The organism is Streptomyces sp. R818, from assembly GCF_056172735.1.
In genome coordinates, this window is record NZ_JAOCNE010000014.1 from 337,319 (window position 1) to 394,150 (window position 56,832).

57 protein-coding genes and 2 pseudogenes (2 of these 59 only partly in view) are annotated in these 56,832 nt (G+C 68.8%); 30 read left to right on the forward strand and 29 right to left on the reverse strand.

Annotated features, from left to right (window positions below; translation table 11 throughout):
• The 16 genes from N5I75_RS33145 to N5I75_RS33220 form a co-directional block, all read left to right on the forward strand.
• Positions 1–287, forward strand: the 3' end of a protein-coding gene (locus N5I75_RS33145; protein ID WP_476683755.1) for a hypothetical protein. Its footprint begins 433 nt before the window's first position; only the last 287 of its 720 coding nucleotides appear in the window; the start codon falls outside the window, past its left edge; the stop codon is at positions 285–287.
• 198 nt (positions 288–485) lie between these two features.
• On the forward strand, positions 486–812 hold the full coding sequence (locus N5I75_RS33150) for an SH3 domain-containing protein (RefSeq protein WP_476683757.1): 327 nt from the start codon (positions 486–488) through the stop codon (positions 810–812).
• Between the two features lie 86 nt (positions 813–898).
• Positions 899–1,354, forward strand: coding sequence for a hypothetical protein (locus N5I75_RS33155; RefSeq protein WP_476683759.1), 456 nt, complete (start codon positions 899–901; stop codon positions 1,352–1,354).
• Entirely contained in the window at positions 1,351–1,791 is a 441-nt protein-coding gene (locus tag N5I75_RS33160) for a hypothetical protein (protein WP_476683761.1), read from the forward strand. Before N5I75_RS33155 ends, N5I75_RS33160 begins: the two co-directional genes overlap by 4 nt.
• Positions 1,792–1,802: 11 nt before the next feature.
• Entirely contained in the window at positions 1,803–2,240 is a 438-nt protein-coding gene (locus N5I75_RS33165) for a hypothetical protein (RefSeq protein ID WP_476683763.1), read from the forward strand.
• A 12-nt stretch (positions 2,241–2,252) separates the two neighbouring features.
• Complete coding sequence (locus N5I75_RS33170) at positions 2,253–3,146, forward strand: winged helix-turn-helix transcriptional regulator (protein ID WP_476683765.1); 894 nt, start codon at positions 2,253–2,255, stop codon at positions 3,144–3,146.
• A complete protein-coding gene (locus N5I75_RS33175; protein WP_476683768.1) occupies positions 3,143–3,661 on the forward strand; it encodes a hypothetical protein in 519 nt (172 codons plus the stop codon). The genes N5I75_RS33170 and N5I75_RS33175 overlap by 4 nt, the downstream gene beginning before the upstream one ends.
• Positions 3,658–4,899 (forward strand): MFS transporter, encoded by a 1,242-nt coding sequence (locus N5I75_RS33180; RefSeq protein ID WP_476683770.1) that lies wholly within the window; start codon positions 3,658–3,660, stop codon positions 4,897–4,899. Before N5I75_RS33175 ends, N5I75_RS33180 begins: the two co-directional genes overlap by 4 nt.
• A gap of 38 nt (positions 4,900–4,937) precedes the next feature.
• Positions 4,938–5,276 (forward strand): hypothetical protein, encoded by a 339-nt coding sequence (locus N5I75_RS33185; protein ID WP_476683772.1) that lies wholly within the window; start codon positions 4,938–4,940, stop codon positions 5,274–5,276.
• A 156-nt stretch (positions 5,277–5,432) separates the two neighbouring features.
• A complete protein-coding gene (locus N5I75_RS33190) occupies positions 5,433–6,566 on the forward strand; it encodes an ATP-grasp domain-containing protein (RefSeq protein ID WP_476683774.1) in 1,134 nt (377 codons plus the stop codon).
• A 43-nt stretch (positions 6,567–6,609) separates the two neighbouring features.
• Positions 6,610–7,482 carry an SPDY domain-containing protein gene (locus N5I75_RS33195; protein ID WP_476683776.1) on the forward strand — a complete coding sequence of 291 codons (873 nt, stop codon included), beginning with the start codon at positions 6,610–6,612 and terminating at the stop codon, positions 7,480–7,482.
• 30 nt (positions 7,483–7,512) lie between these two features.
• Complete coding sequence (locus tag N5I75_RS33200; protein WP_476683778.1) at positions 7,513–7,983, forward strand: hypothetical protein; 471 nt, start codon at positions 7,513–7,515, stop codon at positions 7,981–7,983.
• Between the two features lie 27 nt (positions 7,984–8,010).
• Positions 8,011–8,502, forward strand: coding sequence for a hypothetical protein (locus N5I75_RS33205; protein ID WP_476683780.1), 492 nt, complete (start codon positions 8,011–8,013; stop codon positions 8,500–8,502).
• A 59-nt stretch (positions 8,503–8,561) separates the two neighbouring features.
• Entirely contained in the window at positions 8,562–9,572 is a 1,011-nt protein-coding gene (locus tag N5I75_RS33210) for an MSCRAMM family protein (RefSeq protein ID WP_476683782.1), read from the forward strand.
• Between the two features lie 1,395 nt (positions 9,573–10,967).
• A complete protein-coding gene (locus N5I75_RS33215; RefSeq protein WP_476683784.1) occupies positions 10,968–12,119 on the forward strand; it encodes an epoxide hydrolase family protein in 1,152 nt (383 codons plus the stop codon).
• Between the two features lie 108 nt (positions 12,120–12,227).
• Complete coding sequence (locus N5I75_RS33220) at positions 12,228–12,959, forward strand: hypothetical protein (RefSeq protein ID WP_476683786.1); 732 nt, start codon at positions 12,228–12,230, stop codon at positions 12,957–12,959.
• Here N5I75_RS33220 and N5I75_RS33225 read toward each other — a convergent pair.
• Positions 12,954–13,295, reverse strand: coding sequence for a hypothetical protein (locus N5I75_RS33225; protein ID WP_476683788.1), 342 nt, complete (start codon positions 13,293–13,295; stop codon positions 12,954–12,956). The two genes, N5I75_RS33220 and N5I75_RS33225, sit on opposite strands and share 6 nt — an antisense overlap.
• Positions 13,296–13,476: 181 nt before the next feature.
• On the opposite strand from N5I75_RS33225, the gene N5I75_RS33230 reads away from it, so the two are divergent.
• The 4 genes from N5I75_RS33230 (at position 13,477) to N5I75_RS33245 (ending at position 16,250) form a co-directional block, all read left to right on the forward strand.
• Entirely contained in the window at positions 13,477–13,848 is a 372-nt protein-coding gene (locus N5I75_RS33230) for an SPDY domain-containing protein (RefSeq protein WP_476683790.1), read from the forward strand.
• A 108-nt stretch (positions 13,849–13,956) separates the two neighbouring features.
• Complete coding sequence (locus N5I75_RS33235; RefSeq protein ID WP_476684864.1) at positions 13,957–14,235, forward strand: hypothetical protein; 279 nt, start codon at positions 13,957–13,959, stop codon at positions 14,233–14,235.
• Between the two features lie 78 nt (positions 14,236–14,313).
• A complete protein-coding gene (locus tag N5I75_RS33240; RefSeq protein ID WP_476683792.1) occupies positions 14,314–15,000 on the forward strand; it encodes an SPDY domain-containing protein in 687 nt (228 codons plus the stop codon).
• Positions 15,001–15,179: 179 nt separating this feature from the next.
• Positions 15,180–16,250 carry a hypothetical protein gene (locus N5I75_RS33245; RefSeq protein ID WP_476683794.1) on the forward strand — a complete coding sequence of 357 codons (1,071 nt, stop codon included), beginning with the start codon at positions 15,180–15,182 and terminating at the stop codon, positions 16,248–16,250.
• 82 nt (positions 16,251–16,332) lie between these two features.
• Here the strand turns inward: N5I75_RS33245 and N5I75_RS33250 are convergent, their stop codons facing one another.
• Positions 16,333–17,025, reverse strand: a complete 693-nt coding sequence (locus tag N5I75_RS33250; RefSeq protein ID WP_476683796.1) for a hypothetical protein — start codon at positions 17,023–17,025, stop codon at positions 16,333–16,335.
• A gap of 96 nt (positions 17,026–17,121) precedes the next feature.
• Positions 17,122–17,562, reverse strand: a complete 441-nt coding sequence (locus N5I75_RS33255; RefSeq protein WP_476683798.1) for a hypothetical protein — start codon at positions 17,560–17,562, stop codon at positions 17,122–17,124.
• A 392-nt stretch (positions 17,563–17,954) separates the two neighbouring features.
• On the opposite strand from N5I75_RS33255, the gene N5I75_RS33260 reads away from it, so the two are divergent.
• Positions 17,955–18,740 (forward strand): TnsA-like heteromeric transposase endonuclease subunit, encoded by a 786-nt coding sequence (locus tag N5I75_RS33260; RefSeq protein WP_476683800.1) that lies wholly within the window; start codon positions 17,955–17,957, stop codon positions 18,738–18,740.
• Here N5I75_RS33260 and N5I75_RS33265 read toward each other — a convergent pair.
• Positions 18,641–18,951, reverse strand: a pseudogene (locus N5I75_RS33265) (transposase); the annotation flags it as partial. The gene N5I75_RS33260 and the pseudogene N5I75_RS33265 overlap by 100 nt on opposite strands.
• 139 nt (positions 18,952–19,090) lie before the next feature.
• Positions 19,091–19,909, reverse strand: a complete 819-nt coding sequence (locus tag N5I75_RS33270) for a siderophore-interacting protein (protein ID WP_476683802.1) — start codon at positions 19,907–19,909, stop codon at positions 19,091–19,093.
• Between the two features lie 98 nt (positions 19,910–20,007).
• On the opposite strand from N5I75_RS33270, the gene N5I75_RS33275 reads away from it, so the two are divergent.
• Both N5I75_RS33275 and N5I75_RS33280 read left to right on the forward strand, forming a co-directional pair.
• Positions 20,008–20,793 carry a helix-turn-helix domain-containing protein gene (locus N5I75_RS33275; RefSeq protein ID WP_476683804.1) on the forward strand — a complete coding sequence of 262 codons (786 nt, stop codon included), beginning with the start codon at positions 20,008–20,010 and terminating at the stop codon, positions 20,791–20,793.
• A gap of 399 nt (positions 20,794–21,192) precedes the next feature.
• Positions 21,193–22,365 (forward strand): 4-hydroxybenzoate 3-monooxygenase, encoded by a 1,173-nt coding sequence (locus tag N5I75_RS33280; protein WP_476683806.1) that lies wholly within the window; start codon positions 21,193–21,195, stop codon positions 22,363–22,365.
• Positions 22,366–22,955: 590 nt separating this feature from the next.
• On the opposite strand, the gene N5I75_RS33285 is transcribed toward N5I75_RS33280, so the two are convergent.
• The 8 genes from N5I75_RS33285 to N5I75_RS33320 form a co-directional block, all read right to left on the reverse strand.
• Positions 22,956–24,713: a relaxase/mobilization nuclease domain-containing protein gene (locus N5I75_RS33285; RefSeq protein ID WP_476683808.1), complete on the reverse strand. Its 1,758-nt coding sequence runs from the start codon at positions 24,711–24,713 to the stop codon at positions 22,956–22,958.
• Positions 24,710–25,240: a plasmid mobilization protein gene (locus tag N5I75_RS33290; RefSeq protein WP_476683810.1), complete on the reverse strand. Its 531-nt coding sequence runs from the start codon at positions 25,238–25,240 to the stop codon at positions 24,710–24,712. The genes N5I75_RS33285 and N5I75_RS33290 overlap by 4 nt, the downstream gene beginning before the upstream one ends.
• A 116-nt stretch (positions 25,241–25,356) precedes the next feature.
• Entirely contained in the window at positions 25,357–25,644 is a 288-nt protein-coding gene (locus tag N5I75_RS33295; protein WP_476683812.1) for a hypothetical protein, read from the reverse strand.
• Between the two features lie 43 nt (positions 25,645–25,687).
• Positions 25,688–25,879 carry a hypothetical protein gene (locus N5I75_RS33300; protein ID WP_476683814.1) on the reverse strand — a complete coding sequence of 64 codons (192 nt, stop codon included), beginning with the start codon at positions 25,877–25,879 and terminating at the stop codon, positions 25,688–25,690.
• Entirely contained in the window at positions 25,876–27,630 is a 1,755-nt protein-coding gene (locus tag N5I75_RS33305) for a hypothetical protein (protein ID WP_476683816.1), read from the reverse strand. The genes N5I75_RS33300 and N5I75_RS33305 overlap by 4 nt, the downstream gene beginning before the upstream one ends.
• A 14-nt stretch (positions 27,631–27,644) precedes the next feature.
• The gene (locus N5I75_RS33310) at positions 27,645–28,271 is read right to left on the reverse strand and encodes a WhiB family transcriptional regulator (protein WP_476683818.1); all 627 of its coding nucleotides are present in this window, start codon (positions 28,269–28,271) and stop codon (positions 27,645–27,647) included.
• 148 nt (positions 28,272–28,419) lie between these two features.
• A complete protein-coding gene (locus tag N5I75_RS33315) occupies positions 28,420–29,106 on the reverse strand; it encodes a zinc finger domain-containing protein (RefSeq protein WP_476683820.1) in 687 nt (228 codons plus the stop codon).
• Positions 29,107–29,111: 5 nt separating this feature from the next.
• Positions 29,112–30,035: a helix-turn-helix domain-containing protein gene (locus N5I75_RS33320; protein WP_476683822.1), complete on the reverse strand. Its 924-nt coding sequence runs from the start codon at positions 30,033–30,035 to the stop codon at positions 29,112–29,114.
• Positions 30,036–30,833: 798 nt separating this feature from the next.
• On the opposite strand from N5I75_RS33320, the gene N5I75_RS33325 reads away from it, so the two are divergent.
• Positions 30,834–31,706, forward strand: a complete 873-nt coding sequence (locus N5I75_RS33325; RefSeq protein ID WP_476683824.1) for a helix-turn-helix domain-containing protein — start codon at positions 30,834–30,836, stop codon at positions 31,704–31,706.
• Between the two features lie 478 nt (positions 31,707–32,184).
• On the opposite strand, the gene N5I75_RS33330 is transcribed toward N5I75_RS33325, so the two are convergent.
• The 4 genes from N5I75_RS33330 to N5I75_RS33345 form a co-directional block, all read right to left on the reverse strand.
• Positions 32,185–32,835 carry an HAD-IA family hydrolase gene (locus tag N5I75_RS33330; protein ID WP_476683826.1) on the reverse strand — a complete coding sequence of 217 codons (651 nt, stop codon included), beginning with the start codon at positions 32,833–32,835 and terminating at the stop codon, positions 32,185–32,187.
• 120 nt (positions 32,836–32,955) lie between these two features.
• Positions 32,956–34,131 (reverse strand): family 1 glycosylhydrolase, encoded by a 1,176-nt coding sequence (locus tag N5I75_RS33335; protein WP_476683828.1) that lies wholly within the window; start codon positions 34,129–34,131, stop codon positions 32,956–32,958.
• An 86-nt stretch (positions 34,132–34,217) separates the two neighbouring features.
• Positions 34,218–35,441, reverse strand: coding sequence for an MAB_1171c family putative transporter (locus N5I75_RS33340; RefSeq protein WP_476683830.1), 1,224 nt, complete (start codon positions 35,439–35,441; stop codon positions 34,218–34,220).
• Between the two features lie 13 nt (positions 35,442–35,454).
• On the reverse strand, positions 35,455–35,832 hold the full coding sequence (locus tag N5I75_RS33345) for a hypothetical protein (RefSeq protein WP_476683832.1): 378 nt from the start codon (positions 35,830–35,832) through the stop codon (positions 35,455–35,457).
• An 808-nt stretch (positions 35,833–36,640) separates the two neighbouring features.
• On the opposite strand from N5I75_RS33345, the gene N5I75_RS33350 reads away from it, so the two are divergent.
• The 3 genes from N5I75_RS33350 (at position 36,641) to N5I75_RS33360 (ending at position 39,745) form a co-directional block, all read left to right on the forward strand.
• Complete coding sequence (locus tag N5I75_RS33350; RefSeq protein WP_476683834.1) at positions 36,641–38,011, forward strand: helix-turn-helix domain-containing protein; 1,371 nt, start codon at positions 36,641–36,643, stop codon at positions 38,009–38,011.
• 108 nt (positions 38,012–38,119) lie between these two features.
• Positions 38,120–38,527, forward strand: coding sequence for an acyl-CoA thioesterase (locus N5I75_RS33355; protein ID WP_476683836.1), 408 nt, complete (start codon positions 38,120–38,122; stop codon positions 38,525–38,527).
• Between the two features lie 732 nt (positions 38,528–39,259).
• Entirely contained in the window at positions 39,260–39,745 is a 486-nt protein-coding gene (locus tag N5I75_RS33360) for a hypothetical protein (protein ID WP_476683838.1), read from the forward strand.
• Here the strand turns inward: N5I75_RS33360 and N5I75_RS33365 are convergent.
• Together N5I75_RS33365 and N5I75_RS33370 are read right to left on the reverse strand one after the other, a co-directional pair.
• Positions 39,711–40,493: an IS5 family transposase gene (locus tag N5I75_RS33365; protein WP_476683840.1), complete on the reverse strand. Its 783-nt coding sequence runs from the start codon at positions 40,491–40,493 to the stop codon at positions 39,711–39,713. The genes N5I75_RS33360 and N5I75_RS33365 overlap by 35 nt on opposite strands.
• A gap of 245 nt (positions 40,494–40,738) precedes the next feature.
• Positions 40,739–41,050, reverse strand: a complete 312-nt coding sequence (locus tag N5I75_RS33370) for a hypothetical protein (protein WP_476683842.1) — start codon at positions 41,048–41,050, stop codon at positions 40,739–40,741.
• A gap of 156 nt (positions 41,051–41,206) precedes the next feature.
• On the opposite strand from N5I75_RS33370, the pseudogene N5I75_RS33375 reads away from it, so the two are divergent.
• The 3 genes and pseudogenes from N5I75_RS33375 to N5I75_RS33385 all read left to right on the forward strand — a co-directional run bounded on the left by N5I75_RS33375 (position 41,207) and on the right by N5I75_RS33385 (position 43,737).
• Positions 41,207–42,306 (forward strand): annotated as a pseudogene (locus N5I75_RS33375) (helix-turn-helix domain-containing protein).
• A gap of 17 nt (positions 42,307–42,323) precedes the next feature.
• Positions 42,324–42,992, forward strand: coding sequence for a YdcF family protein (locus tag N5I75_RS33380; RefSeq protein ID WP_476683844.1), 669 nt, complete (start codon positions 42,324–42,326; stop codon positions 42,990–42,992).
• Positions 42,934–43,737: a WbqC family protein gene (locus N5I75_RS33385; RefSeq protein ID WP_476683846.1), complete on the forward strand. Its 804-nt coding sequence runs from the start codon at positions 42,934–42,936 to the stop codon at positions 43,735–43,737. Before N5I75_RS33380 ends, N5I75_RS33385 begins: the two co-directional genes overlap by 59 nt.
• A gap of 139 nt (positions 43,738–43,876) precedes the next feature.
• On the opposite strand, the gene N5I75_RS33390 is transcribed toward N5I75_RS33385, so the two are convergent.
• The 10 genes from N5I75_RS33390 to fxlM (N5I75_RS33435) all read right to left on the reverse strand — a co-directional run.
• Entirely contained in the window at positions 43,877–44,290 is a 414-nt protein-coding gene (locus N5I75_RS33390; RefSeq protein WP_476683848.1) for a hypothetical protein, read from the reverse strand.
• On the reverse strand, positions 44,283–44,909 hold the full coding sequence (locus N5I75_RS33395; protein ID WP_476683850.1) for a hypothetical protein: 627 nt from the start codon (positions 44,907–44,909) through the stop codon (positions 44,283–44,285). Before N5I75_RS33395 ends, N5I75_RS33390 begins: the two co-directional genes overlap by 8 nt.
• Positions 44,910–45,957: 1,048 nt before the next feature.
• Positions 45,958–46,215, reverse strand: a complete 258-nt coding sequence (locus N5I75_RS33400) for a class I SAM-dependent methyltransferase (RefSeq protein WP_476683852.1) — start codon at positions 46,213–46,215, stop codon at positions 45,958–45,960.
• Positions 46,216–46,399: 184 nt separating this feature from the next.
• Positions 46,400–47,575, reverse strand: a complete 1,176-nt coding sequence (locus N5I75_RS33405) for a bifunctional class I SAM-dependent methyltransferase/NUDIX hydrolase (protein ID WP_476683854.1) — start codon at positions 47,573–47,575, stop codon at positions 46,400–46,402.
• A 28-nt stretch (positions 47,576–47,603) separates the two neighbouring features.
• Complete coding sequence (locus N5I75_RS33410) at positions 47,604–48,506, reverse strand: NUDIX domain-containing protein (RefSeq protein WP_476683856.1); 903 nt, start codon at positions 48,504–48,506, stop codon at positions 47,604–47,606.
• Positions 48,507–48,619: 113 nt separating this feature from the next.
• A complete protein-coding gene (locus N5I75_RS33415) occupies positions 48,620–50,914 on the reverse strand; it encodes an NUDIX domain-containing protein (protein WP_476683858.1) in 2,295 nt (764 codons plus the stop codon).
• 47 nt (positions 50,915–50,961) lie between these two features.
• On the reverse strand, positions 50,962–52,236 hold the full coding sequence (gene fxlM / locus N5I75_RS33420; protein WP_476683860.1) for a methyltransferase, FxLD system: 1,275 nt from the start codon (positions 52,234–52,236) through the stop codon (positions 50,962–50,964).
• 112 nt (positions 52,237–52,348) lie between these two features.
• Entirely contained in the window at positions 52,349–54,289 is a 1,941-nt protein-coding gene (locus N5I75_RS33425; protein WP_476683862.1) for an ATP-binding cassette domain-containing protein, read from the reverse strand.
• A gap of 210 nt (positions 54,290–54,499) precedes the next feature.
• On the reverse strand, positions 54,500–55,636 hold the full coding sequence (locus N5I75_RS33430) for a hypothetical protein (protein WP_476683864.1): 1,137 nt from the start codon (positions 55,634–55,636) through the stop codon (positions 54,500–54,502).
• Between the two features lie 4 nt (positions 55,637–55,640).
• On the reverse strand, positions 55,641–56,832 hold the 3' portion of the coding sequence (gene fxlM / locus N5I75_RS33435; RefSeq protein WP_476683866.1) for a methyltransferase, FxLD system. Its footprint extends 854 nt past the window's final position; the window shows 1,192 of its 2,046 coding nt (coding positions 855–2,046); the start codon falls outside the window, past its right edge; its stop codon occupies positions 55,641–55,643.

Sequence of the window (56,832 nt, forward strand, 5' to 3'; positions counted from 1 at the left end):
CCGACGACGACAGCGACCCAATGCAGACCACGGTGATGCTCCGCGCCATGGACGAGAAGGCGGCCATGCCCTATCGCGTGCTCCTCGAAGTGGCCGACACCACCGCGTGGACGCACACCCTTCGCGAGGGCGGCTTTCAGACCTTCGAGGCCGCCACGCAGTGGTGGGAGGCGCACTGGAACGGCGATGAGCCGCCGCTGCCGACGGCCTCGCCGGCGACCCGGCACACCACCGCCGTCCCCGGCCTGCCGGCCCGCCCCACCCCGCCGCGCGGGCCCAGCCGCTGAACTCCCACTAACGCGGACGTATTTGCCTGGCAGGCTCCGATGCAATTGCGGCTGCCGTGTGCGAGATGGCGCGGAATGTAGCACGCAATCCCCGGTTACCGAAACCGGGGATTCTCCGGACTCTTGTTCTCAGCCCGCACGGCATCTGCCCGGGGCTGTTTCCGCATTCCCATTCGACGGCCCGGAGGTCATTTCCCCATGCGTGCACGCCGCATAGCGATGTCCGCCGCTGCAGTGGGCGCTCTCGCCCTCCCGATCGGCTCTGCTCACGCCGCCAGCGCGGCCACCACCATCGCCAGCTGCCCGACCAGCACGCTGCCGTACGCCATGCACGCCAAGGCGGTGATGATCCGCGCCAAGGCGACTACGAAGTCCGCCGGCATCGGTGTGCTCTACCGCGTCCACCAGTTCACCGTCCACAGAAGCAGCGGGAACTGGCGCTACATCACTGACAAGACCACGGGAATCACGGGCTGGGTGTCCGGGACGTACGTCCACCGGGACGTCCCTATGTGCCTCGACTGACCCGCCCGAAAGCACTCCCGCATTCCGCGCCGGAGCTGCCGGTGCGGAAATCCCGCCCCAGACGCAAATGAAAGGAGACCCCTCCCATGCCCGCCAGCGACGACGTGATGGGTGTCATCACCGAGCGCATCGAGGAGCGCTTCCAGATGCCCCTCGCCGATCTGCGCCGCGCCGTGACGGCGGCACCGGACGCCAACCCCGAGGCCACCGATGTCGTGCACTGGCACGGCCTGCTCGCCCAGACGCAGCAGGCACTCGACACCGCGGAGGACGCGCTCGTCCAGGCTCTGGGAGCCCAGCGGCCCGAGGTACTCGACGACTCCGTCATGGAGCTGGCCCACCAGGTCAACGCGGCCGTCGCCTCCCGCGACGGACGGGCCATGGTCGTGAACTACCTCCTGGACCCCAACGCACCCGGCAAACGCGGACCCGGCGTGGGGCGCGGCACCTCCCCTGCCGCGCGTCGCGCACCGGCCCTCCCGACCGCCGCGCCCACGCTGCCCCGGACACCGGCCACACCCGCACGCGGAGCCGCCCGGTGAGCGTCATAGACAAGTCCACCAGCCGCGATCGAGCACTGCAGGACGCGTTCGGCACCGAAGTGGCCGAGCTGTACGCCCAGGCAGCCCGGGGCGAGGCCAGTGCCGCGCTCCAGCGGGCGCTGGAACTGCGCAGCTTCCTCGCCGTCGCCGAGGAGCAGGTGGCCCGCGTCCGGGACCGCATCCACACCGCGCCGGCCACCGACGGGAACGTGGACGACCTGTCCGCCGAGGACCTGGGCTGGGACGCGGAGTGGCTGGAGGCGGCTCTGGCCGGCCGGGACGGCTACACCGTCGCACTCGACGAGCTGCTGCGCACCCTGCCGGCCCCGACTCAAGCACCAGTCTCAGAGGTCCAGTTGAGCCCCAAGATCACCGCCACCGCTCCGCTGGCCCCGGCCGCATCCCGCGCCGCGGCAGTGCGGAGGCGACGTCCCTGAAAGCCCGTCGATTGCCCCCACCCGACATTCCGTCCCACGCCGCCTCCCAGCTCGTCGCCCAGCGCATCGAGGCGCTGTACGCACAGCCGCTCGCAGACCTCGAAGTCCTCGCCGATGCCACCCCCGAGGCCAGCCTGCTCGCGGCCCTGACCGGCAACCACGGCGATCTGGCCCTCGCCGAACGCAACATCGACTTCCAGCTGGAGCGCCTGCGTGAACTCACCGCTCCCGAACGGGAGATCGACCGGTTCGACGCCGGCCACATCCTCGACTGCGCACGGCGTCTCGCCGAGTCCGTCGCCACCCGCGATGCCTACGCCAAGAGCACCAGCGCGGTCCTGGGCGGCCTGCGTCGAGTGACTGCCCCGACCCACGCGCCGGCCGCGCCGGTACCCGCCGCTCCGACGGCGACCACCTCCCGCACCCGCTGCCCTACCCGCACCGCTTGAGGAGCCCTTCTCTTGGCCACCACCGCGCCGCCCTCCGCCGCACCGAACGACCTCTTGGGCGTCACCAAGACCCTGGACCTGCTCGCTCCGCGCTGGAGCGTGTGGGTGCTGATGACCATCTCCTCCCAGCCGCTGCGCTACGCCGAGTTCAAGCCGAGGCTGCCGTGGCTGGCGGACGGCCAGCTTCACCCCCGGCTGCGTCACCTCACCAGCGCGGGCGTGGTCGAGCGCACGGAGTACGCCCCGCGCCACGTCACCTACGGCCTCACCAGCCGCGGCGTGGCCCTGCTGCCCGTCCTTGCTGTGATCGCTTCCTGGGGCGACAAGTACCTGGAGAAGGAGCTGGTGGCCGACAAGCGCACCGGCGAGATGGAGCCCGAGCGGATCGCGCCGGCGCAGAACATCGACGACACCGTCGCTCTGCTCGCGCCGCGGCACGCAACCCCGATCCTGTTCCCGCTGCAGGCCCGGGGCACCGCGACCGCGAAGACCCTGGCCTCCGAAGCCATGCCCGGCTACGGGTTGACCGCCGTCTACAAGCCCCTGGAGCGCCTCGTCGACGACGGCCTCGTGGTGGCCAGCGGGGCCGGTGGCTACCAGCTGACCGCCAGCGGCCAGGGACTCGCCCCCGTCTTCCAGGCGATCTCCGCATGGGCCACCGCCCCGTCCCCGGAGACCGACACCCGTCGGCTCCGGGGGCAGGGCGCCGCCCCGTCACAGAACCGTTCCGGCCCGTGGGCGACCACCCCGACTCGCCTCCCGACACCGGCCGTTCCGGCCGCGCCAGCAGCCCGTCCCGCCCTGGCCACCACGGCCCCCAACGGCCCGGCATGGCAGCCCGGCGACCTCTTCTCCCACCAGATACCCGCCCGCCCGATCTCCCCGGCAGGAGGCCCGCGCCGATGACCGGCTCCCGGCCCGAGAACCTCCAGCACGAACACCGCGCGATCCGCACCCTGACCCTGCCGAGTCTGATCCGCCTGATCACCGAGATCGACGACAACGGCCCCATCAGCCACCAGAAGGGCAGCCTCCAGGGCGCCTTCGGCGACCTCACCCCCGGACAGCTGCGCCACGCCATCGACACCGCCCGCGACCTCGGCCTGGTCCACGCCGACGAACAGGCACTGAATCGCTACCGGCTCACCGCGAGCGGCGAGGACCTCGCCGAGGTGTACGACACCGTGGCCCGCTGGGCCCGCGCCCGCCACTTCCCCGACACCACCGTCGACTTCGTCACCCGTGTCCAGCACACCCTCCAGCTGACCAGCCGCGGCCCGCAGGCGGGCGTCTCGAGTCTTGAGCCGTCGGCCCCCCACCAGGTCGTCACCGAGTTTCTGCAGGCGCATCCCCGCGTCCGGAACCGTGCCGGCATCGGCTCCTCGCACGAGGAGGCGTTGGGAGCGGGGCGCGCTGCGTGAGCTCCCGTGTCGGACCGCGGCATGCCCGCCGCCCGGTCCCCACTGTGCTGCGCGGCATCTACCTGCCGCGCAGCACGGACGCCGCCGCGTTCGCCATGACGACGTACGGCATACCGCTGCTGGTCCTGGCCACCACCAACTCCGCCGCGCTGACCGGACTGGCCTTCGCGCTGGAGTGGATCCCACGCCTGGGAGCTTTCGCCTTCGCCGGGGCCCTGGTGGACCGCCACGGCACGACCACCGTGCTCCGCTTCGCCTCCGTGGCGCGAGCCCTAGTGGTCCTGGCCGCCGCGCTCCTCCTGCCGACGCAGGAGACGGGACTCGGGGCGACGGTTACCGTCATGGCGCTGGCCGCGTCCACCGGGATCCTCACCGAGTGCGCGTACATCGCGGCCGAGACCGCGGGCGGCGTCGCCAGCCGCGAGGCCGTCGACCGCGCGCACCAGGTGCAGTCGGTGCTGCTCGGTATCGACCAGGTCGCCACCCTGTCCGGCCCGGCGCTGGCCGGCCTGCTGCTCCAGTGGGCCGGTGCGAGCGGGATGCTGACGGTGATCGCCGTCTTCTCCCTGTTCACCAGCCTCCTCGTCCCACGTCAGAACCGCCGGGAGAAGGCTGCCGCGGTGCAGCCCGTCTCCAAGGGGCTGCGCACCGGCTGGTCCACGCTGCGGGCACTGCCGGCGCTGGGCTGGCTGGTCGCCGGACTGACCGTGTCCAACCTCGCCGTCGGTCTGCTGCAGGCCGCCGCCCCGGTGATCATCGTCAAGGAATTCGGCCACTCCACGGCTGACGTCGGATTCGTCTGGTCCATCGCCGCCGTCGCCTCACTCGGCGCCGTCGTCCTGTGCCGCCGGGCGATCGACCGCTTCGGGCTGTGGCCGGTCGGTGCCGTATCCGCCACGATCGCCGCCACCGGGTGCCTGGCCGTCTCCTTCGCCAGCACCTACCACGCCTATCTCACCCTGATCGCCGTCCTCATGGCCGGCGAAGGCGGCGTGACCGTCGTGCTGCGCACCCTGCGCTCCCACCTCATCCCCGCGGAGGTGTTCGGCGCCACCCTCTCCCTCACGATCTTGGTGCTGCTGCTGCCCTTCCCGCTCGCCGGCGTCCTCGTCGCCGTCGTAGCGCCCGCCCAACTCGGCCACGTCATCACGCTCTGCGCCGTACTTCAGGCCGCCGGCCTGTTCACCGCCTTCGCCCGGCTGCGTGCGACCTCCGCCCTGCGCACCTCTTTCGCCTGACCCTCCTTGTCACTCCGCTCACTCCAGGAGAACGCCCCATGCGCACGCCGCACGCCCCGGCCGGCCAGCTGGTCCTGCCGATATCCCGACCGTCGTTTCGCGCAGGATCGAGGCCCACGCTGGTGGACCGGTTCCTCGCGTTCGACGCCGAGCACCCGTACGTCTACCGGGCGCTGGAGCGTCTGGCCGCCGACCGGATCGCGGCCGGAGCAACCCGAGTCGGGCTGAAGGCGCTGTTTGAGGACCTGCGCTGGCAGCTGCCTTCGGGTGGGCGCGGTCTGAACAACAACTTCACCGCCCTGTACGCCCGGAAGCTGATTGCGGACCACCCCCACTGGGCCTCCGCCTTCGAGCTGCGGCGCCGCCGTACCCCCTGATTCCCGCCCGCATGCCGCCAACCTCGCCCGTCCTGCCCTTGTTTGGAGCCTTGTTGTCCCCTCGTCCCGTCGTCCTGGTCGTCGCAGCCGCCGATATGGAGGCACACGCGTATCGGGGCGTGTTGCCTCGAAAGCGTCCGCGCCCACTACGACGTCGTGCTGATATCCGGCGCCGAACCGACCTGGGAGAAGGAGTTCCTCCTCGACTACGCGGTCGCCGACCCCACCGACCAGGCCGCACTGAACGCGGCCGGGCGCGACCTCGCCGAGCGCTACGAGCTGGCTGGCGTGATGACGTGGACCGAGTGGTACCTCGTCCCCGTCGCCCGGCTCGCCCGCCAGCTCGGCCTGAACACCACGACCCCGGAAGCACTCCAGGGCTGCCGCAACAAGCACACGTCACGCACGCTGTTCGCCCGCCACGGGGTGCCCTCTGCCGTATCCGTGGGTGTGCGCACCGAGCAGGAGGCCGCCGACGCCGCCGCTCTGATCGGCTATCCCGTCGTCCTCAAGCCCGCCGCGCATGCTGCGAGCATGGGCGTCATCCGCGTCGACACCGCCCGTGAACTGACCGCCGCGTACGCCTTTGCCGCGCAGACCGTCGGCCACGGAGTCGAGAGCACCCAGGTCCTGGTCGAGGAATACCTCGACGGGGAGGAGGTGAGCGTCGGGTGCGTCACCTATCACGGGCTAACGACCGTGGTCGCCGTCACCCGCAAGACCGTCGGGATGCCGCCCTTCTTCGAGGAGCTGGCCCACGTGATCGACGCAGACGACCCGCTGCTCCCCGCCGTGGCACCGGTCGCCATCGCGGCCCTCGACGCCGTCGGCGTCACCGACGGCGTCAGCCACGTCGAGATCCGCATCGTCGACGGCCGCCCCCGACTGATCGAGGTCAACGCGCGTCTCGCCGGCGACATGATCGGCCACCTCGTCCACCTGTCCACCGGCGTCGACCTGGCCCGCGCCGCTGCCGACATCGCCTGTGGCGTACGGCCCGACCTCACCCCAACGCGCAGTCAGGCAGCGGCGATCCGGCTGATCTACCCCGCCTACTCCGGAACTCTCACCGAGCGCCGCATGGACGCCGAGCTGTCCGAGTGCAGCGACTGGCTTGAGCGCGTCACCTTCACGCGCGACGTCGGCGAGCACCTCGTGCTGCCGCCGCGCGGCGACATGTTCAGCGCCCGCATCGGCTACCTGATCACCACCGGACCCAGCGCCAAGGTCGCCCGCGCCCGCTCTACCGAGGCGTACCGGCACCTGTCCGTCCAGGTCACCCCCGCCTAGACCTGCCGCGTGCAGCCGCCCCGACTCCTATCCGGATGGCCCCTTGAACGATCCCGCTTCCGATGTTGACGGCGACGTCTACGTCTTCCCCCGCTACCTCGCCGGCAGTACCTACACCGGCGACCCGGCCCTTAAACCCCTCCTCGCGCTCGGCTGGGACATCACCCACTACGACCTCGGCAACGTCTACGTCACCGCCCCCGACCGCAAGATCCGCCTCGGCTACCTGCCCGAAGGCGACGACGACGGGCTGTGGCGCATCAACGCCTACGAGGACCACTTCGGCCCGCCCACCTGGGGCGTCAGCTTCAACGATCAGAGCCCCACCGAGTTCGTCACCGCCTTCACCACCGCTCTGGCGTCGGCCTATCAAGAAGGGCCCGAGCGCTACCTCGCCCGCCCCGATCCCGCCCATCCCCAACTCGACGCCTTCCACGCGATCGTCCCGCTGATCAACAGGGGATGGAAGATGCCACTCCCGCGGCGGGGCGTCATGGAACTGCAGACCCCGGACGGCATGGCCGGACTCGAATTCGCCACCGGCCGCCTCGATCCGGAGAAGGAACTCACCACCCTTGAGGCCCGCTGGTACATGCGGGGCGGCCCGAAATCGTCCGGCTGGTACGCCACCGCCTCCACGAACACCCCGACCGTGTTGCTGACGGCCATCACCGAGAGCGTGTCCGACCCCGCGCCACTGCCACGCTGGAAGAACCAGATGCTGCGCGGCCTACGCGAGCGTGCCCAGCTCATACCCGTCACGCCACCGCCGCCTCCGGTTCCCACACCCCTCGACGTCCGGCGTACCGCACCCCGCAGGGCTCCCGCACTGACCACGCACAGCGTTCCGCGCTGGAGCACCACGACCACCCCGTCGGCGGCCCTGCCCGCCCGCAGCTCCGGCCCCCGCCGCTGACCACCCGCACCCCTGTCCCAGAAGGATCACGTGGCCCTGCACGCACAGCAGTTCTTCGACGATGTCCTCGAACTGCCCTTCCACCAGTACGCCATCGTCGGCAACGCCTTGTACGCGGCGCCGCAGCCGAACGCGCCGACGCGGCTCCGGATCGACTTCGCTCCGACCATCCGCCGCGACGAGTACGGCGGACTACGCCTGCGCGTCATCCACCCCGACCACGGTGTTCTCGACACCGCCATCCTCCGCTTCGCTGACCACGGCACCTTCGAGCGCCGCGATGCTGCCCGGGGCCTGTCGGCCGGCCGCGACGGCTACGCCGTCATCCGCGACTGGCACAGCAGCGGGCCCGCGTGGCACGGCGCGGACGGCACGGGGCTGCGCACCGCGATCGAGCAGTACGCCCACCTGTGGTTCCCGCCGCCAGCAGCATCGCAACCGGCCCTCCGGCCTGCCGCCCGCCCCACATCCATCGCCGGGGCGTCACCTCGCACCCGCTAACCATCCGCCACGCCACAGGAGTTCTGGATGCCACCGCCTCGCTGGCTCCCGTCCCACCGACGACCACCGCCGCCGGTCTCTCCGGTTCGGGCGCCGCCACGGCCGCCGGGACCGAACGGCTTCTGGCTTACTGATCCGGACTTCCGCGACCGGCTGCACAAGGCCACGCTGACCCTCCTCGACGTTGTCGAGGACTGCTTGAACGACGAGGTCCCGCTCACCGAACTCCTTGACGGCGCCTGCGACCATGCCGAGCACCTGCTCGGCATCCCCAGCACCTACGGCATCCTCGCTGAAGCCGAGGCCGCCGCGCAGATCGTCCAAGCCGCCGGACTCGACGCAGGATCACCCTTCGGTCTCACCGTCGCCCAGGGCCTGGCCAGCATCGAGCAGCTGCCCGTCGAGCAGCAACAGCAGCTCGCACGCGGCGCCGCACGACGCTACGCGATCACCGCACCGTCCCGCTCGACGAACCCGCCCGCAGCCCCCGCACGACCGGCGCCGCACCGCTCCCGCTGAACCACCACCCACGTCATCCACCCGCACGCGCTCCGCGCGTCTTCTCGGAGAGTCCCTTCTTGCGCATCCGCTCCGCTCGAACCCTTCCGGCCGCTGTCGCCGTCGCCGCCACGGTGACCGGCGGCCTGTCCTGGGCGCCGACCGCCTCGGCCCAGAGCGCCGATCCCAGCCCCTCCGCCTCCACGTCCGCAGCCCCGCGCAACGCAGCCGAGACGGAGACCGGCGGCGTGGCCATCGTGAAGAAGGACCCCGGCGGCGACGTGCTCGCCGGAGCCTCCTTCGCCCTCTTCGACTCTGCCGGCAAGGAGACCGACAGCGGCAGGACCGACACCCAGGGGCAGCTCGCCTTTCAGGACCTCGCGCCAGGCGTCTACCGCCTCAAGGAGGTCTCCAGCGGCAGCCCGCTGCACGACACGGTCGACGACCAGGACGTCATCGTCACCCCCGGCACGGACACACCGCTCACGATCGTCGACCCGTTCAAGGACGCCTCGGTCCGGCTGACAGCCAAGGACGACAAGACCGGCAAGCTGCTGCCCGGATCCGCGGTCAACATCGGTAGCGGGGCCAAGACCATCCTCACGCTGACCACGGGCCCCGACGGCACGGCCACCGGGAAGCTGCCTGTCAACTCCCGCACAGGCACAGACTTCTGGGTTAAGCAGGTGAGGGCGCCCGAGGGCTACGACCTCTACAAGCCCTCGAAGACGTTCAAAGCCAAGCCGGGCGATCCGGTGACAGTGACTACGACCAACGCCAAGACCGCCCCCACCCCGCCCCCCACGGAGAAGCCGACCGGCAAGCCCACCGACAAGCCGAGCCACAAGCCCACTCCGGACAAGCCCGGCAAGGACGAGGACACCCCGGCACCGTCCGTCTCGGAGACGCCGGCCGCCGACGAGACCACGTCGAGCACCGCCGCTCCCGCCCCCGAGGGCGCGCTCGCACACACCGGTGCTGACGCCACCCCGTGGCTGATCGGCGGCGCCGGCGCCTTGATCGCTGCCGGCGGCGGCGCCCTCTTCGCCGTCCGGCGACGTCGCACGGACGCCCCGACCGACAAGAGCTGACTCCTCCCGCACCTCTGCCGAAGACCCCCGGAATCACGTGATTCCGGGGGTCTTCGCGTGGCCGGGCGGACGGTCGGAACTTGGCCACCTTCCCTCCAGGCGTGTTTCTGCGATCTGGAGGGTGCGGCGGGCGCTGCTACCGGGCCCGGAAAATGACGGACAGGAGCCGTTCGGCACGCGCCCGCACCTGCGGTTCAGGGTGGGCCAGTGTGGAACCTGTTTGACGAGTGCCACTCGGTCGTGCAGCCACCTTTCGTGGACCCGGCATGCGTCAGCAGGCAACTCCGGCTCTTCGCCACGCCGCCAAGACTTCACCGAGCGCCGCTCGCTTTTCCGGGCTGCTTCCCAGCCCCAGCGCGAGATGGGATACGAACCGGCGGGCAGCAGGTAGATCGAGGCTGAGCACCGCGAGCACTCTCTCCAGGGCTTCGAGGAGACCTTGCAGGTCAGCGTCGTGAACGGCGTCGAGGTAGCCCGGCAGTACGCGGACCAAATGTGCCCAGTTGTCGTCCCCGGCGGTGGCTTGGGCGAGCCCGGAGTGACAGGTCCACGCCGCTTCAAGGACGTAAGCAGGAAGGACCAGTACCCGGAGGTTTTTCGGGCCGATGATCAGTGGTGACGCAGCCGCGGATGTGCTCGGCGGCGATCTGCCAGGGTAGGGCGGGCATCAGGTCCAAGGCGTCGCTCACCATCCGGGCATCGCTGTTCCACGCGCTGCTGCTGGGGAGCAGGACGGTTCGGTCGGTCGCAGCAACAAATCTCTTCATGCGATCGATCTGCCACCGTCCTGCGGTCGTCATTCGTCGTCGCCGTAAAACGACGCTCATCGGTCGCCCGCCGACCTGGACTGTCACTAAAGGCTCCCCGGTTGCACAACGGCTTACGGCTGCTCTCCTCCGGCCTCAATGCGAGCCAGCTCCTTGAGCGCGACGCGGGCCGCGGGTGTGCCTGCTGGGCTCTGCCAGAAGGCGTGAGCGGCGATCCGCCGTGAAAGCCGCAGCAGAAGGCGACGCTGCTCCGCCGCCCCGCCGTGATCGTCGCTCGCCAGCCGCCCATATGTGACATACCAGGCGGTCTGCGTTGCTAGGAGGTCGCGCGGGAAAGAGTGCCGAGTCATGACCCTATTAGAAGCTGTGTTCGATTTTGAAGCCAAGTCTCCGGCGCGCGGGTGGGCCGCGAGTGTCCTGTGTCGCTGAACTTTGAGTGTTGTCACCGAAGGCTGATGGACGCGAGTTTGTGCCAGCGAAGTTTGGTCGCCGCAGTGCGGGGCCCGCGGTGACAGATCCGGACGGTACCGCTGGGCAGCAGGCGGGCCGGCCGGGTCCCGTGTGAGGCCGCTCCTCCTTTTGCGGGGTTCAAGTCGCGACGTGCTCCGAGCGCTCTTAGGTTCGCGTCATGTGCGCTGACATCAGTCCGTTCCAGATCAAGATTCCGCAGGCCGATCTCGATGACCTGCATGACCGGTTGGCCCGCACCCGTTCCCCCTATCCGGTACCCGGCACGGGGGCGGAATGGGACCACGGCATCGCGCCGGACTACCTCCACGAGCTGGCGAGCTACTGGGCGGACGGATTCGACTGGCGGGCCCACGAGGCCCGACTGAACGCGTTCCCGCAGTTCCTGACCGAGATCGACGGCCAGACCATCCACTTCCTGCACCTGCGCTCGCCGGAGCCGGACGCCACGCCGCTGCTGCTCAACCACAGCTACCCGACCTCGTTCGTGGAGTTCCTTCAGGCCAGCGGCCCTCTGACCGATCCGCGCGCCCACGGCGGAGACCCGGCCGACGCGTTCCATCTCGTGATCCCCTCGCTGCCCGGATTCGCCTTCTCCAGCCCGCTGTCGTCCCGCGGCTGGAACCTGGACCGCACGGCCCTGGCCTTCGGTGAACTGATGAGCCGCCTGGGCTATGAGCGCTTCGGCGTGGAAGGAGGCGACCTCGGGGCCGGCGTGACTGGGCGGATCGCCTCGCTCCTACCGGAGCGGGTGATCGGGGCGCACATCCACGGCGACCGCCTCCAGCTCGGCATGGTCGGAGAGGACTTTCCCGAGCCTGAGGGCCTGAACCCGCAGGAGCAGGCGGAACTGGAGGCCGCACAGCGCAGCTGGTCGCAGATGAAGGGCTACCGGGTACTGCACTCCACCGCCCCCAACGCGTTGTCGGCCGGGCTGGCGGACTCACCGATCCTCCAACTTGCCTGGATCGCGGAGAAGTTCGTCCAGTGGGCCAACCCCGCCACGCCCATCAGCCGCGAGGACGTCCTGATCACCGCCAGCCTCTACTGGTTCACGCGGACGGGTCCGGCGGCAGGCGACTTCTACTGGGAACTGGCTCACGCCGACGATCCCGGCTGGGGCGGAGCCTCCGCCGTCCCCATGGCCTCCTCTCTGTTCTACAGCAACCCTCTGGTCCGCAAACTTCTCGGCCCCCACGACGAGACGACCTTCTTCATGGAGCACGCCGAAGGCGGACACTTTCCCGCGTTCGAGGTCCCCGAGCTGTTCGTCGACGACATCCGCGCCTTCTTCAGAACACTCCGCTTCTGACGCACGCCGCCCCATACACAAGTGGGGTGCTTCACTCAAAGTTCGATGACATCGATCAGACTTCGATGACACAGGACAGCGAGCCGCCTCGCCGTCTAGGTTGACCGGGTGAGTACGCCGCCCCCGCTCCCGGGTGATCCCTCTGACCTGCGTCTGCGCATCTCCTACGAGGACGACCTCTCAGATACACCGCAGGCGGACACGCTGGAGCGATGGGAAGTGAAGATCCTTCACCGTCGACGCGTGCATGACGCAAGCCCGGAGCTCGCAGCCACGGCCCGCTGTGCCGGCGCGGAGTGCCCCTCGTGCAGGGACGAGGACGCCACAGTCGGGGCAATGACGTTCTACCGCGTGCACCTCGATCGCGGCCGAAACGCTTTTCGGGCTATGGAGGAAGAATCGGAGGAGTTGTACGAGACCGCCCAAGCGCTCCTCGACCCCGAGACCGGCTCCTTCACGAGCGAAGCCAGCGAGCGCCTGGACTACGTCGGATCCGCACTGCTCGTCATGGACCGCGTGATGCTGGATTCCGCATGGCGCGGGTACGGTTTGGCCACCGCACTCGTCAGCGAGGTGATCCACCGCCTCATGGCCGGCTGTCGAGCCGTCGCCTGTTCGCCCGGGGTCTCCGATCTCAGCAGCCAGGCGCTGAGAGACCGGGCCGAGTGGGATCGCGTCTACGCCAAGATTGCCCGCGGGTGGGAGAGCCTCGGATTCCGTCTCTACCGCGACAACGTCTATCTCCTCTCGCCCGCCTCGCAGGACCTGGAGGAGCAGCGCAGCAATCTCCGGAGGCACCTCGCAGAACTCGGCGCGTCCTGGCGGGCTCAGACGTCATGACGGGCGGCGGCGCGGCGCGAGACGATCTCGCCACGGACGCTTCCCGCCGGGGCCGCGCGTCGACGCCTCACCCTGGTCCGGCAACTCCTTGGGCGGCGGAGCGATCTTGTCGGGCTCCAGACCGACCTTGTCCGGATGGACGCAGGCTGGCACGGCCTCGCGGGTGTATCGGTGTCCGTTCTCCGGGTGAAACGGGCACTCCCAGGAGGGCCGGCTGTAGACCACGAATTGCACGCGCGGGTACAGGAGGGCCGCGCAGATCCCGCAGACCGGACGCTTCGGGTCCGGGCAGTCCGGATCGATGTACGGCGGACCGGTCGGCTCCGGGATCTCCATAGCGGCAAGAGAGTAGCGGGCCTGGCGTGCAGCAGGAGGGCGAGCCTTGGCCAACGGGTGGGGAGGACGGCAGTTCGCCGGGGGCAGACAAGGAAGATCGTCCAAACGGCTGGTGGACACCGCGACGCTATGTGAACCTGAACGACATTCCGAAAGAACCCCAGGTCAGAGAGGTGATTCTGTGGCGTTGGATGCGGCGCAACCTGGATTTGCCACCACGGTTGCGGCCCTGCGGCTGCGCTCCTGGAGGCTCGGTGCCGGCCAGCCGATGGAGGTGCTCGATCAATTCTCGGATGCCGATTTCACCCACACCGTCGACGACCGTGCCGACGTGCACGTCAGCTCGCGCGACGGCCGCTTCTACCTCGGCTACTTCCCGACCGGCCGCCCCGGTGGCCCGGACGAGGACTGGGTGACGGGCGAAGGCTGGGTGATCGCGGTCACCGGCACCGCCACGGTCCCCGGCTACCGCATCGCCTTCGGCACGGACACCCCGGCGGAGATGGTCGCCGGTGTGGTGGCCAGCATCCTGTCCACCTCCCGCCCTGTGTGATGGGAACGCCCGCCCCTTCCTGCACATACGCACCGCGTAACCTGCCCCTGCTCGCGCGGCTTCGTCCGCCACCGCTAGGAGACCGCCTTGGAACCGCACGCGCCCGAGATGACCGTCGGCGACCTCATCGACGCCCTGTCCGCCTTCGACCGAGACACGACGGCCCGGCTCGCCATCAACCCCTTTTACCCGCTGGCCCACCGTCTGGGCTGCGTGGCGCAGTCGGTGGACGAGCACGGGAGGCCGGTGGTCTACATCGCCGAGTCGCCCGAGGCTGAGCAGTTCCCTCTGCCGCCCGCCGTGGCCGTCGCACTGACCTGGCAGGGCCCGGTCGAGGCACCCCCGCGCCGCCGGCGCGGCGCAACCGGCCCGGGCAACGGCCAGTAGCACAACCCCGAACTGACGGAGGCGCCCCTGTACCCGCACCACCCCGCCGATTCCTCCCACCCCTTCTCACCGGACCCGATGTACTGGGTTACCCCGCGCCACCTGGCCGGCGACGACGGCGTCCTTGCCGAACGGATCGGCGACACCCTGACCGACCTCGGCTGGCGCATGTGGCCGACCTCCCGCAACACCCTGCTCTTCGTGAGCCCCGACGGCCTGCGCGGCGCCGAGTGGATCCTTGCCGCCTACCCCTTCGAGCTGGGCGGCCTCCCGGTGGCCTGGCAGATGTCGGCCCGCCCGTACCCCGACTCGGTGCTGACCGAGTGGAACGCGTACTTCACCGCTGGCGTACCGCACGAGGCGCTCGCCGACTTCCTGCTCGCGCTCGACGCCAGCGAGACCCCGGAGGCCGGGCTCGAGAACGCCGAGGCGGTACTCACCGCCCTCAGCGCTCGGGGCTGGCTGCGCGACATGGACCGCCCGCGCACGACCGCAACGGACCCTGGCTTCTCCACGAACGTGTCGCTGGAGGTACTGCCGCCGCTCATCCACGACGTCGACCCCCGCGATGACCTTCTGGGGTGGCAGGCGTGGGCGGAGCCCGTCCTTGGGGCGCCGTACCTGTGGTGTGCGAGCTTCAGCGCGAGCGCCCCGCATGAACTGGTCGCCGCTTTCGCTTCCTCGCTCGCAGCGCCCGGCCCGGTACCGCGCCGGGTACTGCCGGCGGGAGCGGGGGACCGTCTTACCGTCGTCCGCCGCGGGTGACGGGCGTCGCGTAGCCGCTGTCTCCGGCCGGATCTACGGACGTGAGGCCCCCTCTTTTCCAGGCCCGGTGGTGCCGCTTTCTTCACGGAGCGGCGCCACCGGGCCTTCTGTATATCCGTCCCTCAGACCTGATACACCCCCCTGGAACCAAGATCATGCCCTTACATAGGATCGTCGTTGTGGCAGACAAATTGATCCGCATCGGGCCCTTGAGCGGATACCTCCTGGAGGAGGTGCTGGCCTGGCTGCTGCGCTCCAGCGGCTTCGAAGTCCTCACGGCCGACGACGACCAGGACAAAGAGCCGTGGAAGGTACTTAAGGAGGACAAGAACGGTCTGCTGGTCCGTGGACGTGGCGCGTGGCATCAGGTCGACGCGCTCGGGCAGTTCCGGTACGTCCCGCCGTTCTCCCTGCCGGTGCGCTTGTTCGTTGAGGCGAAGTACCTGACCACACGGGTCGGTCTTCCCACTGTCCGAAACGGCCACGGTGTGATCCACGACGTGAACGAGGCGGAGACCACCACGCTCTCCGCGCCAGGCACTGGTCGGCCGCGGACGCGCTACCGCTACAGCTACGCGATCTTCTCGACGTCCGGCTTTACTCCGGAGGCGCAGGACTATGCGCTGGCCCACCAGATATCGCTGATCGACCTTTCTGCACCGGACTTTGATGGGCTGCGGAGTCTCGTAAGGACCGCGGCTGACGAGATCTACGCAGTGCTCAAGGCGGCTCCGGCGAGTGAGCGGCCGAAGATGCGCGAGATGCGCGCGTATCTCCGCGGGCCGCTCTTGCAGATGGATCCGGGTGGTCTGGAATTGCCCGCCGCGATTCGTGGCCCCCTCGATTTCCTTGCGGACGGTCTGCGCAGCCGGTCGCAGCTCGGTCTTGTTCTGGCCTTTCCGGCCGCGCCGTTCGTTCTGGGTCTCGCCTCGGACGATCTGTACGGCTTCGTGGAATACGCGCGAGAGCACCCCACGCATGCGGTGCGTCTGCGCCGCATCAATCAGGCAGCCTCGCACCCCGTTTGGGAGCTGCGCGCCGCCGAGCACCCCGACGTATATGCGCTCCGGTTCGGGCTGCCGGAGCGAGTGGAGAAGTGGATCGTCGAGCAGGACGAAGGAATGCCCTCGCGCACCCGGTACGTCAAGCGCAGCATGCTGTCAACCATGACCCTGTACTGGATGCACGGCGAGCACGCCCAGACCTTCCAACTCCGATACGAGCCAGGCGAACTCCGCCTCGACGGCTGATCGGCGCGAACGAGAAAACCCCGGTGTCCGGGCCCGTCGGAAGAGCGGGCCCGGACACCGGGGCAGGTGCCGGAGGAGCAGATCAGCGTGCCGTGCGGGCCTTGGCGAGCGCCTTGTCCAGGTGAGCGTCCACGAGGCCCGGTGAGCCGGAGACGAGGACCAGGATGTTGCCGTCGCGGATCGCCGTCTGCTTGACGACGCTGCGTTGCCCGCCGACGGAGAAGGTGAGCAGCTGGCTCCACTGCTCGTCGCCGAGGTTCGGCGCGGACGATTTCACGGTGCCGATGTCGACGGCCGTGCTCCCCGACGCCACCTGGTACGAGGGGCAGGACAGCATTGCGTCGAAGACCGTCGAGAGGCCCGTGGACAGCTTCGTCGGGCTGTCGCTGTACAGTTCCTCGCTGACCTCGGAAGAGCTGCTACCGCTGTAGGCGAAGGACGCCTTCGCTTTGCGCGCGAAGTCGAGGCCGGAGCCGGTGGCCGTAGCGCCGCCGAGCTTCTCCAGCGCCGGGCAGCCGATCGCGGTCACGTCGTCGTTGCGGCGAGGAGCCTCGGGCGTGCGGGTGTAGCCCTCGCCCAGGTCGTGGGTGTTCAGCAGCCGCTGGTCCAGCTGGGCCGAGGACAGCGGCACGGACTCCGCCGCGGTGCTGCCGCCCCGGTGTGCGGAAGCGGAGGCGGAGGTATCGGCGGGCTCGGCGTGGCCGGCGCAGCCGGTCAGGGCGAGCACGGTGAAGACGGCGCCGAGGCCGAGGACAGTCGTGGTGGAGCGGCGCATACGTGAAACCCCTTGGTGATGCGAGACGGATGGTCTGACCGGATCGGCCCTCCGGGTGCCGATGAACGCAGGGGTGGGGGAAGGGGTTTCGCGCCGTCAGTGGCCGAGGTGGCGCAGGCCGTCTTCGAGGTTGGGGTGGAAGTGATCGACCGGCCCGGAGTTGCGGTTGTACCAGGCGGTGTCCAACCGGGTCTCGTGCCTTTCGTGGCCGGCCTCGCAGCGCAGCCACACGGAGTCGTCGTGCATGTTGAAGACGATCCAGTTCCGGTACGCGCCGCAGTGGCAGGCGTGGACTTCGCCGTCAATGACGAGCGGGACGTCCCAGCGCATCATGAAGCCCGAGACGTCCTGGCGGCACGGCGCGCGGAAATCCGGCGGCAGGAAGTCGGGCACCACCGTGGCGTCGGTCGGCGCGGCCGGGGCCGGCGCAGCGACCGGGGCGGGAGCCTCGGGCCACTCGGTGTGCATGGCCAACAGCGCCTGTCCGGCTCGCTGGGCTTCACGGAACTCTCGGTCCGCACGGTTGCGTCGGAACATGCCGTCTCCATCTCTGTCGTCTCGCCTGCACGAGGAGAGTGCCGCAAGTCGCTGAACTGCTGCAACTCTAGAATTCGTGAAGTGAGACCGGCATTTCCGAGGGAGCGCAGAGACGAAGCGGACGCGAGCGGGCCTCTCGTTACTGTCCCGTCCTTCCTTATGTTGCCGCTGTCTCAGCTGAGCTTGTGCGGTTCGCAGTTTGTCCCGGACATGTTGTCGCTCGCTTCGACACCAGGGGATCCGTGTCCCAGCCCTTGTTGCCGCTGGCTGTTGTTGTCCCGCTTCGTTTTCGCTCTCAAGGGCGGTTTGCCTGCCGATCGGTTGCTGATCTTGAGGAGCGTGTGGCTCTCTCGTGGACAGCGCTTGTGCGTTCGCTCTGGTGAGGGGGGCAGGTGGCTGTCGAAGCGTTCGCCGACGTCGGGCACGATGTTTTCGAGGTCGAGTACGTCGATGAGGACCGCGCACGCCGTCGTGAGCCCCTGTCGGCGGCGTGGACGGCGAGGTTCGAGTCGTTGCCGCCGGTGCGGAAGGTGCGTACGTACGCCGGGCAGCGGTCGGTGCCCCGGGATTACTGGTCGACGACGGTGCGGAAGTCGTTTGCGTGCGAGTCCCGGCTGGAGCGTGATCACGCGATGCTGATGGACTTCGATCCGCAGGTGACGGGGCTGGTGTCGCAGCCGTTCCGGCTGTTCTGGCCCACGCGCCGGGGCCGGCTCGGGCATGTTCCGGACTTCTTCGCCCGTCGTGTCGACGGCACTGGGGTGGTGGTCGATGTCCGTCCGGAGGACCGGATCGGCCCGGACGATGCGGAGGCGTTCGCGGCGACCGAGCGTGTCTGTGGACTGGCTGGCTGGGCGTTCAGGCGGGTGGGTGTGATCAGCCCGGTTCTGTTGGCGAACCTGCGCTGGCTGCGGGGCTACGGCCATCCTCGCTGCTGGCGGCAGGAGACGGCGGGGCGACTGCTGGAGGTGTTCGCTGAGCCGCGGCCGTTGTGGGAGGCGGCCGGTGACCGGATCGCGGTGCTGCCGGTGCTCTACCACCTGCTCTGGCGAGGGATGTTGGCCACGGACGTGACGTCCTTCACCTCGACCGGCCCGACATCGGTCAGCACCGTCTTCGAACGGGGACCGTTACGGCTGTTGCCACTGTTCCGGCCCGCTGCGTCGTGCTTGTCGTAACCGACGTGATCGGTGATCTCGCCCTCCAGGGCGGATTCCAGGACCCGCTTGGTCAGCTGCTGCAGCAGCCCGCCCTTGCCGGTCGGTGCAGCCCGTCCGTCCGGGCGCGGTCGACGAGCATCGCGATCAACTGCTCGTCCGAGACCGCATCCGAGACCGGCTCGACGACCGGCTCCTCCGCCGCCTCGTGCTCGGTGATGGTCTCGCTCATCAGGCGTCTCCTTGATCATCGGATCCGCCGTCTATTGGACACTCCCTCAAGCGGCTGGCAGCGGGCGAGGAACTGGGCGGTGCACTGAGAGGATGGCGGTGACGCGCAGGGTGTAAGAGGTGGTTGCGTGGCAGGGTGTTTAGAGACTGGCGCGGCCGTAACTGAAGTAGCCGCGGAAAGAGATGTCGGACTTCGGTGTGTAGCGCTCGCTGACGAGGTGGCGGCGGATGCCGGTGGCCATCGAGGACTCGCCAGCTGTCCAGGCGTAGAAGGGGCCGTCGGGAAAACGGGTCTGCTTCACCGCGTCTAAGGCGAGGGCACCGGGTTTCGCGCCCGCGTCGGTGCGGGGCAGCCAGTGGATGACGCTGCCCGGTGGCGCCGTGATGTCGCTGCGGATGTCGTCGGATGACGGGACTTCCAGGAAGACCTCGGCGGGCAGGTTCGCCGCGGACTGTTCCAGGATGGCGAGGATCGCCGGTAGAGCGCTTTCGTCACCGACCAAGAGCTGCCAGGCGGCGCCAGGCGCGGGCGCGTAGCTGTGTCCCTCGTCGAGGAACGCGACTCTGGTGCCTGGCTCGGCGGCGCGCGCCCATCGGGTGCCCGGGCCGGCCGAGCCGGGGCTCTCGGCAGCGTGGAGTGAGATCTCGATGTCGAACGCCGATGCCTCGGCCCGAAAGCGCCGGATCGAGTAGGTCCGCACCCGCGGGCGCTGCTTGCCGCCCTGGAGCGTGAGCTGGAGAATCCACCGCTCGCTGCTGGGCAGGAACACCTCCGTGGCGTCGTCGTTGGGGTCGGCGAAGAACAGACGTCCGGCCTGGTCAAAGCCCGACCACTGAAGGTGTTGGACGTCCTCGCCGCCGAGGGTGACAGTCATAAAGTGCGGACTGGGCTGTTCGCTTCCCTGCACGGTCAACGACAGCATCCGCCGCTTGCGCGGGCGTTGGATCCGGGAGGCCACCGCTACCTCCACCGGGGGCGGGACTCGCGCGTCATCGTGGTCATGCGACCACTGTCAGCGCGGCGCACTGCGCGAGACCACCGGTAAACTGACGCCTGATGCCGACAACCCGCCACACTTCACCGTTGCCCGCCGATGCGGACGAGGAGATCCTGCAGGGCGGTGCCTGGCTGCCGCACGGCTTCCAGCTCGATCCCCACAGCCACGTCCAGGGCCAGCTGGTCTACGCCGCCGCCGGCGCCTTGGCCACGGCGACGGAGCGCGGCACCTGGGTCGCCCCGGCGGATCGGATCACCTGGACGCCTCCGCGCTTTACGCACTCGCACCGCTTCTACGGGCGGACCGACGTACGACTGGTGTCCGTCCCGCCCGATCTGGGCGCCCTGCTCGTCGGCCACCCCAGCGTCTTTGCGGTGAGCCCGCTGCTGCGCGAGGCCCTTCTGGCCCTCACCGACGAGCCGGAACGGCGCCCCGGCGCCCACCGGCGCCTGCTCGCCGTGATCGTGGACGAACTGGCGGACGCCGCCGAGACCTCCCTCCACCTTCCCGAAGCGAGCGACGACCGGCTGCGCGCCGCCACCGACCTGCTGCGCGCGGACCCCGCTCGGCCTTCCACCCTGGCCGAACTCGGCCGGGCGGTGGGAGCCAGTGAGCGCACGCTCAGCCGCCTGTTCCATGCCGAGCTGAGCATGAGCTTCCACCGCTGGCGGACCACCCTGCGCATCCACCACGCCTTGGCGCACCTGACCGACGGGATGACGGTGACGCAGACCGCGGTCGCGTGCGGGTGGTCCAATCCGTCCACCTTCATCGACGCCTTTACCGAGGTCGTCGGCCAGACCCCCGGTCGCTACCAGGCCGGCTTGCGCTTTCACGCGCGCTAGGTCGTGTCCGCAAAGTCCCTCCGTCCGCCCGAAGCCCGGGCCGCGCGGCGTCTGGTGCGTGCTCTCGGCGCGCCGGGCGCAGTCCCTCGTACTGGACGTACTTGGGTCTGTGCCCGGTGCGGCGAGAGTGCGTGCCAGGCGTCGCGGGGCAGGAGGGACTTTGCGGACACGACCTAGCCCCAACCGGGGGCAATCTGCGCTGGTCAGATGCACAGCGTGTGACATCAGAGCATCTTGGCGGCTTTCCGGTATCTGGTGTCGACTTACCAGTGGTTCGCAGCCCGCTGGGTCTTCACAGTGGACAGCGAGCGAGTGCTGGCCCTCCGATCTCCCGGCCGGCGCCGCGGCGTACGCGCTCGGCGCGTAAACCACTGCACGGATCATGAAGGGCTCGCACGCATGACTGAGACACGCGACGACACGGCTGTCGTCATCATCGGGGCCGGCGTTGCCGGTCTGACTCTCGGCAATTTCCTGCTGCGCAACGGCGTCGACTGCGTCGTGCTGGAGAAGCACCCCCGCGCCTACGTCGAGAAGCGCCAGCGCGCCGGAACGATCGACACTTTCGGGGTGCGCCTCTTCCGCGATTGGGGCCTGGAAGAGGTCTTGGCGGGCGACCCTATCCCGCACAGCGAGGGTGGCTTCTACATCGACGGACACGCGATGCCGATCGACGTGGACGAGGACAACAACGAGAGCTTGTACTGCCCGCAGCAGGTCCTGGTGCGCAACCTCACCGAGGTGTTCCTCCGTGAGGGCGGTGACCTGCGCTACGAAGCCGCGGACGTCACCCTGGAGAACCTCAGCGAGGGCCACCCGGTGGTGCGCTACCGGGACGCCAACGGTGCGGCGCGAGCCATCGACTGCGACCTCATCGCCGGCTGCGACGGTTTCCACGGCGTCTCACGCCGCTCCATTCCCGCCTCCGCGCTGACCGAGTACTCCCACGAGTACGGCTACTCCTGGCTCAGCGTCCTGGTGGCCACCGAGAGCAAGCCCTCGGGCATGGCGATCCACGAAGTGGGCCTGGCCGGGATGATTCCTCGCGGCCCTGAAGCCAGCCGGATCTACTTGCAGTGCGCGGTCGACGACACTCCCGAGCAGTGGCCGGACGAGCGGATCTGGAGCGAGCTGGAGGTCCGCTTCGGCACGCCGCCCTCGCGCGGGCAGATCCTGTCCAAGCAAATCGTTCCGCTGCGCAGCGTGGTGTTCGACCCGATGAGCTACGGCAACCTCTATCTCTTGGGGGACGCCGCGCACATCGTGCCGCCGATGAGCGCCAAGGGCATCCACCTCGCCCTGCACGACACCGAGGTCTTCGCCCGCGCAGTGATCCGCCACGCCACGGAGGGCGATTCCAGCCTCCTCGACAGCTACTCGCAGACCTGCCTGCCGCACATCTGGAACTACCAGGCGTTCGCCACGTGGATCACCGACACCATGCACAACGCCGGATTCACCGGCTACGAGGGCGAGTTCAAGAAGCAGATCGCTCGCGCCGAGCTCCAGCGCCAGTTCGCCTCCGAGTCGGCGAACAAACTGTTCAGTGAACTCACAGCCGGAACCAACTAGTGGTGCTTCGGTAGGTTCTGTTGCGGTGTCGGCAGGTGGTGCAGGTGCCGGTCCAGCAGTTGAGCAGCTCCTGTAGTTGAACCGCCCCGGGTGTGATGGAGACCATCACACCCGGGGCGGTTCAACTACACACAGCGGCGTGGACCACGGGGCCTGGTGCAATCCACCGACAACGAAGGCTGGGATGGTTGCGCACGCGTCGATCTGCGGGACAACGTCTTCTGGGATTTCGAGAGCTGTCTTGTTCACCGTGATTTACCTATCCCCTGGTCACCGAGGTGTGAGGCGAGAAGGTCGAACGGGACGGGACAGTTACAAATGCATTGCGGCCCGTACCGTCGGGAGGGACACGGCGTTGTCCGGATATGCCCAACTCCCCTTTGCCAGTCGTCTCGCCGCAACTGCGGGGCGCCTATTGGATGGACTCACCGTTCCTGCAGCATGCTCCGGGCTGTGCGTGCGACGGGACCCGAGACGTTTCGTCGCCACCGGCTCCTCGTCGGGTGCCGGCCATGCGCACCGCGATGCTGTGCATCGCGGGAGCCACCGTGGCCGTCGCGATGGTTGCCGTCCTGGTCTGAACGCCTTGTTCACCGCCGATGCTCGCGTGTGCCGTCGGCCCCCGGCCCCGGCCTGCGAGAGGGCGTCGCGGTGCGGGTGCGCCCGCGGCGGGTCGGCGCCGTGGTGTGCTTCTCCGGGGTGGGAGGCGTTGCGGAAGCGTCAGCGGGGAGGTCTGCCATCCGTCGAAGCCGCCACACGAGGACGTCACTGATCGAATCGGCGGTGCCCAGCTCCCGCCGCTCGGCGGCCTCGGCCAGGAGCGCGGCCGGATCGTGCCCGGCGCCCTCGACGTCGGCGAGGGTGGACGCCAGGGCATGCCAGCCCGGCTCGGCGAGGACCTGCTCGGCCAGCTCCGGCACCGCCCGGCGCAGGTAGGCCGTCTGCTTGCGTTGCAGGGGCAGGGACATGCGCCGGCCACGGTCGCGCATGACGCCCAGATACATCGGCGCTGCGGCCTGGTAGGCGGCGCGCAGGTGCTCGGCGGCCTGGCGGGCAGCAGCAGCCTGCTGGGCGTGCCCCTTCATCGCGTGCCACTGTGCGGTGGCGGTGACCAGGAAGAACACCATGTCGATCAGCATGGCGGTCGTGGCACCGTCCTCCACCCGCCCGAGTGCCGGCCCGCCTTGGACGAGGTCGCGGGCGGCCTTGCGCAGATTGCGGGCGTGCTGGCGCTCCGCCCGGATGTGGGAGCGGGTCGCCCGTTCGAACACGAAGGCGGCGTCGCGCAGTTCACGCCGGGTGTTCAACGCAGAGGTCTTGGCGAGTGCGTCGAGGACCTCGCCGCCCGCGGCGATCAGGCCGGAAATCTGCCCGTCCTCACCCTGGTCGATGATGAGTACGGCCTGCCACGACGCCGTCGTCGCCTGGCGGCGCGCGTCCGAGGGGCTGATGCGGTCCGATCCGGAGGAGCGATCCGTGGCGGCGTCCTGGCCGGGCTCGGAGGCGTTGTTCGCCCAGCGTTCACGGATGCGAGGCAGGGAGAGATCGGCCGCGAGGGTGGAGCCCGAATAGTAGATCGGCTCCTGGTCCTCGTTGCGGTCGTCGGACAGCGCGACCTTGTAGCCGAGCAGATCACCAGAGGGCGCGGCGCGCGTATCGACCAGGAGGCCGGCGGCAGTCAGACGGTCGAAGAACTCCGCCTCGCTGGCGACGCCGGCGGCGGCGCGGCGCACCGTCTCGCGCAGCTCCTCGCGTGGCGTGCGTTCCTTGCCCTGGCGGTTGGCTTTGTGGCGTTCGGCGCTGCTCGGGCGTTTGGCGGCGGTTCCGTCACCGGTGTTCACCCGGCGCAGGTCGTAGTCGATTTCGATCTTCCGGGCTTCCGCCTGGGCGCGGGCACCGTCGCGCCGGATGCGGGCCTGGCGGCCGTCGTGGCGGACGACGGTGGCGACGATGTGGACGTGGTCGTCGGCATGTCGGACGGCCGCCCAACGGCAGGCGGCGTCGTCGCCCTCGGGCGCGATGCCGGTGGCGGAGACCATGCGGCGGGCGATGTCCGCCCACTGCTCGTCGGTGAGGATCGGGTCTTCGGGCGCAGCGCGTACGGACAGGTGCCAGACGTGTTCGGCGGGCCGTTCGGTTTCGGGCAAGGCCATGACGGGCTGGTCGAGGAGGACCTGCAGGGCGCGCAGCGCCGCCTTGCGGTCCGGGTTGCGGCCGGGATCGGGAGCCAGGCTGTCCCATGCGGCGACAAGGTGAGGGTCGATGTGCTCCTCAGCCTTGCCGGGGCCGTACAGATATTTCAGCAGGCCATGGGTGTCGTCACCCATGTCGTTCACTGAGGGGATCATGCTGCCGGTCGCTCGCTGTCCAGGTAGTGCTGGATGAACGCCTGGACTTCCAGGCGAACCTGGTCGACACCGTCGAGGACCGCTTGGGCCTGCGGCGCCGGCTCGTCACGGTTCAGGGCTGCAGCAACCTGGTTGAGGTTGTTGCCGATCCGGCTCAGCGCGGGGCCCAGGGCAAACAGGCGGCGTGTCATTTCGCGGTGGCCGGCGACCTCGGCTTCCGTGCGGGTGAGATCGCGAGCGGCACTGAGGGCGGCATGGGCGAGGTAGTTGGCGACGCTCATGCGGCAGGTCGCGGCGGCTGTGACGAGGAGCTGGTACTCGTCGTCATTCATGCGGCAGCTCGGCTGGTACTTGCGCTTCTTCTCGTTGCGCTGGCGTTCGCGCTGCTGAACGTGCGGCTTCGGCGTAGCGGCGTGGGTGCAGTCTGCGCTGTGGCAGGGGTTGCTTTCCCCCGTTTCAGGATGCGAGCCGCCCTCGGTCGCATCCTGACGGATCGGCGCCCCCCGGTGCCGATCCGCTCCCGCCACCCCAGGGGCGGGAGACGCAAGAGCATTGCTCCCACCGGGAGCAATGCTCTTGCACCAACTTGCTCCCGCCGAGGTCGAGTTGGGTTCCGGATTATCGGGCTCGGCAGCGGGGTTTGTCATCGGTTCTGGTTCCTCGTAGAGCGGATGCGGTGCTGGATCTCGGCGGCCAAATCGACCATGGCGGTCGGGTCGGCGAGGACCTCGACGGCCGAGTGGGGGTGGTGTTGGACGAGCCACTGGCCGTTCGGGACTAGGACGGCGGCGTGCAGCAGCTGGTGGCGTACGAGTACGTCCGCCCAGACGCCGGCCTCAGCGATCGAGGCGGCGTGCGTGCGCGGGTGGCGGGCAGAGATGACGGTCCCTCCGGGGCAGGGGCGGTGGCCCGACCGACGCCGGGCCACCATGACGAATGAGGATCTAGGGCTTTGACCTGGGCTTTCGCCGGCGTCAGCCGCACTCACGGCAGCGGGCGAGGTGCGTGTTCAGGGCCCGAGCCATGTTCCGTTTTACGGAGACGGCGTTCTTCGCGCTGGTCTTCGCCGCGGCCGAGCCCAGGTGGCGCTCGGCGTGCCCGCGCAGGAAGAGGACGTCCTTCTCGAAGCCGTCCTTGATGCGCTCGAACCTGTGGCAGGTCTTCATCGGGTCGTGCCCCTTGCCGTAGTGGTGTTCGTCTCGGACCTCAGCAGCTGCAGGAGCCGCGTAATGTTCTCGTTCCGGCCGCCCGCGAGGTTCAGGGCGCGGAGGATTTCCCGCAGCTGGGGACGGGTGATGACCTCGGTCCCATCGCGCTCCAGCAGCGCGGGCACGTGGGGACGCACCAGGTCGGCCGTCTCTTCGGGACTCAGCCCCTTGCGCTGAGGACGCTTGGACTTACCGCCCCCCGGCCGGCTCCGCTGCGCCTTCGCCTTGGGCTTCGGCTTCCGGCGCACGGGGACGGTGTGGGGACGGTCCCCTTCGCCCCCCGTCCCCGTTTCCGTGTCCGGGTGTCCGCGGTCCCCGTTGTCGTTGGGGACGGTGTGGGGACGGTCCCCTTCGCCCCCCGTCCCCGTTTCCGCGTCCAGGTGTCCGCCGGCCCCTCCGCCGTCGGGGACGGGTGCCGGGGACGGTCTAATAGCGCCCTGAGCAGCAGCTTCGCGAGCGTCCGTGGCGGAAACCTTGATGTCGACGTCGGCTGCTGTGCCCATGGCCGACACGTCGCCTCGGTCCCCGAGCGCCGTCCCCGTCCCCTCGCTCGGCAGGCTTGAGACGGACTCGGTGACGCCGTCCCCGTTGTCGTCGGGGACGGTATGGGGACGGTCTCCTTCGGGCTCTGTGCCCGTCCCCGATTCCGCATGGTCCCCGTCCCCACTGCTTTGGGGACCGTGGTTGGGGACGGTGTGGGGACGGTCCCTTTCGGGCTCTGTGCCCGTCCCCGATTCCGCATGGTCCCCGTCCCCACCGCTTCGGGGATCGTCATTGGGGACCGCACTCGTCCGTCGCTCCACCGGGTTCTCGGCCGCCGACAGCATCGACGGGCGCGGGGCGAGCGGGTAGCCGTTCTGGAGACCGGCGTCCTTGGGATCCGGAGCCGTCACCCACGGCGAGGGCAGATCGATGGTCGCGAGGGTGGCCGCGTGCCGACGGGCAGCCAGCTCCTCCAAGAACGCCTGGCGCTGGCGAGGATCGGTGCCGACTTCGGCCCGAGTGAGCGCGGCCTGAAGTCGACGGGTGACCCGGGTGTCCTTCTCGCGATCCGCCAACGACATGCCGGCCAGCTGGGAGGCAAGGGCGACCGCCCGCCGAGACGCACGGTCTTTGGTGATCTGCGCGGCATCGCGGTTGCGGGTGGCGATGCCGAGGCGGGAGAGGAGCCGCTCCCGTACTTCGCGTCCGAGCGTGGCCAGAAGCCCCTGCGAGGCGGCGTCCGGCTTGTGCAGCCGCAGTTCGATGCCCATGGCCAGGTGCCACAGCACCGCGGCCATGACCGGGCCGACGAAGGCGCGCACGGTGCCGCCGACCGCGGCCGACTCGGCGTAGGCCGGGATGACCTCCACCCCGGTGATCACCCAGACCAGGGCGCCGGGCAGTCCGGGCGCCTCCTGGGTCTTCAAGTTCTGCCGGGCCATCAGCGCGGTCGCGAACAGCGCGGCCTCGCCCGCGCTGAACATCATGGCGCGCTCCACCGTGCCGGCCATGTCGAGGTAGTCGGCCGCGAACCGCCAGCTGGTGTCGGCGGAGTAGATGGTGCAGTTGAGGGCGGCGAGTGCGGAGACCCACACCGCGGGGGTGCCGACGCGCCTGCCGTCCGCGCGGTTCCGGTTGCGCCGGAACGACCAGCCGGCCAGCGCGAGGGCGAGCAGCCCGAGGGCCGCGACCAGGTAGACGGGATCGATGCCGTATGGCAAGGACATGGCGATGGGGTGAGTCATGCGGCCTTTCGGAGGGCGGCGATCAGGGAGTCGGTCTGCACCTGGCGGGGCACCTGGACCGACGAGGCGGCGTCGTCGTCCTCGGTGGTCTCGTCGTCGGCCGGCTCGGCGTCGTTGGCCTGGTCCCAGTAGCGGTCGCGGTCGGCGACGGCGTGGGCGGCGTTGCGCATCAGGTCGCGCGCCCAGTCGAGTTCGAGGCGCAGCGTGTATGCGAGGCGCTCGGGGCTCCAGCCGCGGACGTAGGCGTGGCGGGTGACGGCGTCTCGCTCGGCGTCGCTGAGGTGGACGTCGCGCCCCTCGAAGGCGGCCTTCACCCGGCTGTAGTCCAGGCGCTTGTTGACCTTGGCGTGCCAGGGGCGACGTTCGGCCTCGGTGAGCCCGCCCCACACGCCCTGGCGGATCTCGTTGTCCAGGGCGTAGTCGAAGCACGCCTTCTTCACCGGGCACCGGCCGCAGATCGACTTGGCCTCGTCGATGGCCGCGCGTGCGCGGGCTCCGGGGAAGAACAACTCGTCAATGTCCTTGGGGGCCATGCCGTGGCACAGGCCGCGGGCCTGCCAGCTGTGGTCGGCGATGCCCCGGAGGGCCGGGGGCGGGGTGTCGTTGGTGGTGATGTGGCGCAAGGCAGTCTCCGGAAGTCGCCTCGGTCGGCGCGGTCGCTCGGCACCTGGGTCGGCTGGGGTGCGGCGGGGGCGTTGCGTGGCGGGCTCGGGGTACGGCGGTGTGCCGTACCGCGTGGCGGAACGTTTCTGTGGAGCTGTGGCGGCCGGGTCAGGCAGGTAGGGCCTGGGCTTGAGCGGCCAGGGCGTCCTTGACGCGGACCGGATGCGGCTCGATGCGTGGTTTGGTGTTCCGGTTGCGGACACCTCCGCCGCTCCGTTCACGGCAGGGCTCGCCCTGGGGGGCGCTGCACCTGTCGCACGGGACGCTGAAGATGTCGGGCCCGCCGGCGGCGATGGCGGCTTCACGGGCGGCGCGGGCGGGCCGGAAGGGTGCCAGTTCGGCTCGTACGGCATCCGGGACGTAGGTGCCGACGGCCTTGAGCATCTTCTTCAGGCCGGGCTGGGGTTCCCCGGTCGTCACCCCGCGGTGCGGTGTCGGCGCGATCCGCCCGGTCACGACGGCGTCGCGGGTCGCGACGAGTTCCGCCCGCCAGGCGCGCGGGTCGTCGGGGTCGGCCGTTGGCGTCGGATCGGTGTGTCGGCCCAGGCGGTCGCGGTAGTGGGCGTTCCACTCGCGGGCCACGTCGGCGGGCAGGATCGGGTACGGGGAGGCGACGACGCGCTTGCGCACCACGTCGCGCACGTCCCAGCCCTGGCCGGTGGTCATGGGGACGTCGGCGAGCAGCTCGTGCCACATGGCGAGCTGGTCGCGGGCTTCGCCCGCGTCGGTGCGGATGGTGCGGGGGTCCAGGCGGCCGACGTAGGTGAGTACGGCAGCAACTTCGCGGCGGTCCATGGTAGTTACTCCGTTCCAGTCGGTTCGTCGACGGCGGCGAGCAGGGCGGCCATGTGCGCTTCGGAGCGGGTCATGCCGGCCTGCGGGGCGGGGGTGCCGCCGGGCAGGGCGTAGAGGTTCGGGCGCTGGGGTGTGGGGGTGTGCTCGCGGTCGATCCAGGACCGCCAGTCGGCAGCCCAGGCGGCGGCGGAGCGAGGGCTCCAGGCGGCCCGGTAGTGCCGCCACTTCGCGTCGGCGGCCTGCAGGCCCTGCTCACCGAGGCGTTCCAGATGTCCCTGCTGCTGGGCCCAGGACAGGCTCGCGTCGTCGACCTGCCAGTCGGTGGCCGTGGTGAGGTCGGCAGCACTGCTGCTGTACCTACGGTTCACCTTCGGTTCACTACTACAGTTCTGGGGGTCAGATTTTGACCCGGAGGGGGGTCGGTTTCTGACCCGGGGAGGGGTCAGATTCTGACGAGGGGGAGCAGATTCTGACCCGGCCAGATTCTGACGACGGGGGCCCGTTTCTGACTCTGCGGTGAACCAGATGCGGTGCTTGCGCAGCAGCTCCTTGTCCAAATCCTTCAGGTCAGGGGCGGGGTCGGCATCCGTCAGGGGTTCGACGTCCTCGACGCACAGGTCGGGGTTGGTCTCCTGTGCTGCCGCGACCTTCGCGAGCCAGGCGGCTGGGCGCGGCATGCGGTAGACGGTGCTGTGCTGCGGGCCCTCGTACTCCTTGAGGATCTCCAGCTCGCCGGCGTCCGCCAGGAGGGCCAGCGAGGTACGCACTGCGTTGCGGCTCGCGTGCGTCCGCTCCATCAGCTCGGTCACGGAGGCGTATGCGACGCACTGGGCGTCGGGAATCCGGTCAGCGATCGACAGCAGGACCAGGCGGGCCGTGCCACGGCTGGCGCTGCTCTCCCACACCCACTTCCGTGCTTGCCCGCTCATCGGGGCACCGGCTTCTGGTGGTGGGTCGGGACGAGGGCTGATGGGACGGCGAGTGGGCCGGCGGTTGCTTCTGCTGCGCGGGCTGGGGACGCTGGCCTTTTGCGCAGGGCAGGCCGCATGTAAGACTCTCCTCGGTGAAGCCCGTGCCGGTGTGCCCCGTGGAAAGGGCCGGCGCGGTGTAGGTGGGTGAATCTCCGCCCTTGCCGGGGCAGGAGTGCCACTAGGTGTTTGGCGCCCGGGAGCTTGCTCCTTGGGCGCCTTCGCCGTTTCGAGGCGAGTTCAGGGCGCTCTCTCGTTGTGTTGCATGGCTCCTTCTCGGGCCGCGGTCGGGCGGGGTGCCCGGCGGGGACGACGAACATATGCAGAGGTCACGGCAAGATCCAGACCTTGCTAAAGGACTCTCTACAACTCTTGCGGGGCGGCTTCGGCGCTACCGGCCGGAGGAGAGGTAGGAGCTGGCGGCTCGGGCTCTTGGTGAGACACAGAGCACTCGACACCGATGTGTAGAGCTGCGGACGTGTGGAGATACGACCCGATGCCCGCCAGTTCTGCCCGGGCTGGGCAGAGGCGTCAATCGGTGGCAGACTCATGCGGATCTCCAGTGCTGGGGTTCGCCTCCCCGGATTCAGGGGAGGGCGAGGGGCCTGCCGAGGATGACGAACTGGCAGACTGAGGCCGACAACCGTGCGGCGACCCGCCTCGATAGGTAAAGTTACGTTACGTGCTTTCGCCTATCAAGCGGGTGGGTGAAGTTTCCTCGTTGTCCGTTTTCGCAGGTCGCGCAGCATTTGGAGTCGCATGTCCGCTCGTCAGTTCAGTGGTGCGCGCGTTCGTGCTCGGCGCAGAGAACTCGACCTCACGCAAAACGACCTCGGGGCGCTGGTGAGCGTCGGTCGAGCGTCCGTGGCGAAGTGGGAAGGCGGCGAGTCGACACCTGATCCGCATAAGCTGCCGGTCATTGCCGAGGCGCTTCAGAGTCCGCTTGACGAGCTGTTTCCGCGCGAGGGCGAACCGGATCTGGCCGACCTGCGATGCGACGCCGGGTATGCGCAGTCGGAAGTCGGACCGCTCATCGGTGCTCGCAGTCACATCCCGGTCTCGAAAGCAGAGCGCGGCATCGACCGGCTCAAGGACGCCTCCGTGGAGCCGCTGGCTGCCGCGTACGGCGTGAGCACCCAAGATCTGCTGCGAGCGCAGGACCGGTCCTTCGGGGTCGACGCGACTGCCCGTACAGAGGGGGGCGAAGAGTCGTTGCCCCGAACAGTGGGCGAAAAGATCAACTATTTGCTGCAGGCCGGCTACCTGGCGTCGGTGCCATCGGACGTCGAAATCGCCCAGGCTGTGAACGAGGGCGCCGGGACGGTACTGGTCACGGAGGAAGATATCCGGGGCATGCGGACGAGCGCTGAGATCGATGTGGCGCCGCCGGTGAGGGAGGGGCTGGGCGCCGCGCTAAAGATCGCCCCGGAAGTCTTTGCCAGTGACGCGGACTGGCACGACATGCCCGCAGCGATCGAGGCCCTGAAGCTGTTGCAGGGCTTCGAGAACGGCCAGATTCTCGGCCTGGCGGCGCGCGGCAATCAGCAGGGCGCATCAACCGAGGCGGTCGCCACGATCAACAATCTGATCGCAGCGCTGCAGAAGCTGCCGGGAACTCAATCCGGCGGATGAGAGCCGTGGACATCCTCGGCGTCCGATGACGACCCGCGCCGCACCGATGTTGGGCCCGGCGCGTGGACACCGGGCCCACCGCGGTGCATCCACAAGACGCCCAGCCTCACCCTAGAGCGTCCGACACGCGGGGCGCCTGCAGGAGCGGCCGGCGTGTCAGTCCGGCATCGATCCAGCTGCGTGGAGGTCGGGTGCTCGGCGATCGCCTGCCGACTTATCGTGTGCGCCGACCGCCGCGCCGCCGCCGTTCGCGTGCTTCGGGTACGGCCGTCTGTTCCCCGTCAGGACGGTCACGGCAGTCGGGCGCCAGGAACAGGCCCTCCCAACGGGGCTGCGGGGCTGGCGGCTGAGGCCGCTGCGGTGCCGCGGGGTACCGGAGCTGCGTCGAATCGCTCAACTTGTCACCTCATGCGGTTCGGCTCGGACGACGGCGCCGAGAAGAACGGGCGCTTGGCCTGCAGGGGGCCGGACGTGGGCATCACTCTTCGGTGAGGGTGGTACCGAAGAGCGCCTCCAGCTGCGTGATCGTCTTGTGCGGCTCGGTCGCGTGGACCGTAGCGAACCCGAGGTCGGCAGCAGGCTGGAGATAGTCGGCGGTGTCGTCGACGAAGACGCTCCGGTCGGCTGATGCATCCAGCTGCTTGAGGACGTCCTCGAAGATGGCCGGGTCGGGCTTGCGCAGACCGACGTGCTCGGAGATCACGACGGCGTCGTACAAGGTGTCCAGGTCGTACCCGTCGTACAGGTTCCACGGATGCAACCCGACGCTGTTGGACAGGATGCCGACCTTGATCCCGGCCCGCCGCGCGGCGGCTGCGGCGCCGATGACCGCGGTCTCGGGCTTCAGGTCGGCGAAGATCCGGCCCATGAGATTGTCGGCCGGCACGCCGAGCGCTGCTGCCGCGTGCTCGTTCCACTCAGCCTGCGTGATGGCCCCGCGCTCCAGGTCTCGGGTGCGGCGGACGCCTTCCTCGTTCAGATAGAGCGCGTTGATACACGCTCCCTCGGCCAAGCCCTCCCGCTGTTCGAAAGCGAGCACGGCCGGCAGCAGGGGCGTGGTTAGCACGCCTCCGAAGTCCAGAACGAGGCAGGAGGGGGCGGCGGGGTGAGACACGGGGTGGAACTCCATCGGTAATCAGTTTCGGTAAGCCGCCGGCTCAGGCGCCGAGCTGTCCAGTCGAGCGCCCGCTGGCGCTGTACCGGGGCGACATCATCTTTCACGGTAACAGTGCGTTTGGTAGGGGTTTGGTCACGAGGCCATCAGGTCGCGGATCATTCGGGCGCTGGCGCGCGGGGAGCGGTTCCGGTCGAAGAGGCCGAAGGCGACGTTGTGACCGTCGAGCCACTCGTAATTGTCGATGGCTGTCCACAGGTGGATGCCGGAGATGTCGATGCCGTCCTTGATCGCGCTGTGTACTTCGGTGATGGCTTCGCGCAGGTAGGCGGATCGTGCGGCATCGTCGTCGCCACCGTAGCCGATCTCGGCGACGAGGAAGCGTTTGCCGGGCAGCTCTTTGTGAAGCCGGGTGAGGACCTCGCCGAGTCCGGGTGCCCAGGCCACGTAACCCTGCGGGCCCACCGGGCCGTACGCCGGGTGGGGGAGCAGGTCGCCGGCGGCGTTGATCGCGGGCGAGAAGTAGTAGCTGAAGCCGTACTGGTCGAAGGCGTCTTGGTAGCGCGGAGTGCGGGCGAGGTTCAGCCAGGAGTCCCACACGACGGAGTCGATCAGTGCGGCAATGCCCGTGGTCTCGGTGCTGTCGTCGTTCGGGTGGAGAGTGAGGAGGGCCTCGTTTGTGGAGGTGGGCTTCCCGGTTTGGCACAGGAGGAGGGCGGCTTCGAAGTCAGCCCGGTGGATGGCCTGCAGCGCGGTGAGGAACTCTTCCTGGGAGGTGTGGCCGGGCGGGAAGGTGCCGGTCAGGTACGCCTTCTGTGCGTAGGCAGTGGGGTTGTTGATCGGCATCCAGCCATCGGCGAGGTCGCCGAACGTCTCGGCGATGAATTGAACGTGACGGGCCCACGTCTCGTCTGCTCGCGGGGACAGGAATCCGCCTTGGTCGGCGAACCACGTCGGCAGTGCCGTATGCAGCAGGCAGACCCACATGGTCAGTCCGGCATCGCGGCCCGAGGTGAGCATCGCCCGGTAGTGCTCGATCGCCTGCGCGTCGTGGTGGCCCGGCTCGGGCTCGAGCCGGGCCCAGTCCAGGGACATGCGGTACTCACCGAAGCCCCAGTCGGCGAGGAGTTCGAAATCATCTGCATATCGGGCGCCGAAGGTGTTCCCGTCGCCGCTGCTGGGTGCCTTGCCTGCCTGCTCCCACGCCCACCAGTTGTCCGCTGGTGTCGCGCCCTGGCTCTGGGTGGCGGAGCTGGCCGTGCCCCAGGCGAAGTGCGGGGGAAAGGCAAGGTGGTCTGTGGGGAGATTCATGCTGGCGTTCTCCTGGCCGCGGCGGTCGGGGTACCGACGTTCGGGGATGTGCTGGTAATTCGGGACTGCGGGCGGACGGGGCCGACTCAGGTCGTCTCTGCTTCGGCGAGGGTGAGCAGGTGGCGTGCCTGAGCTGCGGTGATCTCGGAGTATGCCGCGCGGACGCGCACCAGCCAGGCCGACTCGGCGGTGGCGTCGGTGAACGGCTTGCTCTGCAGAGGCAGGAGTGGACGCTCGCTGGGCTCCCGCCTCGCAGCGGCTTCAATGCCTGCTCGATACCAGTACGCCTCGGCTGCCGGCTCAGGGTCGGGGTGGTCGGCGACTTCTTCTTCAGCGACGAAGAGCAGTTCCGCCGGCACGACGTAGCGGATCTTGTCGGAGACGTCAGCGATGTCCTGAGTCCAACGGTCCAGACGCACGTCGAAGGTGGAGAAGGAACGGGTGCATTCACGCAGTCGGGAACGCGGTGGGTACAGGCTGGTGCCGGGAAAAGCGTCCACCAGATCGCGCCATAGCGGATAGAGCCGGTAAAGCGCCCGCCAGGTCCTCCAGCGGGCAACAACGGCCTGCGTCGTCGGGATGCTCGCACCGACCGCGACGATGAGAAACAAGGCGTTCATCCACAGCGCTGTGCCGGTGACGCCTGCGTCCAGGGTGGCGGGAGCCAGCGGGGCCACAATGGCAGCCCAGATCAGCGCGATGCGAGCTGCGACGTAGATCAGTCCCATCCACATGGCGATGGCCATCAGCACCAGACCCACGCGCATGGAGGTGGACTCGGCCCTCCGTGTGGCGCGCGTCCACTGGTAACCGCACACCGCGGTGGTCACGAGCGGGAAGAAGTAGAAGACCGTCATGTAGATGCCGGCGCCCAGCTCACCCGAGTGATCGGCCACAAAGTCCTCACTGGGCGTGGTCCGCTTCACCACGGTGAAGAACAGGATCGTCAGTATGGTCACACCGACCATGCCGACTTTGTAGGCGACCCGCGCGATCCAACGGGAGACAGCGACGTGGCGCGGCACCTCCACAGCCGAACTCTTGCCGTAGCTGGTCGCCACGTAGGTCAGGGCAGCCAGAATCGCGGAGGTGGATGCGAAATGCTTCAGGAGCGCGTCAAGGTCGACCACTGGTATCTGTGCGACGGCATCCATCACCGCCCCCGTGCTCAACCAGAGCGCGGCAGCGAAACCCGCGTAGCCACCCCAAAGGCTCCGGCGATGGGCATCTCCATACCGGACTGCCGGCGCCCGCCAGAGCGACACGACGGTCATGACGGATGCAGCGAGGTATTCAAAGAAGGCGAGCATGCGCCTGCCCTCCTCAGGGCTTCGGTGTGCCGCGCCGAGGCGGGGCGACGGGGTGGGACAGCGAGTGTTCGAGAAGAGTGACCATGTCGTCCCCGCCGACATCGGCCGGCTGACGTCGACGCACCGATCGCTTGATCAGGTAGGCCGACAGCTCCGCCTGCTGCTCCTCAGGGGTGTCGTAGTTGGCCCGCCCCTGTACCAAGGCACCCGGAAAGCGCTCCAAGACGGTCTGCCTGATCCGAGCCGGAACAAACCGCTCGATCTCCTCTTTCGTCAGCGTCGTGCCATGGTCGAACCACTCATGGGACAACTCATGAAGGATGACGTGGTCGGTGTTATGCCGACTAGCGCGCTGGCGGTACAGCACGAACGTCAGGTCCGGAGTCTTCACGCGCAATCCGCAAGCCGTGCTAGGACCTGCTTCATGATCAGCTAGAGGGATGAGGACGATTCGTCGGCCGAGTTCGTCCTGCATATTCCGGACTAGGCCCTCTATGTCGAACGGCTCAGGCAAAGGCAGATCAGCGAGGAGCCGCTCGCATTCTTTCCGCAGAACGCTGCGATGGGGTTCACTGCGCTTGAGACGCCACCACATACCTATCCCTCGTGCTCGACTGTCAGGCTCGGGCTCCCGGCGGGCGAGGTGCAGGGGCGGCGCACCGCCCGAAGTGGAGGCGGTAACGGCCCTGGCGCCGCACTGGAGGCAACAGTTTGTTGAAACAGCCTGGTCAGAAGCGATTTAAGCCAAGTCGCAAGAGGGCGTCAATGGCTATCGATTTGTCCTTTTTGGCACTTTAAGTCGGTCCCCTGAAACGCTTCGCTGTGACCGATGATGGAAGGTAACTCCCAAGGGGAGGCGGGGGGATGGGGTCGAGCAATCTTGAGAATGAGTGGATCTTTCGTGGTCCAGACCGCTGGTTACTGCGCCTCGGTGAAAATCGGCAACATCTTGCCGATTCTGCCGAGCGATGGTTCGGCGAGTGTCGGATCGCGTGGTCTGTCTCGCGATAGCAGTGCCTGACGAGGGCGGGGAAAGACTTGACCTGGGTGTGGGGCAGGCCACACTGATCCATGATCATTTTTGTATTGCGTATGGTCGTCGGTGGTGGGGGCTCGGACGTGAAGATGCTGTCCTCGCGTCGTGCATCTTCTAGGCGTCCGAGGTTAGGTGTTTCCCTCGTGCGTTAGGCAGGTTTCGCGTGGTCGCGCAGCAAAAGGTTCGTGGCGCCAATGGCGGTGCAGCGGAAGGGAATTCGCAATCAACCGGCCGGCGCCTGGCCGGTCAGTACATGGGCTTCGGCGCCCTGCTCCGCGGGTGGCGCAAGGCGGCCCGTGTGAACCAGGACCGCGCGGCCCGGGCGCTGGGGATCAGCGAACGCACCTATCGCAAGATCGAGCAGGGCGCGACGCCACCTCGTCTCAGCCCAAGGCAGTGTGAATCGCTCGCCGACCTACTCGTTCTGGACGCCGAGCAGCGTCATGTGATCATGCTGCACAACATCGGGAGCAGCCTGGTCCCGCCGCGTGGCGCTGCCCAGCCGCAGCTGCAGAAGGCGCTGCGCCTCCTCATCGACCGGCAGATGCCCAGCCCGGCTTACCTGTGCGATCAGCACTGGAACATCATCGGCTTCAACTCGGCCATGGCCGAGTGGTGGCCCTGGGTGATGGAGCCAGGTGCGAACCTGATCCGCTGGGCGCTCACCTCGACGGAGGCGCGCACCCAATACCAGGACTGGGACATGCACGCCCGCGCCTACGTAAAGATGCTGAAGTTCGCCCACGCGGCCAGGCCCGACGACGTGGATCTTCGCGAGCTGATCGAGCAGGTCACGAAGGATCCGGACGCGCGTCAGGTGTGGGAGACCGAGCAGGACATGGGCGAGACCCGCGACGGACACGTGTTCCGCATGAACGTGCCCGCGCTTGCCTGGGAGACCATCGAGGTCGTCAGTCATGTCCTGTACCCGGCGTCGATGCCCGAGGCGCGCTTCGTCGTGATCACTTGGGTCGAAGGGGGCGAGGGGGACTGGGACGCGCTCGGAGGTGTCCGCAACGCCTGGGCGGGTGTATCCGCCGACGAAGCCGACGTGGAGGCGGCGCAGCGTCACACGCAGAACCGTGTGGCCGAAGATGCTGCCACCCGCTGGCGCCGCGAGGCGGCGGCCCTCGCGTCCCGCACGGTCGTGTCGGCCCCCGAAGAGGCGGTCGAGCTGGCCGGGGCGAACGGCGTAGCGATGCCGGCGATCAGCAGGCTCATGGGGCCCGGCGCCCAGCTCACGCTTGCGCCCGAGCAGAGCACCGTGGTGTGGGCGGTTGAGGAGGCCGCCGGAATCTGGTCTGTCACGCACGTGCGGCCCGCCACCGTCATAGCCCGCGTGCCGCGCGGAGCCGTCCACGGAGCATGCCTTGACGAAGTGCTCCAACTGGTACGGGCCGCGCTGCCGACCGAAGTTGATGCGGCCACCGCGCGGATCGGGCAGCTCCTCGAAGAGCGCGATACCGAGCAGCGCGTGCTGCGCGAAGTCCTGAACAAGATCGAGAATGATGAGGCCGGGCCCGCGGCCTTGTAGGCCGGCCAGTTCTAGGCAACAGGGCGTCGTCCGGGAATCACTGAAAGCGGCTCTCGTGACGAGCGGCCCTCCGCTGCGCACCCTCTTAACCTGCACAGGAAGACCTTCATGCCCAAGTTCACCTATTCGCTTCCGCTGCGTTGGGCCGACGCCGACAGCTACGGCCACGTCAACAACTCCTGCTACCTGACCTACCTCGAAGAAGCCCGCACCCGGATGGTCCAGGAGCTGCTGCCGACGGATGCAGCCGAGCGGCGACGGCACGCCTTCGTCGTTCAGCAGTCCATCATCGACTACAAGAAGCCCCTGGATTACCGCGATCAGCCCGTCGACGTCGATGTCTGGGTCGTCACCTGCCGAGGCGCGCGGCTCGAGCTCGGGTACGCGATCAGGGACGCCGAGCATACGTACGCCGAGGCGACGACCAAGATGGCTGCTTTCAACTTGGAGACGGGCGTACTACGCCGCATGTCAGAGGCCGAGACCGACTTCTTCACTCGCTATACACCGGCGTGATCGGCCTCTTGGCCCAGTGCAGGGGCAGGGTGTTCGCCGTCACGGCCGCCGCGGCGCGCCCCGCCTCGTCGGGGCGGCACCGTGAGTAAGCATCCTGCTCAGGCCAAGGGGCGTGTCGAGTTGGTAGCCCACCGATTGGAACAGGCGAATCGGCTCGGGCCGTATAGCCTCCTCCGCCCTACGGAGCCAGGCGGTGAACCGCTCCTCGACGAAGTCGCATTCCTGGCGCAGGGCCGGGTGATCCGGGGTGCCGCGAGCTGCGCATCGAGATGGTAAGCAGCATCCCCGTGGCGCGGAGCGGGACGAGGACGTTCAGGTCCTGGTCGGCGCTCAGCTCGGGTGCAAAGCCTAATGTCCTTGGCGCGGTCGAGCAGGCCCGAGTCGGGCAGGGTCTTGGAGGCGAAGGATCGTGCACGGCCGACCGACTCGGGCCGGTCCTCGAAGAATCGCTGGGTCGTCTGGGGCAGCAAGGTCTTCATGACTCGGCGTCCAGGGTGCGGGTGGTTCCGGGGTGGCGGCTGCGGATGGGGCCGCTGCGGGAGACGGAGTCCTGGGCGACGCGCGGTTTGCGGACCAGCAGCAGCCGCGAGCCGACCGCCTCTATCCGTCGCCTGCGTTCAGAAGCCGTTGTCTTTCCGATAGTGACGGGTGTGTTTCCGCTGGTCAGGCGTAGTTCCGGTGCTTCGGTGGCAGAGACGGGGCGTCGAGTCGTCTCCTGGGTGGAGGTGTCGGATGCCGTCGGTGATGGGGCTGCTGGAAGAGCGTGAGCGTGCTGCCCGGCAACGGGTGGAGGCCCTGCAGGCCGAGCTGCAAGAGGCGGAAGCCGCGTGCGAACGATTCGTTATCGCCCGTCAGACGGTGGCGGAGGTCCTGGCAGAACCTGCTGCAGGCGAGAAGGTGCCCCTGGCCGAGGTGGCCGTTCACCGGCCTGCGCCGGTCGCCAAGGCGGTGTCCGGATCGGTGGTTCCCGCCTGGAGGGAAGGGCTCGCTCTCGACTCGCTGGCGCCGGACTACCAGCGGCTCGTGAAGATCCTGGCCGATCGGGGCGGGGAGGCGATGGACTGCCGGCAGCTCGCGGCGGCCCTGGGCCTGCAGGTGGTCGCGGCGAAGGTCGAGGGAGTTCGGTCGAAGGTGAAGCGCCTGGCCGCGCGGGGCTGGCTGGTCGAGGAACGCCCGGGAATGTTCAGGACGGTCCCCGGGCGAGCCGGCGGCTCATGACCATGCTCATCGACCACCGGATCATCGCCTCGGAGGTGTCGGCGCGGGTCTCGTAGTCGCGGGCCAGACGGCGTGAGCGCATCAGCCACGCGAACGTCCGCTCAACCAGCCACCTCTTGGGCAGCACGGTGAAGCCGGTGGCGTCGTCGCCGCGTTTGACCACGGTCAGCGCGATCTGCAGAACGTCGCGGGCGATCTCGACCAGGCGTCCGGTGTAGCCGCCGTCGGCCCACACCAGCGAGATGCGCCAGTGCCGCTGACGCAGTCGCTCCAGCAGCGTCCCGCCGGCCTCGCGGTCGGTGACGGATGCGGCGGTGACCAGCACCGTCAGCAGCAGCCCGAGGGTGTCCACGGCGATGTGCCGCTTGCGGCCGTTCACCTTCTTGCCGCCGTCGAAGCCCCGGCTTGCGGCCGGCACCGACGCCGCCGCCTTCACCGACTGGGCGTCGATGACGCCCGCGGTCGGCTCCGGATCGCGGCCCGACGCCTCGCGGATCCGATCCCGCAACCGGTCGTGGAACTCGGCGACCAGGCCCCTGTCCCGCCAGCGCCGGAAGAACGCGTAGACGCGGTCCCAGGCGGGGAAGTCCGCCGGCATCGCCCTCCAGGTGATGCCACCCGCGACCAGGTAGCGCACCGCGTCGACCAGCTGGCGGTGGCAGTAGCCCTCCGGCTGCCCACCGCGGCCCTCCAGCCAGGAGGGCACGGGCATCGCGTCCCGCACGACGGCCCATTCCGCGTCCGTCATGTCCGAGGGGTATCTCGGACGCCTGTGCGGGTTGTTCCCGGCGTTCCCGAACCGGTGGGCGAGACAATCACACTCCCGGGCGGCCGAGTTGGAACCGACTGGCGCGAGGGCGTACAACTGTGACAACAGGGCCTCCCGGCGCGCTCAAGGTCTCGACAACCCCGAGCTGCACCAGAGGCCCTGTCTTCATGCTCGGCATGCAGCAAGACCACCCGACCGAGTTCCCACCGTCGAACCCACGTCCATCAGGATCGGTACGACAACGGCTTCTCAGGGGCTATGGCTTGCGGCCCCAGGTGCGACATAGCCGGGGCGATCACGCCATACACGTCCGGCAGAGCAAGCACGTCTAGCAGTCCGGTGAACGCTGCGGAATCGGGCCCAGAACTCACGTCGCGGTCGGTGAAGACGCCGGACAGCTGCAGTTCGTGGCTGCGGCAGTACTCGGTGAGCGCCGCGGCCAGCGCCGCATGCCGGGCTGCGGAGACCCGCACCAGCCGCAGGAAGCCGTACACAGCCGGGCCGCTGACCGGGTGCTGCTCCGTGAGGGGCTCCATTACTCAGGACCGTCCAAAGGGTTCGACAAGTGGTGACGTCCTAAGCGTGGTCGCCCGCCAACTCCGGGCCAATCACCGCATGTTCTACTTCCGTTCCACTTCCGTCCCGCCGAGTGCACAGACCGTGCTTCGATGGCTGGCGGAAGGGAGTGACGTGTGGCGACCGTGCACCACTGGACCGGCCTGGAGGCCAAGGCCCTTCGTCTCGCCCTGCGACTGAGCGTGCGGGCCTTCGCCCAGGACCTCGGCCTGGCCGTCGCGACCGTCTCCAAGTGGGAGTCCAAACTCGCCGCCACCGAGCCCAGACCCGACACCCAGGCCATCCTCGACACCGCGCTCGGCCGCGCGGATGCTGCCGTCCACCTGCGCTACGAGACGCTCCTGTCCGAGATGGCCAGCGCGGTGACCACTGTCGGGCGCCGTGTCACCGCATCCGGGCCCCGGGCCTGGGAGTACGAGTCCTGGGCCGACGATCTGGACCGGTCGTCGTCGCTCTGTCCCGGCAGAACTTCACCTTCGCCAACAGTCTCCTGGCCCGCTGGCTCGGCCGGTTCAAGACCCCAGAACTGGACGAGAAGGGCCTGTATCTGTTCGCCCGCTCGACCGCCCTGCTCGGCGACCTCAAGCGCGACCAGGGCGCCGTCCTCGGCCCACTCTCCGCCCAGCACTCCTATGCCGGTGCCCGATCCGTCTTCACCCAGCTCGACATCCCCCGCCGCGTCGCCCAGCTCGACTTGTCCATGGCGGTGGTCACCGAGATGTCCGGGGAGCTGGAGATCGCCGCCCGTAACTACGAGACCCTAGCCGTCGACGACCGGCTCTCCCGCCGCGACCGAGCCAGGGCCCGGCTATGGGTGGGGACCGCGCTGAGCAAGGACGGCAACCACGACTATGCGAGCCGCGTCATGCAGGCCGCCACCCGCGACTTCGAAGACCTCCAGGAGCCCGACGACTGGTCGGTGGCCCACCAGAAACTCGCCCTCGCCGCCCGCGGCGCCGGCGACCTTACCCAGGCCCTGCACTTCATCGACATCGCCCGCAGCAGCGGGACCACCGAATCACCGATGCAACGTGTGCGACTGGACACCGCTCATGGCCACATCCTGCTCTCCGACACGGCGACCCGCGATGATGGACACCTCGTCCTCGACCAGGCCGCCAGGACAGCCGCGCAGTACGGACTCGTGCACCAACTGCGCAGTATCGAGGGCATCAAGGCCATGAGCGAGGGGCCGACCGGCCCCCGGCAACGGTGACCAGGGAGAACGCAATCGTGAGCGACAACCAGCAGCGCATCACCGAGGATCAGTGGCGCCAGGCCAAGCTGATCTGGGCCTACCACCAGATGAGCCATGAGCTGCGGCCCGTCAATGTGGCGATCGGGCTGGGCAGCCACGACCTCGGCGTCGCCACCCACTCCGCCGACCTCTATCAGGCCGGCCTCTTTCCGACCCTAGTGTTCACCGGCGGCAACAGCCCCACCACTGCCAAGGTCTTCCCGCGCGGCGAGGCTGTCCACTTCCGCGAGCACGCCATCGACCTCGGCGTCCCCGCCGAGGCGATCCTGCTGGAGCCCAACGCGGGCAACACCGGGCAGAACATCACCCTCTCGCGTGAGGTTCTCGCCGCCGCCGGGATCCGGCCGAAGACAGTGCTGCTGGTCTCCAAGCCCTATATGGAGAGGCGGTCGTTCGCGACCGCCCGCAAACTGTGGCCCGACGTCGAGATCCTCTGCGCGTCGGAGCCGCTGGAGTTCGACGACTACTTGAAGTCCATCGGCGACGAGAAGCTCGTTCTGGACATGCTCGTCGGCGACCTCCAGCGGGTCATCGAGTATCCAAAGCTCGGATTCGCCATCGAGCAGGAGGTCCCGGAGGACGTGCATGCCGCGTACGAATCCCTCATCCGCGACGGCTTCACCAGCCGCCTCATCGCTTCCTGACCTGCCCGAGCCGTGCGGGCTGTGCGCCATCCACCAGCCGAATTTCCTGCCCCGGCTGACCACGCTGGCCAAGCTGTTCGCGGCGGACTACTGGATCGTCCTGGACGACGTGCAGTTCACCCGCCGCGACTACCAGCACCGAGCCCGGCTCGCCGACCTTGACGACCTGGCCCGTCAGCAATGGCTCACCATCCCCACACGCCTCCCCGGCGGACGGTCCACCCTTGTCCGGGACGCCGTGATCGACGACCCCGGACTCGCTCGCCGGCGGACCGCCGGGATGCTGCAGCAGCACTATGGCGCCAGCCCACACTGGCCTGCTCTCGCGAAGGTCTTGGACCCCATGCTCGACGCGTTTTCCACCGGCCGGACTGCGGCAGTCGCTGAGATATCCACCCGCGTCCTGCTGGACCTGCTCGGCTGGCGTGGCCAGATCCTCACCAGCAGCCAGCTACCCGCCCGGCCGGGCCGGTCAGTCCGGCTCGCAGACCTGGCCGTCGCGACCGGTGCCCGTACCTATCTGTGCGGGACCGGCGGCATGACCTATCTCGACCCCGCCCCGTTCACGGCCCAGAACATTGCCGTGGCCCCGTTCCTGCCGCCGACCACCGGCATCTGGTCCACCGGCCGCCGACTCAGTGCCCTGTGGGCCCTAGCCGAACTCGGCCCCCCAGCCCTAGCTGCACGCCTCCATGCCCTCCCCGTCGGTGCCGTTCCGATGCCTCGGATGCGGCTCGACGCATAGGGAGACGCGCGACTGACTTCAGTCCGCCTCTAGAGGCAGTGTGCGACTGGCGTGCCGGGCTGCCACCAGGGACTGTCCACCCACCGAGCGCTACATGGCGGTCTATCCCGAGGACATGCTCCGGCACTATCGCGCCCTCCTAGCCCGGCGTCGCCAGCTCCGGCCGAGCGAGGAGTACCGCAACCCCACGACGGAGGAATGTGAGGAATTCCACCGGCACTTCACCAAGCGCAGGGTCGAGCTCGGTACCTGCGGCCGCGGCTACGGAACTCCCTGCACGCACGAGCACGCCTGCCTGCGGTGCCCGCTCCTGTAACCCCGTCCAGCCCAGACGCGTCGGCTCGACGAGATCATCATCAAGCTCCGCGAGCGCCTGGCCGAGGCCCACGAACGCGGCTGGCTCGGCGAGGTCGAAGGGCTGGAGATCACCGTCGCCGCGGCCGAGCAGAAGCTCGCCAGCATGACCCGCCAGATCAACCTCGGCATGCCCGTGATCCTGCCCGACGCCATCCGGACCCGTCCTGACGGAGTCGAAGTGCGAACACTCAGTCATTTCCGTAGTCAGGTTCGTATGTATCGAGAAACCGCTCTTCGAAAGTCTCCTCCTCTTCATGTGTGTATTGCTGAGGCAGGCCCGCGCTTTTAATCTCTGCTGTTCCGTTCAACACGAGACCACACACCTGGCACGAGAGCCCTGTCGCAACCGAGATGACATCTGCATAGATGCCGTAGGACTCGATGCGCTCATTTGTTCGCCGAACCGCCTCCAATGAGGGCCACACCCTTGACTGGCAGGCGGGGCATTCCACGACGTGATCGAAGATTTCCTTGTGGCCGGGGCGAGCAGCCGCTCGTCGACCGGATACGAGGTCACCGTTCAGTTCGGCGAAGGTGGCGGCGCAAGCTTCAATTCGCTTATTTACTTCATGTTCTAGTCGCTTGTCCTCATCGTCGACCAGCTGTTGACCGAGCTGTACGATCTCCACACCGAGCAAGTCGGAAGGTTCGAGGCCCAAATGCCCACACACCAACGTCGTCACCCGAGTGAAGCGCGGCAACCAAACCGACGAATCGAGGGACAGTGCCGCATCGCCGGTATGCAGCTCCCGATTGCGCAAGTTCGTGAGGAAGGTCGCCTCATCTTGGCGCTCCTTCGTGAATTCCTCGATCACTACACCGAGCCTAGAAATTACTGTGTGCGTGGCAATCGACTTCGGATCCTTGGGGGGCTTAGCCCCAGGCTGTGCAGGCTTCGGAGGAAATCCTGCAGCGTGGAGAATGGCCGTGCCATCGGGATCGGCGAGCAGGGTAGGGTGAACCCTCGCCAGCGGCGCCCGCAACAGGAATTCAAGTCCGAGAAGGAGCCAAAGAGCGAATACCTCTCCGTCAGCCCTGGGGTGTTCCTCTGCGCGCTTGAAATATGCGCCAGCTTTCCCGAGGAACGCATCATAAGACCACATCAACGACTCCAGACATATATGCGCTCGATCGATCGCCGCGTTCCCGAAGGGACAGCTGGTCTCCTATGCATCACGATAGCGTTGTCGAGAACCAGCACGCGATCCTTCTGCCAGATCACGCGTGCCGTGGGTGTTATAGCTTCGACATCGGCAACAGCCAAATCCGAGAGAGGCTTACAGGTTCGCGGATCCCACCTGATTCGAAACCATTCATCTGATTCGGGGACCGCCGCCGGCAGGTACCGAGTACGTCCGTTCCCGTCCGTGCACCGCAGCACCGTGCGCCGCAGAGCCGATACAAGGTTCTCAGCAGGCCGCAAGATCTCTGTCCAGGTTGGTTCGGACAGCTCCCGGGCCGTAAACACCAGCCACCGTGGAGGGTTCACCGAGATCGCGGCATCGGTATGCCAGGGGAACGCGCCCAGGCCGTATACACCGGAAAGGGACCAGGAACGACGAGCGCTACCTGCCTCCTGCGGCACTAGGAGTTCACCGCTGTCCGCACGGCCCAAGCTGACGGCCACATCCGTCGGATCAACTCCGTTGAGCACCGCATAGCCATGGATCGAGAGCTCAGAGAGCAATTCATTTCTCATCGCCATACGTCGCCCCTCAACCGCTTGCACCGCTCGTCCCAGCGGGTCGGCCCCCACTCTGATGAGTGAGCAGAGTAGCCGACTGGGTTCTTGCTGCTGAGAGCCGGCGGGTGAACCGTCCCTCATCTCATCGCCACCAAGTAGTTGGAGCAGAGTTTGTTACTTCAGAGAATCCAGTGGAAGGCGCGGCAGACCGTGACGAGGTCGGCGCGGTAGGAGGCGGGCGGGGTGAATTTCTCGGCTGGGGAGTTGTGCAGCCGGACGGTGACCGGCAGCCTGGCCAGCGCCTTGTCAGCCTCGGCAAGCATCCCCGCGTCCTGCTCGACGACGTCGATCTCCGTCACCTCCGCAGCCAGGGCGAGGGGGACCTGCCCGGTACCGGATCCGAGGTCGAGCAGGACCCGGTGCTTCTGGCCGGCCACCCGCCGGGCGAGCAGCTCGACGTCCTCCTCGGGATGCCGGGCCGGTAGGCGGCGTAGAACGGTGCGGCGGTGTCGAACTCGATCACAGTGTGGCGCTCCTGGTGAACGGGGTTGACGAGGGAAGGGTCTGCTGGATGTGCCGGACCGCGCGGCGCCGTTGAGACGGTGCTCGTGCCAGCGGGACCTACCGGGCCGAGGCGAAGGCCGTGAAGTGTGCCGACGGGTGGTCGATGGGCAGGTCGGGCCGCCAGGCAGTGAGGACCTGGGCGCTGCACACAAACAATCCGTCGGGAAGCTGATCAAGCGGATACCACGCCCAGTCGACGACGCTCTCGCCTGGCTGCGTGGACGGCTGCCCTCGCCAGGTGTGGACCCGTGCACCGACGGTGACCCGTAGGACGCCTTCGACGTGATCGACGAGCGTGCCGAGCAGTTCCACGTGGCTGGTTCGAGCGACCAGACCGGTCTCCTCGGCGAGTTCGCGCACGATCGCGTCCTCGAAGGATTCCCCGTTCCCTTCCACGCTGCCGCCGGGCAGTTCCAGGGTGCCGCGCTGGTGCCGTCCGAGCAGGATGCCCTGCTCGCTGAGCAGGATCGCGCCGACGCCGACGGCCGCGTGTGCGGCCGGGGCTCGGGTGCCGCGGGGTCGGCTGGAGACGCGCACTGGCCGATCGGGAAGGCGCCGGGCGCGGATGAGCTGCTGAACGACCGGGGCGTCTTCGTCCGGGTGCGGGAAGAGGTCGATGGCTTCGACGCGGAAGCCGTACTCGGTGAGCAGGTCCTTCCATAGCTGCGGTGCCAAGACCCACATTTGAGTCGGCAGTGGCGGGTCGTCGCGCAGCAGGATCGTCTGCTCGCGTGGTGCCACCTCGGTGGACGGGCCGAGGCCGTGCAGGTCGGTGTGCAGGAGCGAGAGGATCAGCGGGGCACCGGGACGCAGGCCGTCGCGCAGTGCCGGCAGCGAGCGGTGCGGGTCGGCGAAGGCGAGCGTCCCGATCGCGTACGCGGCGTCGAACGGCTCGGCTGCGGCCAGGTACTCGGCCACGTCTGCCTGGACGAACTCGACGTCGGGCACGTTCGAGTGGGCGGAGACGGCGCGTTCGTGCTGGGTCGGGGACAGCTCGATGCCGGTGACGAGTGCTCCGTGTGCCTGGGCGAGGTGGACGGCGTGGTGGCCGGCCCCGGAGCCGATGTCCAGGACACGGCGACCGGAGACGTCGCCGAGGACCTCTGCCCCCGGACCGATCCCGACCCAGGGCGTCCAGCCGAGGCGGTCCGGGATGGGCGGGGAGTACGCGCGGTCGAGCTGCCTCTGCCCGTAGATCTGCCAAGCCCGGTCGTTGGTCTCCTCGGCGAGCACAGTTGCCTCCTGAGTGGGTGTGATGGGGTCAGGTGTGTGTGATCAGGTAGGCGGGGCCTTCGCCGAGCCGGGCTCGTTCGATCGCGTCGAGGCGGGCGAAGGCCCGCGGTGCCATCAGTTCCTGCCAGGTGGCGAGATCGTGGACGGCCCACATGTCGTGCTCGGCCGGGTCGAGACGGATCCGACCGAGCTGGTCGGCAGTCAGGCGCCCTCCGTCGAAGATGAGCCCCACCTTGTTCAGTGGCAGGCTGGGCCCGGCGTGCAGGAAGTGCGTCAGGAGGAGCGTTGGCGTACCCAGACCGAGTTCGAGGCACGTCTCCTCGACCGCCTCGCGCCGGGCGGTCTGCAGGGGGTCTTCGCCTGGGGTGTCGAGGTTGCCGCCCGGGAATTGCCACAGTCTCGAGCCGTAGACCGAGCGGAGCTGGACCGGCCGGTCAGCCTCATCGCGGATGTACAGGCAGCCGTACACCGTGTGGTGGGGAACGGTCTGGGCGTACGCCTCGGCCGTCATCGGCATGGGGCGGCCGGGCCGGGCGGAACGGTGGTCGAAGGCGAACGCGAGTACGCCGAGGGCCTCCTTGGCCGGCGGGTAGATGTCGCGGAGGCTTGCGAGCAGCTCGCCAGGTTGCCCGTCCGGGTCGATGAGCGCGCTCTCCTCCGAGCCCAGCAGGTTTTCGAAGGAGGGGTACGGGGTGATCCGCTGCACGACGACGTCGACTTCGCGCCCGGCGCCCCGGTCGTGGAAGACGACCGTGTCACCGACGCTGATGTCGCGCCTGGTCGGTGTGGCCACCCTTACTTCGATCGTCTTGCGGCCGGCTTCCACCTGCCGGTAGTACCGCGTGAGCAGGTGCATGTGGTGCTCGGGCGGTACGTCTCCGGCGGAGGGGCTCGGGACGGTGGGAGTCGCCTGCTGGGTGTGGTCGGGCATGCATGCCTCCGTTCGATGCTTTCCGTCTACCTGTTCGTGGGGGCGCGACCAGTGGCCTGCTCCTGTGCCTTGGATCGGAACGGGGCGAGGAAGTGGACGGGGCCGCGGACGCGCTAGGGCAGTTCGATCGGTCCGTAGCGCGCGTACGGCTCCCGCCGCATCAGAGCGTCGTACCGGTCCGCCGCCGAGAAGTGCCAAAACTCGGTCCCGTAGTTCGTAAAGCCCGCACTCTCCATGGCGCTGAGCAGCAGAGTGCGGTGGTGGCGCGCCTGGTCGCTGAGGTTCGGGGCGTGCGTGAAGCAGGCCCCGTCGCTCTCCTCGGGGGAGGCGTTGACGCGGGTGCCGAGGTCGAGTTCGTGGCCGTCCTGGTCGACGAGGGTCACGTCTACGGCTGCGCCCGCGGAGTGGGGCGCGATGTCCGGCGGCGACACGTACCGGCTGGTGGCCTGGTGCAGCTGCTCCGGTGTCCAATCGGGCTGGGCGGCGGTCAGCTCGTCGCGGTACTCGGTGAAGTAGCGCCGTTGGAGGGCGAGCGGCCGGTAGCCCTCGATGAACAGCAGGTCGGTGCCGGCGGGCAGGAGCGAGCGCGCATGCTTCAACCGGGCGAGAACGCCTTGGCGGACGTGGGCATACGCGCCCAGCGGATCTTGCTTGCGGGGATCGACCCGCAAGTCGTGTTCACGGACGTCGACAAGCGGCTCTCCGCACTCGCGCACCGGGATCTCCGCTACCTGCGGATCGGACATCAGCACCAGGTTCATCGAATCTCCCTGTGACGGCTTGTACTGCGGTGGCCTGCCAGGGGCGGCAGCGGTCAGATCGGTGTCGCGCACGACCCGGGCGACGGTCTCCTGCAGAGCGCTGTTGGCCGGGATCACGGTCTCCAGCCCGCCCGGCAGCAGATCCAGCTCCCGGTACCAGGAGGTGAGGTGGGTATCGGTGACCTGTTCCAGGTACGCGGCATCCGTCTTCGAGGCGTGCCGGGCCAGCGTCGCCTCCAGCGGCACGTCGAGGTAGTAGCAGACCGAGACGCCGCGGTGATCCCGTACCAGGGACGAGACCACGTGGCTGTAGCGGTCGGCGTACAGGATCCCTTCGAGCACGACGTGGAAGCCGGCGTCCAGGGCGTGGCGGGCGATCCGGCCGAGCAGGGCGATGTTGGTGCCGCCCGTGGTGTCGTGCTCACGCAGCACATTCCGGCGGATCACGTCCTGGCCCACGATCGCGACGCCGCGGCCGTAGTGATCGCGAAGCCCCTGGGCCACGCTGGACTTGCCCGACGCCGAGTTGCCGCGGATCACTACGAGGCGGGTGTCCGGCCGGCCTACCGCCGTCGCGGCATAGACGTGGCCGGGCGCGCTGCTCAGGGCTGTGCCGTGCGTCGACACTGGGGGTTCCTGGCCGGGCACGGGCCTGCTCTGTGCTGGCGGTAGGCCAGCGGCGTGGCGTCGTACGAGGTCGCTGGTGGTGTCTGCGATGCGTAGGCGGTGGAGGTCTGCGGGAGTGAACCAGGCGAGCATCACGCCTTCGGTCAGGTGGAGTTCGCGCGGGTCACCGTTCCAGCGGCCTGCGTAGACGGCGATGGTCACGGTTGTGCCGGCGTCGTCGGTGGCGTACTCGGTGCCGAAGGGGGTCAGGTTGGCCAGTTCGAGGCCAGCCTCTTCTGCCAGTTCGCGCCGCACGGTGTGTTCCAGGGTGGTGTCCTGGGGCTCTCGTCCGCCGCCCAGCAAGGACCACATGCCCGGCTCCCAGATCTGGCCGGGGAAGTAGTCGCGCAGGTGGAGCAGGTACTCGCCGCGGTCGTTGTAGATCAGGGCCGAGGCATTGGCCGTCTCCGGTTCGACCTGGGGCAGGAGCTTGAGCAGTTTCTCGCGCAGGGTCCGTTGGGTCACTCGGTTCACGGGCCGCCACTCGACGCCGCCGACCTCCTCTTCCTGCACCACGAGCGGAACCTCGGTTGTGGTGTGCAGACGGAACAGGAACCGGAAGTCGAAGTGGAGGTGCTCGGGTTCGCCCTTGCCCGGGTGGGCGTCGATGTCGTGGATGTCGATGTCCAGAGGCACGGTTTCGTAGCCGGGCCACGGAGTGACGGCCCGGGGCGGGATCCCGGTTTCCTCATGCAGTTCCCGTAGCGCCGCTGCTGCCAGGGAGCGGTCGGTCGTTTCGGCATGGCCGCCGGGAGCGAGGACTTTCCCGCTTGCCAGGTGCAGCACGTGCAAGACGCGGTTGTGCTCGTCGACGACGATCGCGCCGCAGGTGACGTGTCCGGGGAAGGTTGAGCGGCTGGAGATGTCCTCACCGGTGCGGTCGAGGGCATCCCTCAAGGCGCCGAGCTGCTCGCGCTCGTCCGGGTGGCGAGCGAGGTAAGCATCGACGGTGGTGCGGATGTGGTGGTGCGACAACGGCATAGGGGCTACCTCGCAGGAAGTGGAGCGGCACGAGTCGAGGTGGGGCGTCAGTGCGGTGGGAGGGCGGTGGCTGCGGGCACGATCGGCCAGATCACGCTGATGTGGGTGTGCTTCTTCGCGAACACATGCGGCTTGTGGTCCGGGCCCGTCGGAGTGGGGCCGTCTGCTGGGCGGACGGTGATGAGGGGGCAGCGGACGCCGCGGTGCCTGCTGTGCCAGAACACGACCTGTTCGACCATCCCCTGCGCGACGGTGTGCCCTTGGGGTCCGTAACCGTGGACGACGAACTCGTACCGGCTTCGGCCGTCGTCACTGTCGTCGATGCGCTCGTGGGTCAGCCGAGCGAGGGAGGTGCCGCGGACGATCGCGGCGGCGGGCCAATGCGAGGGCGGCGGATTGAGGACCTGGTGGACGCCGTCGGGGTCTGCTTCCAGGCGGCAGAAGCCGGGCAGGGCGCCAGCGAGGTAGAGCGTGAGGAGATCGAAGGGCTCCTGGCCCCCGACCGTGATGCCGGTGGGGAAGACAGTCGGCTCGCGAGAGAGGGCGGGACCGAGGTCGTCCACGGACAGCGGAGTGCCGTCTTCCCAGGACAGGTGGACCCCGGTGCCGTGAACGGTGCGGCGGTTCGGGTTCCAGGCCCCGTCACCCTGCATGGGGACGAAGCCGCAGACGATGAGCGGCTCGTCACTGTGCAGCTGTGCCCCGCTCTTGGTGAAGCCGATGGCCCAGTGGTAGCCGTGCAGGCGCAGCGGCGCGACGAGCCGGCCGCCTTCGGCAAGAGCGTCGATCCAGGGCAGGTCCCAGGTGTCGACGGTGACTACGATGGCGTCGAATCCCCCGTCCGGAATCAGCGGTCCGGGTAGGTGCTCGGCGTCTGCGGTGACGATGCGGATGCCGTCGTATCCGGTCTTGGCGAGGAAGCGGTTGGCCCTTTCGGTGACGGCCGGGTCGATGTCGAGGGTGGTGACGCGTCCAGCCGGGCCGACGAGTTCGGCGATCAGGGCGGCGTTGTAACCGCCGGAACCGATCTCCAGCACGTGGTGGCCGGGCTTGATGCGGGCGGCTTCCAGCATGTCCGCCTGCAGCCACGGCGCGGAGATGGAGCTGATAACCCGGCCGTCGGGTGCATGGCGAGTGCGGACGATGTCGTCGGCGTACGCGGCTTCGAGGGTCACCTCGGGGGCGAAGGCGTGACGGGGCACGGTGCGAAAGGCGTGCTCGACGCCAGTAGTGCGGATGTGGTTGCCGGCGCGGAGCTGCTCGACGAGCTGCTGGCGCAGCTCGCTCGCATTGCTGACCGCGGTGGCCGGGGGATGTGTCACAGCAGTCCTTCGAGATTGGTGCGGCGGGTTCGGTCGTGGGAGGGCGAAGGGAGCGTGGGGAGCGGGCTGGTGACTTCGACTGGCAGGACGCGGCCTCGCACGGACGAGGCGGTCAGGGGGTGTCGCCGCTCATCCGTCGTTGCAGTTCCCACAGGGTCCGGAAGAGCCCTGGCTGCTGGGTGAGCTGGGCATAGGTGCCTTCCTGAACGATCCGGCCCTCGTCCAGGACGACGATCCGGTCGGCGACGGCCACGTTGGTCAGGCGGTGCGTGATCAGCAGGATGGAGCGGTCCTTGGCCAGTTCTCGCAGGCCGGCGAAGATCCGGTGCTCGGCGCGGGCGTCGAGGGCGGCCGTGGGCTCATCCATCACCAGCAGGGCGGCCTGCCGGTGGAACGCGCGGGTGAGGACCAAGCGCTGCCACTGGCCGCCGGAGAGCTGTTGTCCGCCGAACCACTCGCTGGTCAGCAAGGTGTTCAGACCGGAGCGGAGGCCGGGGAGTATCTCCGCGGCGCCGGACGCCTCGCAGGCTGCGAGCAGGGCCGCGTCGCTGGTGTCGCCCTGCCCGAAGGTGATGTTGTCGCGCATCGTCAGCGGCAGATACGTGAACTTCTGCGGCACCAGGGCGACATGCTCCCAAGCCCCCCAGGGGTCGAGGTCCACCGTGGAGGCGTGGTCCCAGGCCACGGTGCCCTCGGTGGGCAGCAGCAGTCCGCACAACAGGCGTGAGAGGGTCGTCTTGCCGGAGCCGTTCTCCCCGACCAGCGCCACGATTTCGCCGCGTCGCACGTGCAGGGAGACGTTGCTCAGGCTGTCCTCGGGGGCGCCGTCGTAGCGGTAGGTGACGTCGCGGACCTCGAAGCGCTCCGGGGCCGCGGGCACGGGCGCGGAGCCACGGGAGTCGGTCATGGCCTGGCCGTGGGCGTTGTCGAGGAAGTTCTGCCAGTCCTGTACGTACCAGCCGGTGCGCACCAGGCGGGCCCCGCCGCTGATGATGCCCCGCACCGAGCCGGTGGCGGTCTGCAGGGCGAAGACGGCGCCACCGCCTGCCGCCAGGTCCATCCGCCCGGAGGCCAGGAGCCACAGCAACGCTGCCCATACCGCGGTCGAGGCGAGACCACCGGCCACGGCGCCGGCCAGTCCCATCCAGGCACCGGTGTTCGCCGCCTTGCGTTCGGCGGCGTTGACTGAGGCAGCCAGTCGGCGATACCGGCCGATCAGGAAGGGCGCGGCCAGGCAGGCGCGCATCTCTTCGCTGGACTCCTGATAGGCCATGTGCCAGCGCAACTTGCTCAGCATCCGGCGTCGCCCTGAGGTCTCCAGCCCGGCGAGGTAGATCACGCGGGCGGAGCGCACGTAGGCGGCGGCCTGTGGCAGGCATGCGAGGAAGAGAAGGGGAAGGAGCAGGGGGTGCAGGACGGTCAGCACGGTGGCGCCGGCCGCGAGCGTGGCGGTGGCCGCGAGGACGTCCTGCGCTTCTTCGACGAGGTCGGGAGTGACCTGCGCGCCACGGTCGGCGATGTCGTAGGCGTCGTTGTAGCCGGGCACGTTGTTCGCGGCCAGCTCCGCGCCGAGCGCGCCCTCGATCATCGTCAGTTCTGCGGCCCGGCCCAGTACCGGGCGAAGTCGGCCAGTCAGCCAGACCACGGCGATCCCCAGAAGCGCCCGCAGCCCGGCGGCGGTGGCGATCACAGCCAGCTGTGGGGCGGCGTCCCACAGCCGTGCGGTGATGTCGCCCGAGGCGACCAGCGCGGTGATCGTGCCTGTGACGGCCAGGAGGCCGAGGGCCGCGAGGACACCGGTTCCGATCTGGCAGACCAGCAGGCCGATGGTCGCGCCGCGGTCCACGCGCCAGGCCATCTGCACCGAGCGCCGCACGAGCGAGGGCAGGCGCCGTGCCATGGTGCGGGAGGTCAGCAGGGAGCCTGCCTGCTGCCTCGATGCGTCGCGGTAGAGGTATTCCTCCTCTCGAACACCGGGATCCTGCGGTTCGTCGTCCGGTGCCACCCCCTTCTCCGGTTGCGACGGTTGGTCTTGTGTAACGGCCGAGGTCATCGTTCCCCCTAGGACGGTCGCTGCGGCTGAGTCGTGAGGTCTAACGACACGGCTGCGATATCGAACACACGTCATTCGGTCGTGCTGGAAAGCCCGCAATTCCTTGCGTCCGGAGAACCTGCAGGCGCCCGATCCCTGGTCTGGCTTGGAGCGGCCACGGGCAGGAAGTGGCCGAAACGCCGACACCGACAAACCACAGGGGCACGACGCCTACGTCCCGCGGGCCGCCGCCTTCTCACCGGGATCGGGATCAGCCTGCAGCAGCTTTTCCAGCTCCCCCTCGGCGTGGCCGACAGCGACCGTCAGGGCCTCGTGATCGCGGGCGGGCAGGATGCCGACTCCGAGTCCGGCCGCGGAGATCACGGAGGTCAGAGCGGCCGTCGCCTGGTCATCCAGGGCTGACGCGGCGATGGGATGGTGCAGCGCCTCTCGTGCGGCGTAGGCGTCGAGTCGCGCGATGCTGACGAGAGGATCGAGGACGCGAGTGACATGGCCCCCCGAGCGGTCCAGTTCCAGGACCGACAGGCCCGCCCGGGTCTGGAAGACGGCGGTCGGTGGATCGGGATGGGCAAGGAGCTGGACGGTTTCATCCACGGTGCGGTCGAGGTCGGCTTCGGGGAAAGGGGCGTCTACGGGCCGGCAGTGAGCGTCCAGGAGGAGGGCGACGGCTCGCTCCCAGGACTCCGTGGGCTGGGTGGTGGCGATCAGACCGCGGGCCTCCTGGTCCAGGCCCTGCTCCATAAGGGCCATGATTTTGATCTGTCGGCCGTCGAGGAGCCGGTTGCCGATGCCGCGGTGCCGCGCCATGGCGTCGGCGGCCTCGGCCCACCGGCCGATCTGTGCGAGGGCGCGGGCTCCGTCCACGAGGAGGGTGACGTACAGCTCCTGGCACACCGCGCGGTGGCTTTCGTCCGTGCCGGTCAGGGGCGAGAGGTCGACGGTGCGCCCGTCGATGTTGGTCTTGTTGCGGTGCCGGGCAGCGTCGTTGAGGCAGTGCAACAAGCTGTAGGCGAGTTCCCCGTGGCCGGCGCGGATCTGCAACCGGGCGAGGTTGACCAGCGGCATCAGCGACATGACGGCGAGCCGTCCGCTGAGGCTTTCGGCGTTGGCGAAGACCTGGTGCTGGCGCCAGCACAGCTCCTCGGCCAGGACGTGCAGGCCGACGTCGGAGGCGATGAGCGCGGCATAGTTGAGGACCCCGCAGGCGCGGGCCACCAGGTCGTGGTGGCCCGCACCTGCGGGCGCGACGGTCAGCGCGGTGAGGTGGTTGGTGCGCTCGGGAAGCGGGAGCGCGGGCGCCTTGGTCCGGCGGACCAGGGGGATGCGGCTGGCTATCGCGGGGATCATCGGCTCAGCCCTTGCGCGCCCAGTCGACGACCAGTCGGCTGTAAGGCTTGTCGACGACGAAGCGCGCATCGTCCGCCGTCAGCAGGTCACGCGAGTCGGCCACGACCATTCGGAAGCCCGGCTCTGGGGCGTCGTTGCCACCGCTGGCGTCCCAAGCGCGGATCTCGTCCACCACACGCTCAGCGAGGCTGGCGCCGTCCTCGCCGTGGCCGATCACACCGACCTCCCAGTAGCGGCCCTCGTTGTCCTCCCCTTCCCGGATGGTCAGGTACGCGAGCGACCCGCCGTCGAGGGCGGCCATGGAGCCCCAACCGAAGTGCGGGGTGAAGCCGGGGCGCTGGCCCGGCAGGCGGGACAGGCCGTTGGGCAGCACACAGGCGAGGTACAGGTACAGCCACTCCCAGGCCGAGCCCTGGCGGAACTTCACCCCGGTGTAGAGCTTGGTCTGCTGCTGGTCGAGGACGGTGCGCAGGGCGTCGCGGTCGACGTCCTGTTCGCTGAACGTCTCCAGGCGCACGTTGCCGTCGCCGGCCATCGGCACGAGGGTGTAGATGTCGTCGCAGACGCCCTTGCGCAGGGGGATGAAGGTGGCCATCTCGCAGGAGACGGTCTTCCACGTGTCGCCGTCGCGCTCGAAGGCGAAGCTCCGGGAGATGCTGCCGCGGATACGCATCGGCAGGACCAGGCGCCCGCCGGGGGCGAGCTGGTCGAGGATCTTCGCGGGGACGTCGCCGGCGCCGACGGTGAAGATGATCCGGTCGTAGGGGGCGTGCTCGGGTAGTCCGGCCGCGCCGTCGGCCATCGCCGCGGTGGCGTTGTCGACGGCGGCCTCGGCGAGGTGCTTGCTCGCGCCGGCCACCAGGTCCTGGTCGACGTCGAGGGTCCACACCTGCCCGCCAGGGGAGACGATCTTGCCGAGGAGGGCGGCGTTGTACCCGGTGGCGGCTCCCGCTTCCAGGACCTTGTGGCCGGGCTGGGCGCCGAGCTGTTCGAGCTGGGTGGCCACGATGGACGGCGCGGAGATGCAGGAGATCATCTCGCCGTGTTCGTCGTGCTTGATCGGGACCGCGTCCTCCTTGTACGCGCTCTCCAGGTCGACGCCGGGCAGGAAGGCGTTTCGGTCGGTGGTGCGGAAGGCGTCGATGGCGGCCTGGCTGCGCAGGTGGCCGCTGTCGACGAGCCGCTGGGCGAGGGCT

Excerpts from the sequence above, each read along its gene's own strand:
- N5I75_RS33150 (WP_476683757.1), top strand. The coding sequence starts at position 486 with ATGCGTGCACGCCGCATAGCGATGTCCGCCGCTGCAGTGGGCGCTCTC.
- N5I75_RS33155 (WP_476683759.1), top strand. The coding sequence starts at position 899 with ATGCCCGCCAGCGACGACGTGATGGGTGTCATCACCGAGCGCATCGAG.
- N5I75_RS33175 (WP_476683768.1), top strand. The coding sequence starts at position 3,143 with ATGACCGGCTCCCGGCCCGAGAACCTCCAGCACGAACACCGCGCGATC.
- N5I75_RS33185 (WP_476683772.1), top strand. The coding sequence starts at position 4,938 with ATGCGCACGCCGCACGCCCCGGCCGGCCAGCTGGTCCTGCCGATATCC.
- N5I75_RS33205 (WP_476683780.1), top strand. The coding sequence starts at position 8,011 with ATGCCACCGCCTCGCTGGCTCCCGTCCCACCGACGACCACCGCCGCCG.
- N5I75_RS33215 (WP_476683784.1), top strand. The coding sequence starts at position 10,968 with ATGTGCGCTGACATCAGTCCGTTCCAGATCAAGATTCCGCAGGCCGAT.
- N5I75_RS33225 (WP_476683788.1), bottom strand. The coding sequence starts at position 13,295 with ATGGAGATCCCGGAGCCGACCGGTCCGCCGTACATCGATCCGGACTGC.
- N5I75_RS33235 (WP_476684864.1), top strand. The coding sequence starts at position 13,957 with ATGACCGTCGGCGACCTCATCGACGCCCTGTCCGCCTTCGACCGAGAC.
- N5I75_RS33240 (WP_476683792.1), top strand. The coding sequence starts at position 14,314 with ATGTACTGGGTTACCCCGCGCCACCTGGCCGGCGACGACGGCGTCCTT.
- N5I75_RS33250 (WP_476683796.1), bottom strand. The coding sequence starts at position 17,025 with ATGCGCCGCTCCACCACGACTGTCCTCGGCCTCGGCGCCGTCTTCACC.
- N5I75_RS33255 (WP_476683798.1), bottom strand. The coding sequence starts at position 17,562 with ATGTTCCGACGCAACCGTGCGGACCGAGAGTTCCGTGAAGCCCAGCGA.
- N5I75_RS33275 (WP_476683804.1), top strand. The coding sequence starts at position 20,008 with ATGCCGACAACCCGCCACACTTCACCGTTGCCCGCCGATGCGGACGAG.
- N5I75_RS33280 (WP_476683806.1), top strand. The coding sequence starts at position 21,193 with ATGACTGAGACACGCGACGACACGGCTGTCGTCATCATCGGGGCCGGC.
- N5I75_RS33285 (WP_476683808.1), bottom strand. The coding sequence starts at position 24,713 with ATGATCCCCTCAGTGAACGACATGGGTGACGACACCCATGGCCTGCTG.
- N5I75_RS33295 (WP_476683812.1), bottom strand. The coding sequence starts at position 25,644 with ATGGTGGCCCGGCGTCGGTCGGGCCACCGCCCCTGCCCCGGAGGGACC.
- N5I75_RS33300 (WP_476683814.1), bottom strand. The coding sequence starts at position 25,879 with ATGAAGACCTGCCACAGGTTCGAGCGCATCAAGGACGGCTTCGAGAAG.
- N5I75_RS33305 (WP_476683816.1), bottom strand. The coding sequence starts at position 27,630 with ATGTCCTTGCCATACGGCATCGATCCCGTCTACCTGGTCGCGGCCCTC.
- N5I75_RS33315 (WP_476683820.1), bottom strand. The coding sequence starts at position 29,106 with ATGGACCGCCGCGAAGTTGCTGCCGTACTCACCTACGTCGGCCGCCTG.
- N5I75_RS33320 (WP_476683822.1), bottom strand. The coding sequence starts at position 30,035 with ATGAGCGGGCAAGCACGGAAGTGGGTGTGGGAGAGCAGCGCCAGCCGT.
- N5I75_RS33325 (WP_476683824.1), top strand. The coding sequence starts at position 30,834 with ATGTCCGCTCGTCAGTTCAGTGGTGCGCGCGTTCGTGCTCGGCGCAGA.
- N5I75_RS33330 (WP_476683826.1), bottom strand. The coding sequence starts at position 32,835 with ATGGAGTTCCACCCCGTGTCTCACCCCGCCGCCCCCTCCTGCCTCGTT.
- N5I75_RS33335 (WP_476683828.1), bottom strand. The coding sequence starts at position 34,131 with ATGAATCTCCCCACAGACCACCTTGCCTTTCCCCCGCACTTCGCCTGG.
- N5I75_RS33340 (WP_476683830.1), bottom strand. The coding sequence starts at position 35,441 with ATGCTCGCCTTCTTTGAATACCTCGCTGCATCCGTCATGACCGTCGTG.
- N5I75_RS33355 (WP_476683836.1), top strand. The coding sequence starts at position 38,120 with ATGCCCAAGTTCACCTATTCGCTTCCGCTGCGTTGGGCCGACGCCGAC.
- N5I75_RS33360 (WP_476683838.1), top strand. The coding sequence starts at position 39,260 with ATGCCGTCGGTGATGGGGCTGCTGGAAGAGCGTGAGCGTGCTGCCCGG.
- N5I75_RS33365 (WP_476683840.1), bottom strand. The coding sequence starts at position 40,493 with ATGACGGACGCGGAATGGGCCGTCGTGCGGGACGCGATGCCCGTGCCC.
- N5I75_RS33370 (WP_476683842.1), bottom strand. The coding sequence starts at position 41,050 with ATGGAGCCCCTCACGGAGCAGCACCCGGTCAGCGGCCCGGCTGTGTAC.
- N5I75_RS33385 (WP_476683846.1), top strand. The coding sequence starts at position 42,934 with ATGCCGCGTACGAATCCCTCATCCGCGACGGCTTCACCAGCCGCCTCA.
- N5I75_RS33390 (WP_476683848.1), bottom strand. The coding sequence starts at position 44,290 with ATGACTGAGTGTTCGCACTTCGACTCCGTCAGGACGGGTCCGGATGGC.
- N5I75_RS33410 (WP_476683856.1), bottom strand. The coding sequence starts at position 48,506 with ATGCCCGACCACACCCAGCAGGCGACTCCCACCGTCCCGAGCCCCTCC.
- N5I75_RS33415 (WP_476683858.1), bottom strand. The coding sequence starts at position 50,914 with ATGCCGTTGTCGCACCACCACATCCGCACCACCGTCGATGCTTACCTC.
- N5I75_RS33425 (WP_476683862.1), bottom strand. The coding sequence starts at position 54,289 with ATGACCTCGGCCGTTACACAAGACCAACCGTCGCAACCGGAGAAGGGG.
- N5I75_RS33430 (WP_476683864.1), bottom strand. The coding sequence starts at position 55,636 with ATGATCCCCGCGATAGCCAGCCGCATCCCCCTGGTCCGCCGGACCAAG.